The following is a 57,671-nucleotide window of genomic DNA, read 5'->3' on the forward strand; positions in this document are numbered from 1 at the left end:
CGAAGGAGGAGCCCAACCAGGAGCAAGCACCCTTGGTTACTTGGGGTGCTTTTCCAAGTAACTCGCCGAAGGCGAAATATCTGCCGTTAGGCAGACCCCTCTAAGCGCCGCTCCGGCTAAGAGGCAGCCAACAATCTCAGCGCCAACACGAAACAAAAAACCCCGCCTAAGCGGGGTTCTCATCAAAGCAAAACCGCAGCCAATCACTTGGCCTGATAAATAATCCCGGGACTGCACTGCACCATCTGATAATGATCGGGCAACCCGTTCAACGCCTCCGACGCCCCCAGGAACAAATACCCCCCCGGCTTCAACGTCGAATGAATACGCAGCAAAATATCCTTCTTCACCTCCGCCGAAAAATAAATCAGCACGTTGCGACAGAACACGATATCGAACTTGCCCAACGCCGCATAACTGTCCAACAAATTGAACGAACGAAACTCCACACGGCTCTTGATCGGCGCCTTCACCGTCCAGCGCCCTGGCGTCTTCTGATCGAAGAAACGCTGCAGACGATCCGGCGACAACCCCCGGCCGATGGCCAGACTGTCGTACTCACCCGTCTTGCAATTGTTCAACATCAAACCCGACAAATCCGTCGCCACAATCTGCGCGCCCGACTTCAACTGCCCCGGGTTACTGCGCTCGAACTCATCGATCGTCATCGACAGCGAATACGGTTCCTGACCCGACGAACACGCCGCCGACCAGATGCGCAAACGCTGGTTAGGGCTGGCCTTGATCGCCTCGGGCAAGACCTTGTTCTTCATCACCTCGAAGGGGTACGTGTCGCGAAACCACAACGTCTCGTTGGTGGTCATCGCATCCACCACCTGCTCACGCAAACCACTGCGCGGCTGAGTCTGGATCCGCTGGATCAGCTCGCCCAACGATTTGATGGACTGCTGCTCCATCAACTTGTTGAGGCGGCTGGAAACCAGGTACTGCTTATTTTCACCCAGCAAAATGCCACAGGCTTTTTCCAGGAATACCCGGAACTGATCAAAATCCAAATTACCTGTAGACATGCCGCCTCTCAAATCATGTGAACAGCAAGGAGGAAAACCCCTCCTCAGCTGATATCTGCCGCCTTGATACGATCTACCACCCTCGCCGCCAGATCGTCTGGCCGGAACTTGGCCAGGAAATCATCCGCGCCGACCTTCTTGACCATCGCCTGGTTGAACACGCCGGACAACGACGTATGCAACACGATGTGCAACTTCTGCATGCGCGGGTCGCTGCGAATCTCCGCAGTGAGGGTATAGCCATCCATCTCCGGCATTTCAATGTCGGAAATCATCATCAGGAATTCTTCTTCCGGCTTCTTGCCTTCATCCACCAGTTTGCGCAGGAAATCGAGTGCCTGACGACCGTCATTCAACGCCGTGACTTCCACGCCGACGGTTTGCAGGCAACGCGTCACCTGTTTGCGCGCCACCGAGGAGTCATCGACCGTCAGCACGCGCAGCGACAGCGCCTTGTGCTGAACCTCCGCCGTGACCACGCCGACCGAGATGTTCTCGGACACCGGCGCCACTTCGGCGAGGATCTTCTCGACATCGATGATTTCCACCAGCTGGTTGTCCAGACGCGTCACTGCCGTGAGGTAGTGGTCGCGACCGGTGCCCTTGGGTGGCGGATGAATGTCTTCCCAGTTCATGTTGACGATGCGTTCCACCGCATGCACCAGGAAGCCCTGAATCTTGGTGTTGTACTCCGTGATGATCACGAATGAATTGGTAATGTCAGCCAGCGGCTTGCCACCGGTCGCCAACGCCAGATCGAGGATCGGGATAGTCCCGCCACGAATATTTGCCACACCGCGCACAATCGGACTGGATTTGGGCATATGGGTAAGTTTCGGGCACTGAAGCACCTCTTTTACCTTGAACACGTTGATCCCATACAACTGCTTGCCGTCCAACCGGAACAGCAACAGTTCAAGGCGGTTCTGCCCGACCAGTTGAGTGCGCTGGTTTACTGAATCCATCACACCAGCCATGCACCACACCTCCCAAAACGACCAATTGCGCTACCGGAACGGTAAGCGGCACGGGCCTTGCTATTTACTCATCATGAACACACAAACGACAGTATCCCGACGCCCGGCACCCGCAACCCGCAGCTTTCTCTGCGTGCTGGTCGCGCTGTGTCTGTTGTGTGCCGCCAGCCTGAGCCGCGCGGACAACATGACCCTGCCTGAAACACTTATCGGCGTGACCCAGGGCTTTCTTGAATTCACAGTTGAAGACTACATGGCGACCAACCAAACCGCCGGCCGCTACGAAATCGAAGTCAAGCAGTTGGACCCGCGTCTGCGCATGCCGCTGTGCGACAAGGATTTGACAGCCTCACTGGAAAGCCCGGCCCAGCCCATCGGCCGCGTCACCGTGAAGATTCGCTGCGAAGGCACGTCCCCGTGGACGGTGTTTGTGCCGGCCCAGGTACACCTTTACCGCAATGTCGTCACGGCCGTGCGGCCCATGAAGCGCGACGCAATCGTGAGTGAAAACGATGTGGCGCTGCGCGAACGCGACGTCAGCCTGCTGGGGCAAGGCTTCCTGGATTCAGTCGATCAGGCAGTCGGGCAAAAAGTTGTCCGACCAACGGTCATCGACCAGATCCTGACGCCCGTCCACCTCGATCAGCCGCAAATGGTCCATAAGGGCGACCAGGTGGTGATCAGTGCGCGCAGCGGTTCAATGAGCGTGCGCATGCCGGGCGAAGCCTTGTCCGACGGCGGTTTCAACGAGCAAATACGGGTGAAGAACCTCAACTCCCAACGGGTGATCAAGGCCAATATCGTTGCGCCCGGGCAAGTCGAGGTCGCTATGTAACTGACATGTGAAGGTAAGACCTCTGGCGCTGCGCTTGCGCTTTTCCTACACTCGGAACCCCTGTGCTCCGTGCGAAGTCCATTCGAGACTGTTTTCGCACGGGCCCTAAAGTTATTCCGGGTCTGGCCGAAACCAAGGCAAGCGTCCTAGAACCCAGAGGTTTTTCAATCATGGTCATCGACTTCAATCGTTTGAACAGCTCCACTACCGTTGGCGGTACAACACGTACTGCCAGCACCAAGGAAGCCAGCAAAACCGAAGCTACGGCAGCGGTCAGCGGCACCTCGAGCGTGCCCGGTAGCGGTGAGGCAGTACATTTGAGCAGCGAAGCTCAACAGTTGCAGAAGATCAGTGATTCGTTGCGTGATCAGCCTGTCGTCAACAGCGCCCGTGTGGCTGAGTTGAAGCAGGCGGTCGCCGACGGCAGCTATAAGGTCGACAGCAATCGTGTTGCAAGCAAACTGCTTAACTTCGAAGCCCAGCGCTAGCCCCAGGTCTGCGCAGGGGCTTCTGGACGCTTAAACACCAGGGCATGCGATGCAAGACACTACATTGCTTCAACTGATCACGGACGACATTGCGCCAACCCGGCATCTGCTGGACATCCTGAAGGCCGAGTCAGTGGCGCTTCACGGGCGCAATATGGTCGAGATGGAACACATCCTGGCGCAGAAACAGGCGCTGGTGATCGTGCTCGAGCAGCATGGACGCCGACGTACCCAGCTGATGACCAGCCTGGGTCTGCCCGCCAATCGCGCGGGACTCGAAGAAGTGGCGAAACATTCGTCAGTGGGTGAAGCCTTGTTGACCGCAGGCGATGAACTCAGCGCGCTGATGAGTGAATGCCAGGCGGCCAACGAACAGAACGGCAGCCTTATCCAGCTCCAGCAACTCACCACGGCACAGCAGTTGAGGATTCTCAACGGCGGCGACACGCCCACGCTGTACGACAGTCGCGGTTCGACGTCGGGCAAAGCCAGGCCGCGTCCGCTCAGCCAGGCGTAAGTTCTTGTATCAAGGTGCGCACCGTGGTGGCAATATGCCGCACGCTGCACGCTGCCGTTATTTGCCTGGAGATGGATAGACCGTGAATGCCTCAAGCGCGGACGATGTTCCGCAGCCCCCGAAGGTACTGACCACCCCGTTGGAAATCGCCGCCAATCTGCGGCTGCTGATGGAAAGTCATGACCCGTTGATCATCACGTTTCACGAACGCACCCAGCGTTTTCAGAGCTACGTGATCGACGTCGACCGTGACACCAACCAGGTCATTTTCGACGAGATGATCCCCCGAGATGGCGAGCGTTTCCTTGCCAGCGGTGAGCCCTTCCGGGTCGAAGGTTTTCACGACGGTGTGCGCATCGCCTGGGAAAGCAAAGCCCAGCTGACCGTGATCGAAGAGCCGCGCAGCTATCGCGGCCCTCTCCCTGAAGAAGTCGTCTATCACCAGCGCCGTAACGCGTTCCGCGCGGCCCTGAAGCTGGCATCGCTGATTGATGTCGAGATTGGCGGCGACCGGCTCAAATTTCCGTTGCGCGGCAAACTGCTGGATGTCTCCGCCACCGGCTGCAAGCTGCGCTTCGAGGGCGATATCTCCGAGCGCATGCAACTGGGCCAGGTCTATGAGCGCTTCATCGCCTCCCTGCCCTTCGGCAACATGACCACGCCGGTCGAACTGCGCTATCTGCACTTCGAAGAAAGGATCAACACCACGTTCGCCGGTGTGCGCTTCCACAACATGAGTGGGTTGGTGCAGCGTCAGGTCGAGCGTTTCGTGTACCAGCTGCAGCGCGAAGCGCGACGCTTCGACAAAGACGACGATTTCTGATCGTTTGTGATGACCGGCTGGCGCGTTTCAGGGCGTGCTGGCCGGTTGTCCACATCCGCTGCTATCGCCTCCCCCCATAACGCGCACATCAAATAGCGCGTCCTGATCCCCTCCCATAACGCCTCCCGCCCCGCTCCAACCCCCTCCAAACCACGCCTTTTCGATCAAAATGCGAACCTCATCACGCCCGCGTGTAGGACTCTTCACCGCGCAAAAGTAGGACGCGTCTTGAAATAATCTGTGCCACTTTCAAGCCCCTGACCCTGTGTTAATTTCGCGGCTCAAACGCACCGGAGCATGGACGCTCGCCGCGGCCACATCTCAGGGAAGTTTCGTCATGCGCCCCATCATCGTTCTCAACGACCCCACCCTCAAAGGCGGTCGAGTCATTCAAGGCTCGCCCTCCACGTTCCTGCACGGTCTCGAAGTCGCCCGCCACGGCGACGGCGTGCTCTGCTTTCACGGCCCCTGTGCCATCGCCGAAGGGGATGAAACCTGCCTCGTCGATGACCGGCCCATTGCCCGCGACGGGGATCGCCTGCTGTGCGGCGATGCCCTCGTCGCGACCCACGATGACTGCTGCATCCTGTAGGGGTCGTCATGAAATATTCCTTTGTGAAACGGCTGCTTGGCAAACCCGCGCCGCTGCCACCCCCTCCTGCCCCTCAACATTACGTCCGGCCGCGGCGGAACATGTACGACCGGATTTCCGAGAAACGGCTGGGACAGGAAGCCGCCCAGCGCCTGCTGGACCGGGCCAAACCCCGAGGTGATTTCTGCTCGCAGAGCGTCAGCGTCGAGGACGTCTGGCTTCGATTGCCCGGGCATTCCCTGGACCAGCAGTTACCTGTCCAGGACATCCCCAGGCACGCAAACGCGCTGAGCCACGATTCAAGGCTGATGGCTGCCGACGGCTCGCGCCGACTGTTGCGGCGGATCGAGATCGACGCGATTCCTCTGCCCTCGATCGACCCGCTCACCCGCGCCATGGAACTGCTGCAGGCGACCCTGACCCAGTGCCCGCTGCTCGAGCGAGTTGCGGACTGGACGCAGGTTGAAGTGCATCTGTTCCCGCCGTCCCATGTCGATCCACTGGTCTGGTTCGAAACCGTGGTGGGTGTGTGGCCCCAGGCGTGGCTGCCCGGTGGCGGTTTCCGTATCGCCTGCCAGGCACCGGGGCCGTGGCTTGCCGAATTGCTGTCCAGCAACCTGAGCATGCCCGGCCATCTGTGCCTGAGCCTCGACAGCTGGGCCACCCTGCCGGCCAACGCACACGCTGCAGATCCGGCGCCCCTGGGAGAGGTGGTATCCCTCGTTTCGCTCAAGCGGGGCGCGCGGACCGATACCCCGAATACCGCCCCCGAGCAGACCTTCAATCAGCAGGTTCAGGCCCCGTCGCTGTGCGGCCAGGTCGGGACCGTTGCTGCCGAATGGACGCGGATGGCCCTCGGCTGCCTGGCGGCCCGCGCCGCCTCCGGCCAGGCCCAATGGGTGATGGACCTTACCGACAGCGATTCAAGCAGCGGGTCGATCATCGCCGCCCCTCACGCTGTGCCCACTGCCCCGACAGGAAGTCCGACATGACCTTCGCAACCCCCTCCCCCTTCAACTTCGCCGGTATCCGCCAGAAAGGACGCCTGCTCGAACTCAAGACGCCACTGACCGAGCCGCTGCTGGCCGTGCGCGTCCATGGGGTTGAGCGACTCGGCCGAATCCCGCGTTACTGCGTGGACGTCGTCAGCGAGTCGACACGCCTCGACCCCCATCAACTGATCGGCGAGCCGGTTCGCCTCGCCATCAAGCGCGCCGACGGCAGCCACAGTTACAAACACGGCTTCGTGGGCAGCGCGCGCTACCTCGGCAGCGACGGCAGTTTGCAGGACTGGCAGCTCGAATTCGCGCCGTGGTTCAGCCTGCTGGAATACCGTCAGGACTGCCGTATCTGGCAAGACATGACGTTGATCGACATCTTCACCGACGTATTCCGAGGGCATCCCCAGGCGCAAGGCCGCTATGAATTCAACTTGCGCCACGAGCACCCGCCGCAGTCCTACGTCACCCAGTTCAACGAAAGCGACGCCCACTTTGTGCAGCGCTGGTGCGAGCAGGCCGGCATCTATTGGTACGTCGGCCATGAGGCTGACCAGCACCGGATTGTGTTCGTCGACAGCGTCCTTGACCTGCCGCCGCTGGAGCCGGAAGCGCTGCCTTTTCACACCCAGACGGCCGCGCTGGATCACGACAGCATCGTGGAATGGAGTCAGGCCGACACGCTGCTGAATGGCCACGTTCTGTGGAGCAGCAACAATTACCGGGCCCACCGCCAGCCGCTGTCTGTCCGATCCATGGGCCTTAATCCACCGGGGGCGGCGAAGACGCTGGAACGTTACGAATACCGAGGGCAATACGCGTGGCACAGCGAAGACGACGGCAACTGGCAGACACGGGTGCAAATCGAGCAGGTGGAATCAGCCGCGCGGCGCATCATCGGCCATGGCGGCGTCCGGCACATGCTCCCGGGTCACGGGTTCGAGCTGCGCGGGCATCCGCTGTATGAGGACGGGCCCGCTAAACGCCGTACGTTTCTGCTGATCGCCGTCGAGTTTTTCGCGCAAAGCAATTTACCCGTTGCATTGACGCGCCGTGAACGCCCCGGCAGCCTGCAATCGCGCCTGAAAGAGCTGGGCGCCGACAAGCCGTCCGAGAAAGGCGAAGGATTTTATTGCAACGCGTTCGAGGCCCAACGTCTGGACGTCCCGTACCGCAGCGCTTTCGAACACGACAAACCGTTAAACCCCGGGCCGCAGACCGCCGTGGTCGTAGCGCCCAATGGCGGGGCTGTGCAAACCGACGTGCTGAACCGAGTGTGCGTGCGCTTTCACTGGGACCGCCTCCGATCACCGGAAAAAGCACCCAGTTGCTGGCTGCGCATGCTGCAAAACAGCAGCGGCGCCGGTTGGGGCAGTGTGTACGTGCCGCGCGCAGGTGAAGAAGTGGTGGTCACCTTTCTCGACAACGACATAGACCGCCCGCTGATCCTCGGGCAGGTCTACGGCGGCGACAAACCGGCGTGGCATTCCACGGGCCGGATGAGCGGCTACAAAAGTCAGGAAATCGACGGGCTCGGTTACAACCAATGGGTCATGGACGACACCACGGCGCAGTTGCGCACGCAGATCCATAGCAGTCACGGCCACAGCCAACTGAACCTCGGCTGCCTGGTCGATCAACAGGGCAATGACCGCGGCGCGTGGCGCGGTGACGGGTTTGAATTGCGCACCGATGCCTCTGGCGCCATTCGCGCGCCGCAGGGTTTGTACCTCAGCACCTGGCAGCGCACCAAGGCACAAAGCGGGCATCTGGACAGCAGCGAGGCCGGCCAGCAGTTAAGCGACGCCTTGCAGCGCGTGACGGCGCTGTCAGACAGCGCCGGTCAGCACAATGCCCTGTCGCTGGAGGAAGGCCTCGAAAACCTGAACCGCCTGCATCAGGCCGCCACGCATTCCCACCGCCAAGGCAATGCGACCTCTCAGGGCTATGACGCGCCGCTGATCGTCGCCTCGGCGCCCGCCGACATCGCTGCTGTCACGCCGGAGAACATCCAGTTGCACAGCGGCCGCCACACCAGCCTCTCCGCCGGTGAGGACCTCAATCTCGCCAGCGCACGCTCGCTGCTGGTCAGTGTGGGTCGCAGCATCAGCCTGTTTGCCCGCGACGCCGGGGCGAAGCTGTTCGCCGCGAAGGGCAAGGTTGAGATTCAGGCCCAGGACGACGCCATCGAACTGACCGCCAAAGACAGCGTGCGCATCACTTCCACGGCGCGAACCATCGAGATCGCTGCCCAGGAGGAAATTCTGCTGACCTGCGGCGGTGCCTTTATCCGCCTCAAGAACGGCGATATCCAGATTCACGCCCCCGGCACCATAGACATCAAGGCGGCGAAGAAAACCATCGGCAACGCCAGCCAGATGGACCGCGAGCAGACGCCGTGGCCGCAGAGCACGGCGGGCCAGACGCTGACCCTGCTGGCCGGACAAAGCAGCGCCGCCAGTCATCAGCCGTGGACCGGCATGCCTTACACGGTGTTCGCCGACGGGGTCGAGATTGAAAAGGGCGTGATGTCGAGCGACGGAAAAATCAGCGTCGAGCACCGCGTATCCCGCTCGCGCTACCGCGTCGAGCTGGCCAACGGCGCCAGCTATGACATCCCGGTCAGCGGCGATTACCTCGGCGATCAGGACAACGGCGCCCGCGCCAACCGCGGCCTGCATCGCCATCAACACAGCCTGACGCCCGGTTCGGGCGAAGCACCCAGTCAGTACCGCGAAGACTACGACCGCCTCAACGATCCAGACACGGAAGCCTGAAGATGAACACACCCAGCATCACCTGCCCCATCGCCACCCGCCAGACCTCATCAGCTGTCATGAATCAGCGCTGGATGGTCGAGTGCAGCGAGTATTCGCCCAAGCATGCGACCTTCGAGCCGCTGGTGAATGGCGAACGAGCATTCGGCGCCGTCCACGACGCGATCATGGCCGCGAAGCATTCGGTCGAGATCATCTGCTGGGGGTTTCAGCCTTCGATGTATTTCAAGCGCGGCGGTGATCAGCCGCAGTGCATCGGCGAATTGCTGGTCAATAAAGCCTCCCTTGGCGTGAAGGTGCGCGTGCTGTGCTGGTCCGACAGCGCGCACCTGACTGCGATGTTCGCGGAGAACATGACGCCGGGCCGCAACGTGGCCTCTATTGCATCGCACGCCGGCGACTGGCGATCCACGTGGCAGCAAGCGTATGACTGGGAATGGTACCGCCGCGCCTCACCCCCTGACACCGGTGCCACTTCGCTGGTGGAGAGGGTGTTCCCCGGACTGAAGGGCTTCCGGTTAACCAAGTTACTGGCACAAGAACTGTTCAAGGCGGGCGCGCGGCCTTTCGAAAACATCGAGTTTGCGGTCCGCGACCTGGGCCTGGCCGACCGAGCGGAGATTGCCTACCAAATATGGACCCGCTCCCGAGAGCAAGGCGCGGCAGAGCTTGAGGCCGCCGGCAAGGCGGCGGCGATGTCGGTGATCCCCACCCATCACCAAAAAATGGTGCTGGTGGACTACGAACACGCTGACCGCGCGGTCGGGTTCGTCATGGGCCACAACATGCTCGACCCTTACTGGGACCGCGACGACCACGCCTATGCTCCTGCGGATGATGTGTCCGGCCGCAACGGTTCTACGCCGCGCCAGGACATATCCAGCCGCGTCACCGGCCCGGTGCTCCAGGACCTGAACGCCAACTTCACCCAGGCCTGGCTTAAAGCAACCGGCATTGACCTGCAGACCGCCCGTGAGCCCCTCGCCGCCAATCTCAAACCGCGCAAGGGTTTCGGGCCGCCGATGATGGCGCAAGTGCTGCGCACTCAGACCGAGGCCGGCAAGCGCGACATCCGGACGATGTACCTGCAAGCGGTGAACAACGCGACCCAGTTCATCTACATCGAGAACCAGTACTTCCGCTGGAAGCCATTCGCCGACGCCGTTGTCGACATCGCCCGGCGCCATGCCGAAGGCGGCCGCGACCCCGGCGAACACGGGTACCTGCATTTGTTCGTCGTCACCAACTCCTCCGACGAAGGCATGGCTGATGGCGCACTTGGTACGTTTCGCATGCTTCGTCAGTTGGGCCGCAGTGAAGTCATGCCCTCTGTGGCGCGTCTCGAACACGATGATTACTGGCAGGCGAAGCTCGATGCGCTGCGCGAGGAGCACTTTGCTGCGTTACGCAAATTGACGGCCTATTACGATCGGGCGGACGCAATGGGCAGGCTTGATGGACCCATCGAACGGTTGGAAATCGAACGGGATGAACTGGTCAGGCAATACAAAGAGCTGGCGGGGAAAATTCACCAGGAGAGAAAAGCGCCTATTACTCCGACAGAAGTCCCGGGATTGAAAGTCCATATCTGCACACTCGTCGCCCCCGACTCCCCGCCTGATAACTGGCTGGAAGTGTATATCCATAGCAAGCTGATGATTGTTGATGACGTGTTTACCACGCTGGGCTCGGCGAATATCAATGAGCGGAGTATGCGCTCGGACAGCGAGTTGAATATATGCGTCGAGGATCCGGCGGTGGCGCGGCCGTTGAGGAGGCAGTTGTGGGGGTTGCATACGGCGAAGGAGGATGTAGGGGATATCAGTGAAGCGTTTAAAGCGTGGGGTGAGAGAATCAGAGCAAATAAGTTAGCGCATGGGCAAGAGCAGGGTGCTACCAACCAAAAACCGGTATGTTCCCTAGTTGAATTTTTACGAACCAGCCCTAGCCGTAAGAACATAGATTGAAATGAACATCAAACTTTACGGACTACTGGTACTGGCGCTTTCCGCAAACGGTTGCGACATGAGGGACGAACCTGTGACATATTTTATTCCTGAAAAGGCTGGCTACGATGTTGCGTTCAAACGTCTAGAATTTACTTGCGTGCATGAATCTGACGCATTACCGGGATTGCATCCAGACGCGCAAACTCTATATCGCTACGCGCTGCATTTAACCCAGGTAAAGGGACCGAAAGATTTCAACCTCGCCGCACGATTCTACCGAATTGCTGCCGCGCATGGTCACTATCGTGCCGCGACCAATCTCCAAGCATTGCTATCACAAGGAATGACGAATGCTTCGCATCCGGCACGCGAAACGATCAACCTAGCGGAGGAATTCATGGAGTTAAATATTCCTGGAGCTTACTACGACATGGGCCACTATCTAGAGCTAGGATACGGAGTCAGCCAAGACAGGTCAGCTGCGCGCTACTACTTTAGGCGCTCGGCCGACTTAGGAAATCCGGACGCGCAATACTATGTCGCCGAGCAACTTTTTCAGCTTAAAGGAGGGGGAAAAGTTGCATCTCAAATGCGCAAGTGTGCAATGGAACAAGGCCACCTTAAAGCCGCAGGAGAATATGGTGCTTTGAAGCAAAATCAGGGAGATTTTCCGGAGGCACTGCGTGCTTATCAACTAGCAGTTAAATCGGGTGACTCCTTAACCGCAATGACGCTCAAAAACGCATTCAACGGCGTAGAGCCTGAAAACAGACTTCACTATCTCGCACTCAATAAAGACACCGAGCGGTCCAGGCGGTATCGACTGATCGAAGCCTTTTTAGACAGATACGAACACCTCGGCGCCAAAGTCCCCGACATCGATCAGATCGCACCCCTCCCCCCAGCCAAACTTCCCGATTGGGACGAAACATTCGAATGGAAGCGCAAGCGCGACGCAGCCGTGACTCCGTCGCCACCCAGCAAAGAACTGATCGCGCGGATGTGTGAGGAGAAGCAACTCGATCCAGCCACAGGCTGGCCGTTGAGTGGGTTGAGGTAATACACCTCGCTGATGAGCAATAAAAGCAAATAGTAAATACAAGGACTGATATGAACTACCTCGGATCAGCAGGGTTGCTAATAGCGCTATCTCTGAGCGGCTGCGACACCAAAGTCGAAGAATCAAAAAGCTTCGTCCCTGACTTCACCGATTACAATGCTGTGTCCAGAAACCCGAAGTTTGAGTGCGTGCAGGAGCCGGACAGGCTACAACACATCAGTCCTCACGAGGATGCCTTTTACCAGTTTGGACGGCACCTCTCCCAAGTGAGAGGTCCGAAGGATTTCGATCAAATTGCACGTTACTATCGAATTGCCGCTGCCTATGGTGATTATCGTGCAGCGAGGGGCTTGCAAGCCTTGCTAACACAGGGCAAGACCACTGCTGAGAGGCCAGCCGAAGAAGCTATAGGTCTGGTGAAGCACCTATTAGCCCATGGCAACCCCAGGGGCTATTACGATATGGGGCTTTATCTTGAGTCCGGATATGGAGTGCAACAGGACAGTTCGGCTGCGCGCTACTACATCAGACGCGCGGCTGACTTGGGCAATCCGGAAGCGCAATTCCTGACAGCACAATCACTACTTCAATCGTCTAAAAACAGCTTTGTTGCATTATCCATGCTGCGCTGCGCTATGGCACAAGGCAGTGTTGATGCCGCAAATCAGTACTTTGAGATCAGCTCCAACAAAGGGGATTTTGAACAAGCGCTGCTCGCCCTTCGTACCGCCACTAAATTTGGAGACGTCGAAAGCGCATCTGCTTTAGCGAGCACTGATTACGGCAGCGGACTTGAGAGGGACTCCAGGATGTTTAATCCGGACGAACGTGTTGAGGGAGATCGGCGATACAAACTTATTGCACGCTTTCTAACCAGGTACAAAAATCTTGATCCCCAAGTGCTGGACATCGACGAAATCGTTCCACTTCCCCCAACAAAACTTCCCGTCTGGGACGAGACATTTCAATGGAAGCGTGCTCGTGATGCAGCCATTACGCCGTTAGCGCCAAGTAAGTTAACGATTAATGAAATGAGCAGACGAAAAGATCTCAGTCCAACAACCGGATTGCGGTTGAGCCCGTTAAGACTGAAGCTCAAGGCTATCAGAAAGAAATTGCAATGGCGTAGCTGGGATTAAAATTCATGACTAAACGATCGAACAAACTCTTGGGCTGCGTGCTTGGGTCAATCTCAATGATGAGCTTTCTCGCGATAAGCCAATTTGGTAACCACCCATTTATTAGTAAATCACCCGGCGCTGCTTCGTACGTCTTTAACTGGAATCCGCTTCTCGATCTAGACTATGCAAGCGCGGAGTGGGTTTTCGAATCTATCAGCGAGCAAGCGGTGTCGGGAGTGATTAGGGACGCCATCCGGGATCAAGAAATCTGGATAAGGACGCCTGAAGCCACGGTTGACGATAAATACTTCTCCTGTACCCCTATCAGCCTGAAGAAACCAAGCAAATTCGCACTGGCCGCGTTCGACGAAGCGGAAAAGCCCGCTTCCGGGCCTATGGCCAGATTTAACTATGTTGAGGCGGCTCGAGAAGGTTATTGGCGAGCCGCTGCGCGCCTGGTGACTTTGAATCTTGACGAAGGCTACCCTCTCTACGCCGTCCCGCTGGTGGCCTGGCTCCTACAAAACAAGGTTCCAGCGGGACATAACCTACTGGCGGATATTTTAGTCACACATTCTGAGGGACCGGATTTTGATCCGGCGGGTCTTGGAACGTCACTCAGGTGGCGGGCCGCTCTCAATGGCGATCCGGATGCTTTGTCGAAAATGGCAGACCTGCTGACGCGTGAAGGCGAGCCGCAGTTTGCCAAAACGCTGCGTGACTGCGCCGAACGTAACAGGCAAACATTCGGGGAATACGAGGATAGCCCTTGGGATTCATTCCTGCAGTGGCTGCTGGAGGCCGGATCTACCCCGTAGAGTTTTGCCGGGTGATGCACCGCATTCTTGAGCAAGCGCACCGCAGGTTCAGCGCGCGACTGATCGGCAGTTGAATGGAGATCAACTGTAGGAGCGACCGGGGTGGCGCTCCACCTTGCTCGCAAATGCGCCAGGCCAGGCGAAATCCATGTCACTTACATTGCGCCTTCGCGGGCAAGGTGGACCGCCACCCCGGTCGCTCCTACAGGTTTAGCGGTAAAGCAGATGCACTCGGCGGGGTCGGAATCAGCCAGGCCCCATCACAAAGGCCGATCCACCCCAACATCCCGACGCACTTCAACCGCCTCCTCCGGCCCAGCCGCATCAGTATCGGCAGCGACTTCTTCATCCATAATCGCCACCGGCCGCACAACGCCTTCACCCGACGCCACAACCCGCTCCACCATCTCTGGCTGCACTTCAGATTCAGCCGCCACATCCGGCGCCACATCCGACGAAACCTCAGGCTCAACGTCCTGCATCTGATCCTGCACCACCTGCTCATCAACCCGAGGGTCAAGGGCAACTACCAGCGGGGAGCTGGACATGCTGTCGGGCATCGCGATGTGGTGCAGCGGGGCGTCTTCGACCTGGTGCAGGTTGGTGACGGCTTTTGGACGAATACGCAGCACCAGCACCAGCGCCACGAAGCAGACGAAGGCGTAGAGCATGTTGCTGCCGAACATCTTCATCAGCACGCCGGACACCAGGGGGCCGACACTGGCGCCGACGCCGTAGGTCATCAGCAGCATGGCGGTCAGGGACACGCGGCGTTCGCCTTCGACGTGGTCGTTGGAGAAGGCCACGGCCAGCGGATACAGCGAAAACTGCAGCAGCGAGGCCAGGAATCCCACCGCCAGCAGCAGCTCCATCGGAACGCTCGGGAGGATCGCCAGTGGCAGCGAGGCCAGCACCAGCAAACCTGCCACGCCGCGAATCAGCCAGGCGCGGTCGTAGCGGTCTGACAGCTTGCCCAGCGGGCCTTGCACGATGAGGCCCGCGCCGATGCAGCTGGCCATGAACAGACCGACATGCTCGGTCGACAGCCCCTGTTGCGCGGCATACAACGGCGCCAGACCGTAGAACGAGCCGATGATCATGCCGGCGCTCAACACGGTGGTCAGGGATTGCGGCACCCGGCGCATGAAGAACAGCGGCTCCAGCGGTGCCGGGTGCATCGGTGCCGGGTGAATGCTGCGGGTCATTGCCACGGGCACGAGGCAGAGGGCAAAACACATCGCCACGAGCATCAGCAGCTCAGGGCCCAGTTGCGGGTGGATGACCAGAATCAGCTGGCCGAGCACCAGCCCCAGGTATGACGCGATCATGTACAGGCTGAACACCGTGCCGCGCTGCTTGGGCGAGGCCTGCTCGTTGAGCCAGCTCTCGATGACCATGTACTGGCACATCATGCCCAGGCCGACAATCATCCGCAGGAAGATCCACGCGGGCAGGTAGTCGAACAGCCCGTGGCCCAGGACCGCCGCGCCGACGATCCCGGCGCAGGTGGCGTACGCACGAATGTGCCCGATCCGGCCGATCAGCCGGTGGCCGATCTTGCCGCCCAGGGCCAAACCGACATAGTTCGCGGCCATCAACGCACCCACCCACAGGCCATCCACCTGATCGGCGGCCAGACGCAAGGCAAGGTAGGTGCTGAGCAGGCCCGAGCCGATCAACATCATCAGCGAGGCAAAATACAGCGCTCGAAAGGACTTCCAGATTTGGCGCATAGCTTTCCAAAAGACGGAAACCCTCGATTCCAGAGGATTTCCGAACAGCGATTCTTAAGCCTGAGCGGCCAGAACGCGGCGCTCCCAGGGGGTGATTTCGTTGAAGAAGCTGGTCAGTTCCAGGGTCTTCGACGCGACGTAGCCTTCGATGAATTCGGCACCAAACAGTTCCTTGGCCAACGTGCTGCGAGTCAGACGTTCCAGGGCAGCGTGCAGGGTACATGGCAACGACAGATTATCGGACACAACGAATTCGCCCTGGATCGGCGGCGACGGTTCCAGCGCGTGCTCGATACCATAAAGCCCCGCAGCCAGACTGGCCGCAATGGCCAGATACGGGTTGGCGTCGGCGCCTGGCAGACGGTTTTCGACCCGACGGGCGACCGGTGCGCTGGCCGGAATGCGCAGCCCCGCCGAGCGATTGTCGTGGGACCAGCACGCGTTGTTCGGCGAGGCGAACGGATGGCACAGGCGCTGATAGGAGTTGACGTTGGGCGCAAACAACGCGGTGAAATCAGCCATCGCCGCCTGCTGCCCGCCGATGAAGTGATGGAACAGCTCAGTGGCCTCTCCCTGATCGTCGCTGAAGATGTTCTGGCCGGTGGCGGTCGCGACCACGCTCTGGTGAATGTGCATCGAACTGCCGGGGGTGTGCGCCAGCGGTTTGGCCATGCACACCACGATCAGCCCGTGCTTGAGCGCGACTTCCTTGAGCATGTGTTTGAACAGAAAGGTCTGGTCGGCGAGCAGCAGCGGATCGCCGTGCAGCAGGTTGATCTCGAACTGGCTGACACCCATCTCGTGCATGACGGTGTCGCGGGGCAGGCCCAGCGCCGCCATGCAGGCATAGACTTCTTTGAAGAACGGCCGCAGGCCGTTGTTGGAACTGATGCTGAACGCCGACTGGCCGTCCTCGCGACGACCGTCCAGACCGACCGGCGGCTGGAAGGGCTGGCTCGGATCCGGGTTGGCGGCGAAGACGAAGAACTCAAGCTCGGTGGCCACCACCGGTGACCAGCCATGCCCGGCGTAGCGGGCGATCACCGACTTGAGCTGGCCGCGGGTGGACAGCGGCGACGGCTGGCCGTCGAGCTCGTCGGCGTCGCAGATCGCCAGGGCGCGGGGCTCATCGCTCCACGGCAGAATGTGCGTTTGCTGCGGATCGGCGATCAGGGCCAGGTCGCCGTCGTCGCTGCCGTAGAATTTCGACGGCGGATAGCCGCCCATGATGCATTGCAGGAGCACGCCCCGCGCCAGCTGCAACCGACGGCCTTCCTGAAAGCCTTCCCCGGTCATCACCTTCCCTCGTGGCACGCCGTTCAGATCCGGCGTGACGCATTCAATTTCATCAATGCCCATCAGTCGCTGCGCGAGTGAATGGTGGTCATCGCTGCTCATGACTCAAATCCTTTTTTATGGGGCAGGCCGCAGGGCGGCAAGGCGTACAAAATAAGCGTCAGGCGTTCGGAATATCAAGCGCATCTTTGCCGCACGGCGGGTTGGCCGGCTTCTTGCTTTTTCGGTGCCATAGCGCCGCAAACGCCATTTCGATGACGGCGAGCGTTCGACGACGCCAGCCATCACAGCGCGGGCGTTCCGCCGTGCGTCAACGCGCACAGCCCGCAGCGCGTCAGAGAGCACAGGAAGCTTATGAGTAAAACGATCCCGGTCACCCAGCCGCTGCTGCCTCCGCTGGAAGAGTTCATGCCCTATCTGCAGCAGATATGGGACAGCAAGCGCCTGACCAACGCCGGGCCGTTCCATGAAAAGCTGGAGAAAGACCTGGCCGCGTACCTGGGCGTCGACCACTTGTGCCTGTTTTCCAACGGCACGCTGGCGCTGCTCACGGCGTTGCAGGCGCTGCGCGTGACCGGCGAAGTCATCACCACGCCCTACTCGTTTGTCGCCACCGCCCATTCGCTGCTGTGGAACGGGCTTAAACCGGTGTTCGTCGACATCGCGCCGGGCACCTTCAATCTCGACCCTGACCGCATCGAAGAGGCCATCACCCCGGCGACCACGGCCATCATGCCGGTGCATTGCTATGGCATGCCGTGTGACGTCGACCGCATCCAGCAAATCGCCGACCGCTATGGCCTGAAAGTGATCTACGACGCCGCCCACGCCTTCGGTGTGCAGCACCAGGGGCAGAGCCTGCTGCGCAACGGCGACCTGTCGGTGCTCAGTTTCCACGCCACCAAAGTCTTCAACACCTTCGAGGGCGGCGCGATTGTCTGCCCGGACGCTAAAACCAAGAAACGCATCGATTATCTGAAGAACTTCGGTTTCGCCGATGAAGTGACCGTCGTCGCCCCCGGCATCAACGGCAAGATGAGCGAGATCAACGCCGCGTTCGGCCTGTTGCAGCTCAACTACATCGATGGCGCGCTGGAACGCAGAAAGCAGATCGATTCGATGTATCGCGAAGCACTGACGCAAATACTGGGCATCGATTTGCTCTGGAGCCCCGGCGAGCACCACAACTATTCGTATTTCCCGGTGCTGGTGGGCGACGCCTTCCCCATCAGCCGAGACGCCTTGTTCGAGCGCTTTCGCGAGCAGGACATTCTGGTCCGGCGCTATTTCTACCCGTTGATCTCGTCGTTCCCGATGTACCGCAGCCTGGAATCCGCCAAACCGGACCGCCTGCAGGTGGCGAGCGATGTGTCGAATCGGGTTCTGTGCCTGCCGATCTTCGATAGCCTCACCCCGGATGAATTCGCCCGCATCATCGCGATCATGCAGACGGTGCTGGCCGAGCACCGCTGAGCCGCGCCCACATTCACATCGCCGGTCCGCCCCCATGAGCGTGAACCGGCGCCCGTCATCCGTCGCAAGGTAACCCGATGAGCGCTTCACGCCTGGTCAGCATCGTCATTCCCGCCTACAAACCCACGTACTTCGAGTTGGCGCTGCGCAGCGCCTTTGCGCAGGACTACGACCAACTGGAGATCGTGATCTGCGACGACTGTCGTGACGGCGGCATTCGCGCGCTGCTGGAACAACTGACCCCGGAAAGCCCGTTTCCGATTCGTTATTTCTACAACCAAGATTCGCTGGGCGAGGCGCTGAACGTAGCGCGCGGGGTCAGGGAGGCGCAGGGCGAGTACATCAAGTTCCTCTACGATGACGACCTGCTGGAGCCCGAGTGTGTGAGCGCGCTGGTCGACGTGCTGCACGGTCACCCGGACATCACCCTGGCGGCGGCCACCCGTCGACTGATCAACGAGAAAGGCGACGTTCTGCGTGATAACGTCCTGACGTTTTTCCCGTTCCAGGAAGACGTGGTCATACACGGGCCGGAGCTGGTGGCGCTGCTCTCGGAGCTGCCGTTGACCTTCATGGGTGAACCCAGCTCGGTCATGTGCCGGCGCGACAGCGTGTTGGCGTATGGTCAGGACATCATGTCGCTCAAAGGTCTGCCTATTCACTGGCTTGGCGATATGAGCCTGTACGTCAAGCTGCTCCGAGAAGGCAATCTGGCCCTGCTCGGCCGACCGCTGTCGCGCTTCCGCATGACCGACACCCAGAGCAGCAGCATCGCCAGGGCCACGCCGCAGATCGCCAAAGAAGGTCACGCCAACTATTACCGCATCACCAAAGAGCTGGGATGGCTGCGCGAGCTGGCTGACAACGGCGACGTGAAGGTCGCCCCCCTGCGGGACCGGGAGAACTTCGCGCCCTTTAACCTGCGAGCCTGGTTTCTGCAGAAATCCTCGTCGGAGATTCGCCAGGACCAGATTCTGGAGTGGGCCTGGCAGCGACGCCCCGCCGGGCCGCAGAAGCCGCACATCGTGCAGTACTTCCAGCAGCACAATGGCGCGCCGACCTTTGCGGTCATCATTTGCGACCTTCACAATCGCCAGCAGGCGCTGATCAAGACCCTGGTCAGCGTCGAAGCCGCCACCCGCGGCTGGATGCCCCCGAGCGTATTCGTGCTCTACGACGGCAGCCGTGACACGCCGCAACCCGTGGCGGAGAGTCCCGCCATTTATCTGCCGGTGACGGGGCACAACCCCGCGCCGCAGCTCAACCGGCTGATGGACGAACAGGGTTTCGACTGGTTCCTGATGCTCGACGCAGGCGCGACCGTGAGCGTGGCCGGATTGTTCAAGGCAGCGGTCAAGATCAGCGAAGGGCCGACTACCCGGGCCCTGTTCGCCGATGAAATCGCCCAGCCCCAGGACGACACGTCGGAAGTCATGCTGCGGCCGGACTTCAGCCTCGACTATCTGCTCAGTTGCCCCGCCGTCACCAGCAAGCACTGGATGTTCAACCGCTATTCGGTCATCGATGCCGGCCGATTCGACCCGCACTACCCTCAGGCCCTTGAGCTGGACCTGATCCTTCGCCTGATCGAGCACGATGGCATGGGCGGCCTCGAACACATTGCCGAGCCCCTGGTCACCTATCGCCCTGACGCACGCGAGTCGAACCCCGATGAAACGCGGACGCTGCAGCGCCACTTGCTCGCCCGGGGCTATGAAAACGGCCAAGTGATCGAGACGCGGCCCCGGCAGTACCAAATCAAGTACGGCCACGCGGGCCGGCCCAAGGTCTCGATCATCATCGCCACCCGGGATCAGATCCTGCTCCTGCAGCGGTGCGTCGAGAGCATTCTGGAAAAAACCACGTACCCGAATTACGAGATCCTCATCGTCGACAACGACAGCCAGACGCCTGAGGCCGTTGACTGGCTGAATGGCGTCGCGGCCATGGGGCTGGAGCAGGTGCGCGTGCTGCGTCATCCCGGCGAATTCGACCGCTCTGCCCTCTACAACAGCGCCGCACGCCAGGCGACCGGCGAGTTCTTGTTGCTGCTCGACAACAGTACCGCCGTGTTGCACGGCGACTGGCTCGACAACCTGCTCAATCATGCGCATCGGCCGGAAGTCGGCATCGTCGGCGCAAAACTGCTGGCGCCGGACAACACGATCCGCCACGCGGGCCTGATCCTTGGCCTGCACGAGCCGGTCACCCCGGCGTTCCGCGGCCAGAGCGGCGCCAGCGAAGGCTACATGCAGCGGCTGACGGTGGATCAGAATTACAGCGCGGTCAGCGATGCGTGCCTGATGATCAGTCGGGCATTGTTTGATGCGGCGGACGGGCTGGACGAGGGCGCGCTGAACAATCGTCATCGCGGCGTCGACCTGTGCCTGCGCGTGAAGGAGTCCGGGCGGTTGATTGTCTGGACGCCCCACGTGGTGCTGCTTCACGAAGCGGCCCAGGCCGAAGCGCCGGATGAACACGCAAAGCACGCGTTGTACACCAAATGGCTGAAGTACATCGCCCATGACCCTGCGTACAACGACAATTTTTCAGCCCGCGCCCAGGGCCTGCAGCTGGAAACCAACACCGCGCTGACCTGGCGGCCGCTGAGCTGGCGCCCCGTGCCGATCGTGCTGTCCCACCTGAACGACCTCTGCCCGGGGAGCCAACGCCTGAACGGTGCGCTGGACACCCTCGCTGACGCGCTGCTGATCGAGCATGTGTCCGTGCCAGACGTCCTGACCCTCGGCGAGTTCACCCGCCTGCGCCCGGACGCGTTGATCCTCCAATACCCCTTGAGCGAAGCGTCCCTCGCCGACATCCGCACGATCAAGGCTCACAGCCAGGCGCTGCGAATCTGCGACATGGACCAATACCCGCCGTCAGCCGAGCGGTTGCCGGGCGCGCCCTCAGCGCAACAGGTGCGTGCCGGTCTTGAGGCCAGCCTTGCGCTGATGGACAAGGTGGTGGTGTCCAGCACAGGTCTGGCCGACGAACTGAGCGCATTGCATCCGCACATTCACGTCATCGAAACCCGCTTGAGCGAACACTGGCGGCGAGTGCAGTGCCAGTCGCTGCCCCATGACAAGCCACGGATCGGCTGGGTCGGCACGCAGGCTGAGGTGAACGATCTGGCGTTGATTGCGGACGTGATCAAGGCCTTCGCCGACCGGGTCGAGTGGATCATCATGGGCCCGTGCCCGCAGGCCCTGCGCCCTTATGTTCATGAATGGCGCAGCCCGGTGGAAGGTGTCCTGTATCCCGGCGTGCTGGCGTGTCTCGACCTGGACCTCGCCCTGATTCCCGCCGGCGACGACGTGTTCGGCGAACACAGAAGCTGCCGCCTGGCACTGGAATTCGGCGCCTGTGGCTATCCGGTCATCGCCACCGACGTGCAGGGCCTGCGCAACAATCTGCCGCTGACGCGGGTACACAACACGACTGCCGACTGGACCGACGCGATCGACCAGCACCTCAACGATCTGGACGAATCAAAACGACTCGGGCAGGCATTGAAGCAGCGGGTGATGAGTGACTGGATTATGGATGAGGCGTATCTGCAGCGCTGGCGTCAGGTGTTGCAGGACCGCTGAATAAAAAAGGGCTCCTTCGTGGAGCCCTTTTTGCGTGCGGCTGAACAGTCACCTTACGCGCCGGAGGGTGACGCCTTCGCTCACCAGCGAATCACGCAGCCACCCCACGAATACCCCACGCCGAACCCCACCGCCGTGATCACGCTGCCGGGTTGCACCTGGCCTTTCTTCAGGGACTCTTTCAGCGCAATCGGAATGCTGCACGACACCGTGTTGCCGCAGTGTTTGAATTCGGTGATGAATTTCTCCGGCGCCAGCTTCAGTCGACGACGCAACGCTTCGAGCATGAACTGGTTGGCCTGGTGAAAGACGAACAGGTCGGAATGCTCGACCGTGAACTGCTCGTCGAACAGTGAGGCGAACAACGCCGGGACCCGGGTCATGGAGAATTCGAAGATCGCCGGGCCGTTCATGTACAGGTCCGCGTCCGAACGGACATTGCCGCTGTCGTCTTCGTAATCGACGGGCATCTGTTCTGCATCGAACGGCCGGCGGGCAGCGCCCATGGGTACGATCAGGTTGTTCGCTCCGGCGCCGTCGCTGCCATAGCGGAAACGATCAAGGCAAGGCCCCTCTTCGTCCGACGCTTTGATCAACGTGGCGGCCGCCGCATCGCCAAACAGCGTGCGCACGCTCTTGTCCCGGGGGTTGATGTAGCGGCTGTAGGTTTCGGCGGTGATCAGCAGCACGTTCTTGCACTGGCCCGATTCGATGAAACCTTTGGCAATGCCCAGCCCGTAGATGAAACCCGAACAGCCCTGATTGAAATCGAACGCGGCGCAATGCTGCGGCAGTTGCAGGCGATGCTGCAGGATGCAGGCGGTGGCCGGGAGCATGTGATCGGGGCTTTGCGTGCAGTAGATCAGGCAGTCGATCTGCTCTCGCGCCGTGGCGCTGTTGGCGAAAAGTTTTTCGCAGGCGCGAAACGCCAGGTCCGAGGCGGTCTCGTCGTCGGCAATGATGTGCCGCTGGCTGATCCCGGTCTTCTGGAAAATCTTGTCGACGTCCCACTCCGGAAACGCTTCGGCCAGCATCTGGTTGTCGAGCACGCCCTCGGGCAATTCGTATTCGATTTCGGCGATTCGAGCGTAGGTAGGCATGTCGTTCTTATCCTGAGATGCACTTGGCCGGCACACCGAAAACCACGCTGCCGGGTTTGACCGCCCGCAGCACCACGCTGCCGGCGCCGACCACAGCCCCTTTTCCGACGCGCACCTTGGGCAGCACGGAGGCGCGCGAACCGAGGAACACTTCGTCTTCCAGCACCGCGCCGCCGGTCAGATCACAGTGCCCGCTGAGGGTCGAGAACTGGCCGATGACGGTGTCATGGCCGACGGTGCACAGCGAGTTGATCGTGACGAAATCGCCAACGACCAGATCAACCGACAGCACCGAAAACGGACAGACCAGCACGCCCCGCCCGATCGTCACGTTCTCGCCAACGATGGCCGTCGGGTGAATCAGCGTGAAGAACGCCGCGCCCTTGGCCTGCAGCTTTTCCACCACGTATTTCTTGTCGGCGGGCTTGCCGATGGCGCAGAGCAGCAGCTCATCGTCGGCCGGTTCGTAGGCGTCGATGGTCGAGAGAATGTCGGCGTAATGATTGAAGCGATTGAGCGACAGGCTGCCGTCATCGATGAAGCCGCCGATGACGTAATCCGGGTTGTGCTCGACCCAGTCCTTGAGCCAGGAATGGACCTCCCGGCCCAGCCCGCCTGCGCCGACGATAATGAGTTTTTTGGTGTTCATTCGGCCAGGTAACCTCCATCGACAACCAGCGACGTACCCGTGACCCAGCGCGCGGCCGGTGACAGCAGATAATTGACGGCGTAGGCCACGTCCAGCGGATGACCGAGCCCCAGCGGATGTTTGCGTTCGATGGCGGCCATGGCGTCTTCGCCGACCAGGCCTTCGAGTTTCTCCGCCATTTCGGTTTTGATCACGCCGGGCGCAATGGCGTTGACGCGAATGCCTTCCCGCGCCAGCTCAAGGGCGGCGGCGCGAACCATGGATTCAACCGCGCCCTTGCTCGCGCAGTAACCGATCAACGCGGGTTGGGCGACCTGAGCCATGACCGACGACAGCATGACGATGCTCGACGGGTTGCGGCACACGCCTTTTTGCCTGAACGCCTTGATCAGGGAAAAACCGGACGTGACGTTGGTGGCGAAAATGGTTTCCCAGTGATCCAGGCCCATGGCCCGAATCGGCAGCGGCAATTGCACGCCTGCCGCATGCACCAGACCGTCGAATGGCGAGCCGTTGCGCGACAGTGCTTTCAGCCAGGCGGAGACGTCGCCGCCACCCAGAAAATCAAAGACTTCGACCGAATGCCCTTCGCCGTGCAACTGGCTCAGGGTTTCTTCCAGGCGTTGAGCGTCACGGGCCACGGCGACGATTCGTGCGCCCTGTCGGCTCAGCCAGATCGCCACTTCACGGCCGATCCCGGAAGACGCGCCGGTGACCAGGATGGACATGCCGTCCAGGGAAAAAGGATTGCTCTGCACTTACGCCTCGCTACTGTCTGTGCCGACCAGCGTCAGCGGGCTGATCCACGTGTTGTCGAGATCGACGATGCAACCGGCCCACGAATACCCCACGCCGAAACCGGCGAGCAAGTGCTGGCCGTGCAGGGTCGAGCCGCTGTCGGCCGTGGCCGCATTCGCGCCAAGACTCAACGCCAAGGGAATCGACGCGCTGCTGGTGTTGCCGACGTTCTGCAGATTGAGCACGACCTTTTCCGCCGGCAACTTGGTCTTCTTCGACAGGTGCTCGAGCATGAAGCGGTTGGCCTGATGGAACACATATTTGTCGATGGAGCGTTGCTGTTCCTCGGCGTGCTTTTCCAGGGTGCGCACCAGCCCCGGCACGCGGGCCAGGGTGAAGGCAAAGATCTCGGTGCCGTTCATGTACAGGTCGAACGGGCCACGCACATCGTCTTCACTGGTGGAGCCATCGGCCCCCTTGCGGTCACGAAACCCTCCGCCGGGCACGATAAGGTTCTTCTCGCCACGGCCATCGGTGCCAAGCACGAAAGGCGCGCCGGCAACGGTGTCATCGTGGTCGAGCAACGTGGCGGAACCGGCATCGCCAAACAGCGCGGCCACCGAGCGATCGCCCGGCGCTACCAGTTTGCTGATGGTGTCGCCGACCAGCAGCAGTACGCGTCGGCTGCCGCCACCGGCGATCATCGCCGACGCCATCCACAGTCCATACACGTAACCCGAGCAGCCCATGTTCACATCGAGCGCGGCGGTGGTGACCGGCAAACCGAGGCGCCGTTGCAAGGTGCAGGCGGTGGCCGGGAGCACGTAGTCCGGGGTCTGGGTGATGAAGATCAGCGTGTCGATGGACGTTTTGTCGATGGCCAGATCCGCCAACAGACGCTCGGCCGCCTCGACACACAGGTCCGACGTGCATTCGTCCTGCACCACATGCCGGCGCTCGATGCCGGTGCTGGCCATGATCTTGGCGATGCTCTCGTCGCCGAAGCGCCCGGTCAGGTCCGCGACGTCCGACACGCCCTTGGGCAGCGCACAGGCGATGCCCCTGATTTTGACGTTGGCAATGCTGCGCACTGCGTCAGCGCTACTGCCAGTGACGCTACTCATACCCGTTCCTCGCCAACCGTTGTGACGGCACCGGCCTGTCGTGCCCACTCCGCGCAGGACGCCCGAAAATGCAGAAGCTTGGCTTCCAGCGAACTGTGATAACGCGGGGCATTCCAGGACCAGGTGTCGCCAGGAATTCGTTTACAGATGGTGTGATCTTCTTCGAACACGGCCCGGTTGTTCTCGGCCGTGGACGTCATGAACGTGGACACGATCTCGTCGTATCGCTCGGACGCGGCACGCAGCGGGTACAGCTGGCTGGTGAACCAGGTCCGGTCGGGTTGTGCAGAAGGAAAGAAATTCTGCATCGACCACGAATAACCGTAGGTCGAGGACAGCATCGAAAACGGATACAGGAAAATGCTCACGTAGCCTGAGTAGGCCTCCCGAGGGGCAAAAAAGCGCGACAGGCTTTCCAGCCGTCGAGCGACCTTTTCGTTCTCCACCGGGGCGTACCAGATGGAGTTCTCGCCGTAGAACACATTCTCGCCGACGCCCAGTTTCAGGGTCGCCAAGGTGTCCCGGTGCACGAGGGGGATGTGGTACGGCTCGAGGGCGTTTTCCAGGGAAATCGGCCAGTCGGCTTCGAAGGCGTACCGATTGAAATCCGAGGGCTTGTTCAAATCCGGGGTGGTCTGCTCAAGCAGGGTGAAGATGTCCTGGCCCAACTGGTCAGGCAACGACGCCCGGGGTTCGATGGCGAAAAACACCAGCTCTCCACAGGTCGCCAGCTTGAAGAAATTCAGGCTGGCGCTGCCGATGTCACAACCGACGAAACGCTTGGCGTCAGGGATGCGCAGCTGACCGTCCGCGTAATTCCAGCCGTGGTAGGGGCAGAGAATCCGTTGATGGCCTGCGTCTTCGGTGAAAAACCGCGTCCCCCGGTGGGGGCAGCGGTTGTCGAAGGCGATCAGATTGCCCGCGTCGTTGAACACCACGACTTCGAAATCCAGCACATTGAAGCGCACAAAATCCTTGTCGTCGGCCACTTGCGACTTCAGGCAAAGCGGATGCCAGTAGGCTTTCACCAGGTCCGGCGCGATCCGTTGTGAGGCTGTGCACGTCATGAGTCTGTCCAGAAAACGGGGTCACGCGTGAGAGCGCCACAGCCAGGGCCGCGTGGCTGCCCTGATGTTCAAGCGCTTTCGGTAATGGAGCGCCTTATCCGGAAACCGGGTTTATTCCGAAACCAGCGTGATGACGTCCCGGACGGTTTCGCACTTGTTCAGGCGCGAAGCCGAAATGGTTTTCTCCAGGCGCTCGTCGACCAGGGCCATAAAGGTCACCAGGGCAATCGAATCCCAGTCCAGCGGCTGATCGACCTTGAGGGTGCCCTCATCGGCTTCCATCGCTTCTTCGATCAACGCGACGACTTGCTCTTCCAGTGCCACTGCTTGCTCTACCATCTCTCGCCACTCCACGGACCATGATCGGACGCCTTCGCCGATGCGTAGCGGGACTGAAGCAAGTTCCGAACCAGAACCCGAAAAGCAGGCGCCAGGCCACGGATCATATGGGGTACAGGGGTTTCCGGGAAAGTTGGAAGAATCGAGGGGAGACAAAAAAACGGCGCGCTCGAGATGCGACCAGGCCGTTGTATCTGGATTGACTGCAGCCAACGACGTGGGTCAGGCGTTCTGCGATCAATTATGGGAGCGAGCTTGCTCGCGAAAACGCCGGTACACCCAGTCAATCTCCAGCGGCGGAATGCTGTCTTTGCGGGCCACTATGGTGGCCCGCGCAGGATCAGCGCCCATCGTCATCACGCTGCAGTTCTTTCCTCACCGATCTTCGCGCCGCGCATGTGGAACACCAGCATCGTGCCTTCGATGTGATACAGCTCCAGGCTGCCGGCCAGGTCTTCCAGGTAGCGGGTCAGCTCGGGAAACTGCGGATTACCGTAGTCATGCCAGACGATGCAGCTGCTGTCGCCACCGAGCATCTTCAGCGAGTTTTCGGTGTCACGCTTGACGTATTCGTACTCGTGGTTGGCATCGACAAAGATGAAATCGAACTTGCCCGCATAGGGCGACGGATCAAAGGTCATGGAGTCTTGTAGGATCTGCCTGACCATGGCCTTTTTCGGCGACTGGTTATACTTGCGGCTCGACAGCACGGCCTTTTCGGCGAGCAACTTGTCATCGCCCTGGAACACGATACCGTCGGTGTCCGGCAGGTCCAGCGTGTAAATCCGTGGCTCGCTGTCGCCGTTGTCCGGCAGATCTTCCAGCACCAATCGGGTGGTGCGCCCGTCGAAGGTGCCGAACTCGAACACGAAGTCCGGGTTGATGGCGCGGACCAGCTTGAGCAGCATCACCGATTCAAATGCCGTCAGGCTGCCGGCGCCGTCGGCGGGGGGCATGAAGAATTTGACCTCTTCTTCCCGGCCGTCCTCAATGCTCAGCACGCGGTAGGGCCGAATGTGCATCAGCGCTGAAGGCGCGTATGTGCGGGTCGCGAGACAGGTATCCATTTTCTCTCCTCAAATCGGTTGTCAGACGCAGGGGCGCATAATTGGGTCAAGCTGCGCCAGCGGGGTCAGTGTTCAGGGGGCGGTATCGACGGATACCTGCAACGCGCGGACAGGTCAGGCGTGTTGAATCATTCTGTTGTGTTACCGGCAATGTGTGCGGCGTCGGCTTTCAACTGCGTCAGCTCTTTTTCGTATTTAACGATCTTGAGAATGCGTGAATTGACGAAGTGACGCGTGATGTTTTTGGGCGAGAAAAAGACATCGGTCTGCCACTCACCGCATATCAGCTCTTGCCCGGTGGGGTCGTCGGCCGGCTGAAGAATCATGTCGGCCATGATCCGGTCGACACCCGAAACGTTCGGCCCTGACTCATGCCACAGTCGACTGTCCATGATCACGAAGTCGCCGGGCGCCAGCTCCGGCGTGACGGTCGGCCATTGCACATCGAAACTGGCCGGATCGATTTCACCGGCATCGCCGAGGAGCCCCAGGGCGTGGGAACCCACATGAAAGGTCATACCGCCGTTGTCTTTGTTCACCGCACTGATTGCTACGAAAACGCTGCACTTGTTGCTATTGCCTGCGTGATAACAACTGTCCTGGTGCAAAAACACTTTGTTCGCACTCAGCGCGTCCTTGATCACAAAGCGATGGTTATACAACGCGATGTGCTCGCCCATCAGCGGCTTCAGCGTATTAGCAAAAACCGGCTCGCGGTACAGGTGCGCGAGGCCTTCGGGCAGCTGTTCGTTGAGGGACACCGGGTTGGCACGATTGACGTCCCGGCCCTTCTTCAGCACCGCGCTGTAAAAGCTTTTCCACTCGTCTTGCCATGCTTCTACGACCGCCCGTGGCACGGCGTTGCGCACCACGAAGACGCCTGTCTTGCGGAACACGTCGACGTTGAACGTGCCCGACGAGAGGGCGGGAATCAGCGCCTCAAGGGACTTCACGGTGTCGTGCATGGCGGCGTTCATATGAAACGGAACGTCAGTTCGCTGTCTTTGGTTTCCTTGAACTTGTTACACCGGGCAAGGACGTTATAGCGAATCGGAAACAGCTCACGGTCCGGGGATTCGAGAATATCGATCTCGACGATATCGAAGTCGCGCAGCAGCGCATTCCAGCCATGTTCGGTAATGCGCCAGCAGTCCGGGCTCGGACCGTGTATGCGCCAGTTCAATGGGGCGGAAATCAGCAGATAACCCTCATGTTTGAGGATGCGGCGAATCTCCTTGATGGTGTCGAACGGGTTCAGCGTGTGCTCGATGACTTCCATGCAAACGACGCAGTCATAGGCGCTGTCGGCAATGAATTCGTTCTTGCGGGTGATATCGCCAACAAGGGTCGGCCCGTAAGTGTCGACGATGTCGAAGGTATCAACGGCGAACTGGGTGAAACTTTCCCGAACCAGCGAACGCTCCTGGGGGCCGACTTCCAACAACCGTCCGGTCTCTTCGTGGAGCAACTCGGCGGTCTTCTTGACGAAGTGCTGCAAGTGATCGCGGGCCAGCTGGAACGTGTCGTTATCGAATTTCGAAGGTGTCGCCATGGTATGTCCCGCTGTCTGCCTGGGGCAGTGATTGGAAGGTGATCGGCGTGAAGCAAAGCCGCCTGTCTTTCGAGTATCGGCATGAATACGACGATCATTAATCTACTCAAGCACGCTTTCCAGCAGGCCTCAAGACCTATCACGCAAGCACAACTGGCCACCCTCGCAGGGCCATTAATTGGCCAGTAGGCGCAGGTTTCACGGCAAAACCTGATGCCCATTCGTTGGCCGGGATATTGCTTCATCGGATGTTCATGCCCGAGGCGTCATTTTCATGACGGGTCGCTTGCGCACCCGTTTTGCTGTCAATGCGCCGATGTTCGAGGCACGTTTTTCAACTACCGGATACCCCCATGGATTCTCAACGACTGGTCAGTGTCGTCATCGCCGTCTGCCGTACCGATTTTTTTGAAACCGCGCTGAGCAGCGTGATCGGGCAGACCCACGATGCCATTGAAATCGTGATCTGCGACGACGCCACGGACGGTCTGGCAGAAACCGTAACGGACCTGTACCGGGCGTCGTGCCGCTGGCCGATTCGCTACCTGCGCAACGAATTTCCCGAGGGCGCCGACGCCTGTTTCAACCGCGCCGTTGCCGAAGCTTCCGGGCAGTACATCAAGTTCATGGCGGGTGACGCCGTGCTGGCGCCGGACTGCATTCAGCAGATGGTCGCGGCGCTGGAGGTCAATCCCCAGGCCTCACTGGTGGCTGCGCACCGCCAGTGGTTGAACGCCGAGGGCGAGGCGCTGCAAGAGAATCTGGCGACACGCTTTCGCGTCACCGAGCCCACGGTATTCAATGGGCCTGACATCGTCGGGCTGCTGGGGGAGTTCACCTGCAATTTCATCGGTGAGTTGAGCAGCGTGCTGTGTCGCCGCGATGACCTGCTGGCGTTGGGCGCCGATCTGTTTTCCCTCAACGGTGAATCCGTCGGCCCGCTGGGGCACTTGGCGCTGTACGCCAAGTTGCTGCACGACGCCGAGCTGATCCTGCTGCCGGCCACGCTGACGGGCACGCGCATCGCCCCGCAACAGCTGACCGAACAAGGCATCGAAATTGTCGGCACGGACAGTGATCACCTGCCCGTGTTTCATCGGCTGATCCGTGAAGCCGGCTGGGCCAGCACGTCGCTGGACAATGGCTGGGTCGGCGCCCGCCCGTTGTCCGCAACCCAGGGGTTTACCGATTTCAACCTGCTCGCGCAGTTGTCCGCGCCGTTGCCGCAACGGCTGAACCCGCAGCAGGTCGAGGCCTGGCTCGGTCATCGCGTGCCGACGGCCGAACAGCAAACGCAGATCGACCAGCACCTGGCCGACGTCGGCGCGCCTTCGCTGTTGGTGGTGATCAAGGATGTTGCCAACGCCCCGGAGAAGATTCAGCGCAGCCTCGACAGCCTGGCCCTCCACGGCGCCCTGCACGCTGCCATGAACGTCGTGGTGTTGACCGACGCGACCGAGCTGCTGGCCACCTTGGTCGGCCCTAGGGTGACCACCCTTGCCATCGGCGCTATGAACACTGCCGCGCTGCTGAATCAGGTGGTCGAAAACCACCGTTTTGACTGGCTGATCGTGATTGACGCCGGCACCCAATTCACGCCGTTCGGCCTCGCTGCCAGCGCGCTGAAGCTGCTCGCATCCCCTGACGCCCGCGCCGCCTTCGCCGACGAAATGCACCGGCGGCCTCGGGGTGGCTTGAGTTCAGCCATGCGCCCGGACTTCAACCTCGACTACCTGCTGAGCTACCCGCTGCTGACCGCAGGTCATTGGCTGTTCCGGCGGCAGACCCTGGTGGACCTCGGCGGCTTCGATGAGCGCTTCGCCGATGCCGCTGAATTTGACGTCATCCTGCGTTTGTTCGAGGGTGAAGGCGCCGGGGATATCATCCATATCAGCGAGCCGCTGCTGGTCTGTGACCTGCCGGAAGCGGTGGAGAATCCCGACGAAATCGCGACGCTGCAGCGCCATCTGCAGGTGCGCGGTTATTCGCAGGCGAGCATCGAACACACCCTGCCCCGCCGCTACCACGTGCGCTACGGCCACACCGATCAACCCTTGGTGTCGATCATCGTCCCGACTAAGGATCAGCTGCCGTTTCTGCAGCGCTGCGTCGAAACCCTGCTGCACACCACGCGCTACCTGAATTACGAACTGCTCATCGTCGACAACAACAGCGAAACCCCCGAAGCCCTCGAATGGCTGGCGCGCATCGACGCCCTGGGCTCGGCGCAGGTGCGCGTGCTGCGTTACCCGCACCCGTTCAACTATTCGCGCATCAATAACGTCGCTGCGGCCCAGGCCAAGGGCGAGTACCTGGTGCTGCTGAACAACGACACCGCCATCGTCCATACGGGTTGGCTGGACGAATTGCTCAATCATGCGTTGCGCCCTGAAGTCGGCGTGGTCGGCGCCAAGCTGCTGTTCCCCAACGGACGCATGCAGCATGCTGGCGTGCGCCTGGGCATGGACGGCCCGGCCGGTCACCAGCACATCGGTGAGCCCGGGCACATTCAGGGTTACATGCAACGCGTGCAGGTGGATCAGGACTTGAGCGCGGTGACGGCGGCGTGCCTGATGGTCCGCCGCTCGATTTACGAGGAAGTCGGCGGGCTGGACGAAGAGGCCTTCGTCGTGTCCTACAACGACGTCGATCTGTGCATGAAAGTCGGCGCCCTCGGCTACCTGAACGTCTGGACGCCCCATTCGGTGCTGATCCACGAGGGCAGCGTCAGCCAGACCCACGTCGACACCGCCACGCAGCAGGCCAAGCGCAAGCGCTTTGTCGGCGAGCAACTGGCGATGTACCGCAAATGGCTGCCGACCCTGGCGAACGACAGCGCCTTCAACACCAATCTTTCGTTCGACCTGCAATCAGTGGAACTCGAACTCAACATGCCGTTGGTCTGGCGGCCGATGGCCTGGCGCCGCGATCCGGTGGTGCTGGCCTACCCCGCCGGCCTCTGGGCCTCGCCCCATGAGCGGGTGATCGCACCGTTCGAGACGCTGCAAGCCGCCGGTGTTGTGGACGGCATGCTCAGCAGCCAGGCGCTGTCGATTCCCCAGGAGGGTCGCTTCAAGCCTAACGTCGTGGTGTTTCAGGCCCGGCTCGACGCCGACCACCTGCAAACCATCGCCCGCGCCCAGCTGTTGCCGGATGCCTTCGTGGTGCTCGACATCAATGACCTGCAACTGGGTTCCCGGACGCCAGGCGAAGACCCGTTCGCCTTCGATGCCGAGTGCGTTGACCTGCTGCAGAAGAGCCTGCATCAGGCCCATCGCGTGATCGCTTCGACCCAAGTGCTCGCCGATATCGCTCGCGAATTTCACGCGGACGTGCGGCTGCTACCTTCGCGCCTGTCGCCTCAGGTCTGGGGCAACCTCGTCTCGCGCCGTGGCGTGGGTGGCAAGCCGAGGGTCGGTCTGGTCAGTGATCGCTGGCAGCCACAGGATCTGCACATGATCCTCGCCGTGGTCGAGGCCCTGGCAGAAGAGGTGGAGTGGATCGTGATGGGCGATGACCAGGGCGTGCTGCGCAGTCATGCCCATGAATTCCACGACCGGCCGCCCGCCGAGCAATACGCCACAGCCGTCGCCGACCTGAACCTCGATCTGGCCCTGCTCCCCGCCGTGGATAACCTGTTCGGCGCCTGCAAGAACAACATCACCCTGCTGCAACTCGGCGCCTGCGGTGTGCCGGTGATCTGCAGCGACGTTCGCGCCTACGCCGGCGACTTGCCGGTCACGCGGGTACCGAACACGCTGGAGGCCTGGGTCAACCTGATTCGTGCCCACACGATGGACCTGACCAGCGCCGCGCTACTCGGCGACGACTTGCGCGAGCAGGTGCTTCGCGACGGGATGTTCGACGACGCGGCTGTTCAGGCCTGGCGCGAGGCGTGGCTGCCCTGACACCGGCGGCGGCTCATCAGTCGGCCGTCATTGAGTTGCTGGCGGCTTGCTTCCTGCGGTAGCCGCCCGGACTTTCCCCCGTCCATTTCTTGAACGCCCGGTGAAACGCGCTGGGCTCCTGAAACCCCACCAAGGACGCGATCTCCACCACGCTCAGCTCGGTGTCGCGCAGCTTCTGCTGGGCGATGCCGCGGCGGACGTCGTCCTTGATCCCTTGAAACGCGCAGCCCTCGCGCTCCAGCCGACGGCGGAAGGTGGTGGCACTGAGTTTCAGTTCATCGGCCATTTCCAGCAGCGTCGGCCAGTGGCCGTAATGGCTGTTGCGCAGGCGCTGATAAACCTGCGCCGCCAGCCCGCGCTGGTTGCGGTAGCGAATGACCAGCCACTGCGGCGCGGTGCGTAAAAATGATTTCAGCGACGGCAACGACTGCACCACCGGCAGACGCAGGTAGTGGCTGGAGAACTCGATTTCGGTGCGTTGCTCGCCAAAACTCAGGTTGAACCCCCACAGCAGTGAGTCGTCGCTGAGACGCTGACGGCGCTGGTGAAACTGCGCGCGGTCGATGCTGATGCGGCGCCCGCCGAGCCAGCACAACAGGCTGATCATCAACAGCAAGAACGTTTCCTCACCGAAGCGCTGCCGGACCGGGTCGTCTGTCGTGGTGTCCACCGCGAGCACGGCGCGCGCGCCGCGAACAATGAGGCTGCCGCGAAAGTCGCGCAGGAACAGGCCGAAATTGCTCAGGCACTGGCGCAGGGCTTTTTCCAGAGTGGGTTCCTGAATCAGCCCCCGGCAAATCAGGGCGAAGCTGCCCAGGGGCATGCCGTGGGAGTCGAGGCCGAAAAACTCGTCGCCCAGTTCCTTGATCTGAATCAGCCACAACGCCGCAAATGCGCTGGCCGAGACCCGCGCGGTGGGGTCGTCGAGCAGCGCCATGTCGATCTCCGCCGCCTCAAGAACCGACTGCAAACGCAGCGGCTGGTCGCGCAGCGCGTGGACGATCAACTGGACGAAGTAGATCGACACTGAATCCTTTTCCCGCATGACCGCCTTTCCCTTTTTGAATGGTGCACCACGGATCAGGCGCTGATGGTAAAGAACGCCAGCCCATCTGGACAGTTTCGGCATAGGCCCGTCCCGAACGCCGATCTAGACTTGCCCGCAGTCAGCACCGGCCGAAACGCCATTTCGCCGTGCCGCCCCCATAATTCCAATACGTGTCAGGAGTCCCCATGAGCACACCCGAAGTTTTCGTCGTCAGCGCACTGCGTACCGCCATCGGTGGATTCGGCGGTTCCCTCAAGGACGTCTCGCCCATCGAACTGGGCACCCAGGTCAGCCGCGCCGCATTGGCCAAATCCGGTATCGCACCGGAGCACATCGGCCATGTGGTCATGGGCCACGTGATCCCCACCGAAGTACGCGACGCCTATCTCTCCCGCGTCATCGCCCTCGAAGCCGGCCTGACCAAAGAAACCCCTGCCATGAACGTCAATCGCCTGTGCGGCTCCGGCCTGCAGGCCATCGTCTCGGCGGCACAGTCGCTGATGCTCGGTGACGCCCAGGCCGTGCTGGCCGGTGGCGCCGAATCCATGAGCCGTGGCGCGTACATCATGCCTCAGGCCCGCTGGGGTGCGCGCATGGGTAATGTGCAGGCGTACGACTACATGCTCGGCGCGTTGCACGATCCGTTCGCCAATATTCACATGGGCATCACCGCCGAGAACATCGCCGAGCATTACGGCATCACCCGTGCCGATCAGGACGCCCTGGCGCTGACCAGCCAGCAGCGCGCCGCCCACGCCATCGCCGAGGGCCGTTTCGAGGGCCAGATCGTGCCCATCGAGATCGCCACGCGCAAAGGCACCGTCACCTTCGCCCAGGACGAACACGTGCGTGGCGACGTGACGGCCGAGCAGTTGGAGAAGATGAAGACCGCGTTCAAGAAGGACGGCACCGTCACGGCCGGCAATGCGTCCGGCCTCAACGACGGCGCAGCGGCGCTGGTCATGGCCAATGGCGACATGGTCCGCGCGCACGGCCTCAAGCCGATGGCGCGTCTGGTGGCCTATGCCCATGCCGGGGTTGATCCGGCGATGATGGGGTTGGGGCCGATTCCGGCCAGCCGCAAAGTGCTGGAACGTGCGGGCCTGACCGTGGCGGATCTGGACGTGATCGAATCCAACGAAGCCTTCGCCGCCCAGGCCTGCGCCGTTGCCCGTGAGCTAGACTTTGATCCTGCGAAGGTTAACCCGAACGGCTCGGGCATCTCCCTCGGCCACCCGGTGGGCGCGACGGGGGCGATCATCGCCACCAAAGCGATCCACGAGCTGCACCGGGTTCAGGGCCGCTATGCGCTGGTGACCATGTGCATCGGCGGCGGTCAGGGCATCGCCGTCATTTTCGAACGCGTGTAAGGAGGCTTGTCGATGAGCATGCAACACATCGCCGTGATCGGCGCCGGCACCATGGGCAACGGCATCGCGCAGGTCTGCGCGGTGGCGGGTTTCGACGTGACCCTGCTGGACATTTCCGACACGGCACTGGAGCGTGGCATGGCGACCGTGCGCAAGAACCTCGAGCGGCAGGTGACCAAGCAGACGGTCGCGGCCGATGTCGCCGAAGCGGCCCTGGGGCGCATCAGCGTCACCACGGACTATGGCCAGTTGAATGGCGCTCAACTGGTGATCGAAGCGGCCACCGAGAACCTGGAACTGAAGCTGCGCCTGCTCAAGCAGATCGCCAGCCATGTCGACCGCGAGTGCGTGATCGCGTCGAACACCTCGTCGCTGTCCATTACGCAACTGGCGGCCAGCGTCGAGCACCCGGAGCGGTTCATCGGGCTGCACTTCTTCAACCCGGTGCCGATGATGAACCTGATTGAGGTCATTCGCGGTTTGCAGACGGCGGACACCACCCACATTGCGGCGATCAAGCTGGCCGAGCGGTTGAACAAGACTGCGATCACCGCCGGCAACCGCCCGGGGTTTGTGGTCAACCGGATTCTGGTGCCGATGATCAACGAGGCGATTCTGGTGTTGCAGGAAGGCCTGGCCACTGCTCAGGACATCGACGACGGCATGCGCCTGGGCTGCAACCAGCCCATTGGCCCGCTGGCGCTGGCTGACCTGATCGGTCTGGACACCCTGCTGGCGATCGTCGAAGCGTTCAACGAAGGCTTCAACGACAGCAAATACCGCCCCGCGCCGCTGCTCAAGGAAATGGTCGCGGCGGGGTATCTGGGGCGCAAGACCGGGCGTGGTTTTTTTGTTTATAACTGAATGAATCCGGATGTGGGACAGCGTGTTTCTGGTAGGACTGGCTTTAGCCGGGAAAGCGTCGGTGGTCACACCGCTAAATTGATGGCGGTCAATCCGGCCTCTTCCCGGCTGAAGCCGGTCCTACATAACGCGTTCGCCAGCAAACGCGCTCCGACGACCTAAATGTCGCCACTCAATGGGAAAACAGCGAGTTCCCGACCTTGCCCGCCATCTTCTCCGGTTTGATCAGGAACCGCGCCAGCGCCGGCAACAGCCACAGGGCGCCGAACATGTTCCACAGCAGCATGAAGGTCAGCATCAGGCCCATGTCGGCCTGGAACTTGATGGCCGAGAATATCCAGGTGCACACCCCGATCGCCAGACACAGGCCAGTGAACAACACCGCTTTGCCCGTGGACTTCAGCGTCTGGTAATACGCTTCCTGCAACGGCAGTCCCGCCCGCAGGAAACTCTCCAGTCGGCTGTAGATGTAAATCCCGTAGTCGACCCCGATCCCCACCCCGAGCGCCACCACCGGCAGCGTTGCGACTTTCACGCCGATGCCCATGAACGCCATCAGCGCGTTACCCAGCACCGACGTCAGCACCAGCGGCAGGACGATGCACAGCGTCGCCGCCCATGAACGGAAGGTGATCATGCACATCACCGCCACGCACACGTACACCAGAATCAGAATGGTCAGCTCGGCCTGCTTGATGACTTCGTTGGTGGCCGCCTCGATCCCGGCGTTACCCGCCGCCAGCAGAAACTCCAGGCCGTCCTTGTTGTTCTGCTGCGCGAACTCCTGCACCGCATGCACGGCGCGATCCAGGGTTTCGGCCTTGTGGTCGTTGAGGAAAATCAGCAACGGCGCCAGGGAACAGGTGTTGTTGTACAAACCGTCAGCGCGGGAAATCGAGCTGTTGAGCACGTCCTTGTTGCGCGACAGCGACTCCCATTTCAGGTTGCCCTCGTTCATCCCCTTGATGACCTGCTTGGACACAGTCACCAGGGAAATCGCCGACTGCACCCCCGGCGTATTCTCCATTTTCCACGACAGCTCGTTCATCGCCGACAGCGTCTGGTACGCCGAACACCCCTCGGGCGGCGTCTTGACCATCACCACCAGCACGTCGGAGCTGGTGGAGTAATTGTTGATGATGAAACTGTTGTCCTGGTTGTAGCGCGAGTCCGGCCGCAGTTCCGGCGCGCCTTGATCGAGGTCGCCGATCTTCAGGTTATGGCCGTACCAGAGGCCGCCCACCAGCGCGACCAGCGCCAACGTCACTGACACGCGGGCGACTTTTGGTGCGGCGAAGTTCGACAGCAGACGCCAGAATGGATGCTCGCGCACGGCATCCTCTTTACTGCGCACCACGGCTTTTTTGCTGATGCCAACGTAGGAAATCGCCACCGGCAGGAGGATCAGGTTGGTGAACACGATCACCGCCACGCCAATGGACGCCCCGATGGCCAGCTCGCGGATCACGCCAATGTCGATGATCAGCAACGTGATAAAGCCGACGGCGTCGGCAAGAATCGCGATCATCCCCGGCAGGAACAACTGGCGGAACGTACGGCGTGCAGCGGTGAGCGCGCTGTCGGCATCACTGGATTGCAGGGCGATGCCGTTAATCTTCTGCACGCCGTGGGAGATACCGATGGCGAAGATCAGAAACGGCACCAGCATCGAGTAGGGATCAAGGCCAAAACCCACCACATGCATCAGGCCCAGCTGCCAGATCACGGCGATCAACGTGGTGCTCAACACGGCGATGGTGCTGCGGGCGCAGCGGGTGAACCACATCAGCAGGACCAGTGTGATCAGGAAGGCGATGCCAAAGAACATCACCACCATGATCAGGCCGTCGATCAGGTCGCCGACCTTCTTGGCAAAACCGACGATGTGAATCTCGACATTGGGGTTCTGCGCTTCGTACTTGTCGCGGATCTTCTCTTCAAGCTGGTGGGAGAACTGCCGGTAATCCAGCGGCAGCAGCTTGCTCTGGTCGTTGGGGTCCGGGTAGAACTCCTGCAACGGCACATCGACGATGCTCGACTTGAAGTTGTTGGAGACCAGACGCCCAACCTGCCCGGACTTGAGGACGTTATTACGCAGCTTGTCGAGGCTCTGTTGCGAGCCGTCGTAGCTCTGCGGAATCACCTCGCCGCCGGCAAAGCCCTCCTCCGTCACTTCAGTCCAGCGCACGCTGGGGCTCCACAACGACTTGAGCCCGGAGCGGTCGACGCCGGAAATGTAGAACACCTCGTCGTTGATCTGCCGCAGCGTCTCCATGTACTCCTTGGAAAAGATGTCGCCCTGCCTGGCTTCCACCGAAATGCGCACGGTGTTGCCCAGATTCGCCAGGTCGTTGCGGTGCTCCATCATGTTCTGAACAAACGGATGACCCAGCGGAATCATCTTTTCGAAGCTGGTGGACGGGCGCACCAGGGTCGCTTGCCAGAACAGAAAGATGCTGACCAGCAGGCAGATGCCGATCACCGTCTTGCGGTTGTTGAAAATCAACTGCTCCAGGCGCGTCGGCTTGTCGTGGTGTTGTTGAAGGTTGCTCATGGAAACGTGTCCTCGCCTGCTTGTTCTTATTGTTGAGCGCTGTCAGCGCCCGTCGGCGAGGTGACGCGGACGCCGCCCTGTCCCACCAGAACCAGATTGCCTTTGTCGTCCTCGGCTACGCCGGACAACGAAAGCCGGTCGGGGCGATTGGCAACCGTGAAGCTTTCGCCATCGTCCGTGCTGCGCATGACGCTGCCGCCGTTGCCGACCAGCACGATAGAGTTGTCCGGCATCAGTGAGGCGTTGGCGATGCTGAACTCCAGCGGGCCGCGCTCACCCTGTCGCGGGACGGGCTCCCAGGTGGTACCGAAATCGGTCGAACGAAACAAATTGCCGCGCAGGCCGTAAACCAGCAGCGTGTTGGATTCCGCCGTGCCTACCGCGCCGAACAATGAGCCCTGATAAGGGCCTTCGAGTTTCTCCCAGGTCTGGCCGTCGTCCGGGGAGCGGAACATGCTGCCCTGTTCCCCGACCACGAACAGGCCGGCGTCCTTCACGAACGCAATGCCGTTGAGGTGAAACTGGTCTTCGTTGTCCAGCCGGTCGCCGATGTCTTCCCAGTGCTGGCCGCCATCGGTGGTTTCCAGCACCGCCCCGTAGGCACCCACGGCAATCCCGGTGGTCAGGTCCTTGAACCAGACATCCAGCAACGGCGCTTCGCGTTTGAGGTCTTCGAACTGTTTGGTCCAGGTGGCGCCGGCATCGCTGCTGGCGAGGATCTGCGCATCGTGGCCCACCGCCCAGCCGTGTTGCTCATCGACGAAATACACCGCCGTGAGCATCTGGCGCGTCGGCACTTTGGCTTGGGTCCAGGTTTTGCCCTGGTCATCGGAATAGAGAATGTGGCCGCGATCCCCCACCGCGACCATGCGCTTGCCGGCATGGGTTACGTCCAGCAGCAGGCTGCGGGAGGCTTTCGCGGACTCGAGGGCGCAGACGGCGGAATCGCCAGCGTTCGCGGGGGCGTCACCGGGTGCGGCGGCGGACGTGCTGTCAGCAGCCAAGGCAGCGCCACAGAAGAGGGGAGAGATAAATAGCGACAGAGCAGCGTGGAGAGGCAGGCTCTTGAAAAGCATCCGGGCGCTGAAATGGCACCGAATGACCGCAAACCGAGTGCGCCGAATGACGGGCTCACGCATGAAGCTACCCCTTTCTTTATTTTTATTGGGTGCTCCAGAAGGCCGTTTAACCGCGCAGACGCTCTAGCCTGCACGCGACGTGGCCGTACCGAAGCGACCCCATCCTAGTCAGCTTTGGAAACGTATGACAATCGACATGACGTTATCTTTTGTTAAGCAGCGGGGCGCTGATTGGCGTGTTATCACTGGGAGTGATTGACCGAATTCACCGTGTGTAGCGTCGCTGGGCCGTGGAGCTCCCATTCAGGCGTCAACCGTGCCGGGCCGCTCGGCACCAGCACGGTTGTCGGCTTGGCTCAGAAAGCGTAAGTGAGCGCCAGCGTGGACATCGTCGTCCTGGCAGACTGACTGCCCGCGTCACCTGCAATACGGAAGCGATCGCCGCTGTGGGTGTCCTTGATCAGCGTGTTGCCTTTCGCCTCGGCGTACACCTGATGATCCAAACCCGCCCTCACCGAAAGCTGCGGACTCACGCGGTAACTGAGCGCAACCGCCAGACTTTGCATGCGGCCGTCGTTCCCGTAGTCACCGTCGTAGGTAACGCCGGTGACATGATGTCGATCGTGATCCCGCGCCCGAACCCACTGGCTGTATTTGAACCTGCCTTCCAGCGTCCAGTTGCGGAAATGGTAGAGACCGACCAGCCCCACATAAGGCGTGTCGTAGGTCTGCTGATAGGAAATGCCTTTCTCCCCCGCCGGAAATTCTCCGGACTCGTCGCGGAACCCTTCGTCCGACGAATAGGTGTAGCGCCCGCCTTTCGCCGACCAACCAAACTGGTTGCGCTGATAACCGAGCATCACGCCCAGTGCCACATCCTCACGCTTGAGCGCCCACGCGGTGGCGGCGAAATCGGCCTGCCAGGCTTTGCTGACCTGAGTGTCCGGATGATCGGAATAGTGGCTCCAGTCGCCGCGATCTTCCTCCAGCCAGTCGTAATCCTTCAGATGCCCATCGCCCTTCGCCACCCGCGTCCAGCCGTTCAGATCAAGGGACAGCCAGTTTATCGGCTGGTACTTCACGCCCAGATGAAGCGTCGGCACCTGCTTCATGCTCCAGTTCAACTGGCTGATCTTCTGCCCGCTTTCAACGTCGTACACCTTTTCCCGCGCCTGACCATTCAACAGCCCGACACCCAGACTCACCCCAACCGCCCCCAGCTGGAACTGCTCCTCGCGGGTCGTCTGCGCTTCGGCTGACGCCTCGGCGTTAAACGCAGCCAGCCCTACCCATAACAGCGTATTCCTGCCCTTCATCACCCACTCCGCACTCTTCTTATTGAGATTTTTGCCCAGCGCCGCACGCCGCTGGACAAGGAGCGAAAGGATGAAGCGCCGCGAAGGAAATCTCTGCCGGGCGGTTCTGAAGGAACTGCGTGAAAGCTAAACGTTGGCGTTGGGAAATTGCCTACAAAGCCGTCGAAGGTCTGTTCAGTGACGCAACAATTTGCGCAATGGCACCCCATCCTTGAGCACCGGCGACTTGATGACGATGTAGCTGAAGTACTTCGAGATCCCGATGTTTTTGTCGAGCAGGCTTTCCACCACTTCCTGATAGTGCTGGATGCTGCGGGTCATGAAGCGCACCAGGTAGTCGTAGCCGCCGCTGATCAGGTGGCATTCCAGCACTTCGTCCACTAGACGGATGTTGGATTCGAACTTGGCGAAGTCTTCGCGCTTGTGGTCGCTGAGGGTGATTTCGGTGAAGACGGTGACCGAATCGGTGATCTTGGCCAGGTTCAGATGCGCTTTGTAGCTGGAGATATAACCGGCCGACTCCAGCCGTTTGACCCGCTGCAGGCAGGGGCTGGCAGAGAGGCCGACGGCATCGGCGAGGCTGACATTGGTCATGCGGCCGTCCTTTTGCAGTTCGACCAGGATGCTGATGTCGATCCGATCCAGTTTTACGAGCCCTTCCATCACGTACCTCTTGACTGCCGTTGTAAGACAATCTTCTAGCAAAATCAGCGCCGTAAAGACAGCTGATGCTGCGCCACCAGGTCGGCCATGCTGTTGATGCAGTATTCCGCCGCGCAGGGCGAAGGCTGACGCGCCCGGTGGCGGCCGATCAGGCAGCGGTCCAGCGCGGCGAAGGGCTCGACCGACGGTCGCGTTACGTGCAGGACCGGTTGCACCTGATCGCCCTGATCCGTGAGCCATTGCGGACCTTCGGCCAGGGAAATGAAATCTTCCGGTGCAATTCCCAGTCGCTCGCACAGCACGCCGCGATCCTCTGCATCGCGGTCGCCGCGCACCAGCAGTCGATAGAACTTGCGCAGGTAGAGCATCGCCCCCGGCGCGTCTTCGAACAGCGACCAGTTGCCCGCTGAACGGGCAAAGCTCATGCCCTCCTCCCAACTGGCGTGCAGGCCCCATTTTTCCGCCAGTTGGCGATGGGCGAAGCACAACAGGCCACTGAAACCCAGCTCGGCGAAGCGCGGATACAGGCTCGCAACCACCGCGCTGAATTCGGCCAGCACGTCATCCCTGGCCGGCTGCCCGCCGCGGCTGTCGAGCAGCGGTTGCAGCGCGGCCCAGACACCCGAATCGCGATCCACCAGCACTTCATCGCAATCGATCAGTAACGCTCGGTACTCTGTCAGTCCAAATCCTGTCAGCCCCAAATCTGTCAGCCCCATGTGGATCGAACCTCCCGGATGCATCTGGCCCGTTACGGGCAAGGCGCTACTTCAATTCGAGTTCAAGACCCGTGCCAAGGCGGCGTCGAGGATCTGCACGGCTTCGTCGACCTGGGCTTCTGTCGTCACCAGCGGGGCGAGGAAGCGCAGCACGTTGCGGTAAACGCCGCATTTGATGACCAGCAAACCACCGGCACGGGCTTCGTCGATCACCCGTGAATTGAGATCGGCGTCCGGGGTGCGCGCGGCGTCATCCTTGACCAGCTCGATCGCCAGCATGAAACCGGTGCCGCGCACATCGCCGATGCGCGGGTAGCGCGCCTGCAAACCGATCAGGCCACGGCGCAGGCGCTCGCCCAAAAGCTGGCTGCGCGCGAGCAGTTGTTCTTCCTCAAATGCATCGATCACCGCCAGTGCCGCTGCGCACGCCAGGGCGTTGCCGCCGTAGGTGCCGCCGAGGCCGCCGGGCAGCGGCGCGTCCATGATGTGCGCTTTGCCGACCACACCCGACAACGGCAAGCCACCGGCGAGGCTTTTGGCGACGGTGACCAGATCAGGCTGGATGCCGGCGTGCTGGTAGCCGAACCAGGTGCCGGTGCGGCCGAAACCGGTCTGGATTTCGTCGAGGATCAGCACGATGCCGTGCTTGTCGGCCAAGGCGCGCAGGGCCTGGAGAAACTCCGGCGGCGCGGTGAGGAAACCGCCATCGCCCTGCACGGGTTCGATCAGAATTGCAGCCACGCGGTCCGGTGCCACTTGGGTGGCGAGCAATTCGTTCAGCGCGGTGATTGCGTCAACGCTGCTAACGCCGCGATAGGCGTTCGGGTACGGCGTATGGAACACCTCCGGCGCAAACGGCCCGAAGTTCTGCTTGTAGGGTTGGCTCATGCCGGTGAGCGTGGTGCCGAGCAAGGTGCGTCCGTGGAAACCGCCGCGAAAGGCGATCACCGCTGAACGGTTGGTATGGGCACGGGCGATCTTCACCGCGTTTTCCACCGCTTCGGCGCCGGAGGTGAAGAACGCGGCCTTGTAGGCTTCCTGCCCGCCGATCATTTCGCACAGGCGCTGGGCCAGGTCGAGGTAAGGCGTATAGGCCGCCACCTGGAAGCAGGCGTGGGAGACTTTTTGCAGTTGAGCCTGCACGGCTGCGACCACTTTCGGGTGGTTGTGGCCGATGTTGAGCACGCCGATGCCGCCGACGAAATCCAGGTAGCGCTTGCCATCCACGTCCCACATTTCGGTGCCCTGGGCGCGGTCGATCACCAGCGGGTGCGCGGTCACCAGGCCACGGGGCACAAATTGCTCGCGCTGACGGAGCAAAAGAGGGGTTTCGTCGACTTTGCTGTTCATGGCATTTCCCATCGTGAGTCCGGCAACCTGGAGGCGGTTGCGATGCTGTTCAGGTTACGGCGTGCGGGCAACGCACTTAGCCGAACTTGGCCCGTGAGAAATTCGGATCAACTGTTTTGGCCCCGCCTTTCAACAGATCCTGCGCCGGGCTTGGGGGATGATGTGGGCTGGCTCCCTACACTTCCCTCCAACGTCCTTTCAGCAGGAAACGCCCATGGCCTTGCTCTACAAAGCCGACCCCGCGCGCGCGCCACACTGGCAGACGCTGTTCGCCGAACACGCACCGGACATCGAATGGCGCGCCTGGCCGGACATCGGCAATCCCGAAGAAGTCGAGTACCTGGCCGCCTGGCAGGCGCCGGATGATCTGACGCAGTTGCTGCCCAATCTGAAGGTGCTGTTTGCGCTGTCGGCCGGGGTCGATCAGCTGGATCTGTCGCGGTTGCCGGCGGACCTGCCCGTAGTGCGGCTGCTGGATCCGGGCATTACGCGGGGCATGTGCGAGTACGCGACGTGGGCGGTGTTGAGTCTGCACCGGGACATGCTGCGGTACCGCGAGCAGCAGACGGCGCGGCGTTGGCAAGCGCATCTGTTGCAGCCGGCAGAAAATCGGCGCGTGGGGGTGATGGGGTTGGGCACCCAGGCGCAGCAGATTCTGGCGACGCTGGCGCCATTCGGCTTTGCCTTGTCGGGCTGGGCGCGCAGTGTTCATGAGATTGAGGGGGTGGACTGTTTTGCGGGTCAGGCGCAGTTGTCGGCGTTTTTGGGGCAGTGCGATATTTTGCTGTGTGTGTTGCCGTTGACGGAGCAGACGGAGGGGATTCTGGACCGGAATCTGTTTGCGTTGCTGCCGCGGGGTGCGGGGCTGGTGAATATGGGGCGCGGCGGGCATCTGGTGGAGGGGGATTTGCTGGAGGCGCTGGAAAGTGGGCAGTTGAGCGGCGCTGTGCTGGATGTGTTGCAGGTGGAGCCGGCGGCGGCTGATCATCCGTTTTGGGGTCATCCGCAGGTGGTGTTGACGCCGCATGTGGCGGCGATGACGCAGCCGGCGAGTGCGTTTGGGGTATTGCTGGAGAATATTCGGCGGTTTGAGCGGGGGGAGCGGATGGTCGGTCAGATAGATCGAAACCGCGGTTATTGAGATCCAGATCAAGATCAAAAGCGTCGGCCTAACGGCCTCGGGTTTCGCCTTCGGCGAGTTACTTGGAAAAGTCGAAAGTCGCACCATCCCCAAGTAACCAAGGGTGCTTGCTCCTGGTTGGGTTCCTCCTCCGTCGGAATACCCTCACTTCGACGACGCTCCGTGGGCACGCGCCGAACGGACATCCATGTCCGCAACGGCGCTCTCGCCGCATCCATGCGGCTCGACCCACTGCGCGTCGTCTGCGTTCGGCCTGCACCCAAGTCGCGATTTGTGGTGTCTGGACTGTTTGTGTATGAGGATCAAAAGCAGATCAAAAGCAGATCAAGGGCTTCCCGGCTGAAGCCGGTCCTACGGGGATCGCCGCTGGTCCCACTGACACAGCGCATGCTTTTAGTGGGACCGGCTTTAACCGGGAAGCTTTCGATCTGATCGTTCCCACCCTCCGCGTGGTAATGCCGCCCCGGACGCTCTGCGTCACGCCATTTATCTTTTGATCGTTCCCCACGCTCCGCGTGGGAATGCATCCCCTGACGCTCCGCGTCATCGGTCTCACTGATGTACGCGCCCTCATAGTGGGACCGGCTTTAGCCGGGAAGAGGCCCGCGCAGTCGCTATCAATTTCGCGGTGTGCCACCCGATGCTTTCCCGGCTAAAGCCAGTCCCACGGCAATCTAAAGCCTGTGCGCCCGGCAACATCCCGTAACCCCCACGCCGTTGACCACCCGTCGACCCGCCCGCATCCTCCGCCGCCTCAAATTGGCAGGCATCAACAAGGTCATGTTCAAGGACGACAAAAAAGATCCCTTTGGGGACGACTCGATATTCAAAGGGCTTCCCAACGGGGGCGCGTCATGGACACCCTGGAACCCGTCTCCCGAACCTGAGCGGTTGCCTACCCCGATGCCAGAGCCCTGGCCGGCCCCGAAGGAGCGCACGGACAAGGTCTTCTCCAAATCCTGCACCGGGGAATGGTGCAGTACTGACGCTGGCACTGAGGTAGAGCCCGCCTCCAACTTCGGCGCGATCATGATGGCGGGCGCCATGATGCTGCCCTCCGCCTCCAACGCCATTGCCGCCGCACTCGGCGCAGACATGGGACTGGGCCGTATGGCTGGTGGCGGCATCATGCAGCGCAGCCACACCTGGCTGCTTCGCGGAGCCGGCGGCCCGGCGAGTCTGTTCATCGTCGGCATGCTCCCGGCGAAGATGGGCGACGGCACGCTCTACACCGACGACGAATTGCGCAACCTGACCCAGGCGACAACGCGGGTGCGTTTCCAGTTGCGCCGTGATGCAGAAGGCGAGTTGCAGATCTACGGCATCCATTCCAAAGCATCCGGCGACGACTCGGTCCGCACCGTGCAAGCCCGCTGGAACGCCGACAAAAGTGCGATGGAAGCCCATCTCAACGGCATCACCATCCTCATGACGCCCCGCCTGGGCCGACACGAGAGACTGGAACCGCTGGTCTACCCTGAAAACAGCGATGCCCGATTAGGCACCATCCTCGTCCACCCGATCCCGGAAGACTCCGATAGCCAACTCGAAGACCTCCCCGGCGACGACATCACCGCTGAAGACTGCATCTTGGTCTTCCCCGCTGATTCGGGGCTGAGGTCGATGTATGTGGTGTATGCAAGGCCGTTTAATGGGGATCATGGGTATCATCCGCCTCCGCTGGACCTCCCAGGCTTTCCAGACGCCAAGAAAGCAGACAGTAAAACAATGGTCCAGGGTGGTGGAGCGAAGCGACGACGCTGGAAAGATCCCAAAGGCCGAATATTGAGTGGGATAGTCAGCACGGGACTGTCGAAATGTATGACAAACAAGGCAAGCACTTGGGGGAGTTTGATCCTCAGAGCGGCGAGCGAACCAAGCCGGCCAAGCCCGGCCGTAAAATTGAAAAGTGAGAGTTCTATGTTCCTCTATATATTTGGATTTTTGCTCGACAGCACCGAAGACGACTCGCTGAAGTTTGAAATGAAGATAGATCCGTCGTTGAATGACGAAATCGTAGCGCGGCTCGGCCATGCAACCCTAAACGCGATGGCGGAAGGTGACTGGCCGCTGACAAACGAGCAGGTCACAATGCTGTCTTCAATCACGGGACGCCAACTTCCGACCGATCTGAAGCTCCTGATAGGCGTCGTAGCGTGAGCACAGCACGGGGCCAACCACCCTCTGGATAACTTAATGAGGCGTTCCAACCAAAGCATTCGCGAGCAAGCTCGCTCCCACAGGGACGGTGTCCGGGCATGAAATTTTGATCGTTCCCACGCTCTGCGTGGCAATGCAGCCCCGGACGCTCTGCGTCCCTGTGGGACCGGCTTTAGCCGGGAAGGCGTCGGCGGCCATACCGGAAAAATGATATTGCACACACCGGCCTCTTCCCGGCTGAAGCCGGTCCCACATACGTCAAAAGCCGGTCCCACTGAAACACCGCCACCCCCTAAATCAACCTCCCGGCAATCGCCGCCCCCACATCTTGCGTCGAGCCCTTCCCTCCCAGGTCCGGGGTGATCGGGCCTTCGGCAATCACCTGTTCAATCGCCTGCAAGATCCCGTCGTGGGCCGCGCGGTAGCGTTCGTCGCCGTTGCCGAGGAAATCCAGCATCAGCGCGCCGGACCAGATCATCGCAATGGGGTTGGCGATGTTCTGTCCGTAGATGTCCGGCGCGGAGCCATGCACTGGTTCGAACAATGACGGAAACCGCCGTTCCGGGTCGAGGTTGGCAGACGGGGCTATGCCGATGGTGCCGGCGCATGCCGGGCCGAGGTCCGACAGGATGTCGCCGAACAGGTTCGACGCCACGACCACGTCAAACCGGTCTGGTTGCAACACGAACCGCGCGCACAGGATATCGATGTGCTGCTTGTCCCACGTCACTTCGGGGTAATTCGCCGCCATCAACGCCGTGCGTTCGTCCCAGTACGGCATGCTGATGGAGATGCCGTTGGATTTGGTCGCGGCCGTCAGGCGTTTGCGCGGGCGGGTCTGGGCGAGTTCGAAGGCGAATTTGAGGATGCGGTCGACGCCGCGGCGGGTGAATACCGATTCCTGCAGCACGAATTCGTGTTCGGTGCCTTCGAACATCTTGCCGCCCACCGAGGAATATTCGCCCTCGGTGTTTTCACGGATCACCACGAAATCGATGTCGCCCGGTTTGCGTCCGGCCAGCGGACAAGGCACGCCGGGGAACAGGCGCACCGGGCGGATGTTCACGTATTGGTCGAAATCCCGGCGAAACTTGAGCAGCGAGCCCCACAGGGAAATGTGGTCCGGCACCTTGTCGGGCCAGCCCACGGCGCCGAAGTAGATCGCGTCATAGCCCTTGAGCTGTTCGAACCAGTCGTCGGGCATCATCTGCCCGTGCTGGAGGTAGTAGTCGCAGTGGGCCCAGTCGAGCACGTCGATGCTCAGGTTCAGTTGCCATTTTTTCGCCGCCTGTTCCAGTACCCGCAGCCCTTCCGGCAGGACTTCCTTGCCGATGCCGTCGCCCGCAATCGCGGCGATTCTGAATGCCTTGCTCATGGTGCGCCCCTCGGGATGAATCAGTTCAAGCCGCCGATGTGGAAGGCTTTGACTTCAAGGTACTCGTCCAGGCCGTACTTGCTGCCCTCGCGACCGAGGCCCGATTGTTTGATGCCGCCGAAGGGCGCGACTTCCATCGAGATGATCCCGGTGTTGAGGCCGACCATGCCGAACTCCAGCGCCTCACCAAAGCGCCACGAGCGCTTCAGGTCCTGGGTGAAATAGTAGGCGCCCAAACCGAACGGCGTGGCGTTGGCCAACGCCAATGCCTCGGCCTCATCAGTAAAGCGCATCAACGGCGCCACCGGGCCGAAGGTTTCCTCGTTCGCCAGCAACATGCCAGAGTGGGCGTCAGCCAGCACGGTGGGTTGCACGAACGGGCTGTCGCCGGATGGAATCCCGCCGCAGAGCAGTTTCGCGCCCTGGCTCAGGGCATCGTCGATGTGCCGGGCCACTTTGCTCACCGCCGCCGGGTTGATCAGCGGGCCGATGGTCACGCCCTCTTCCAGGCCGTTGCCGACCTTGAGTTTGCCGACCTCCTCCACCAGCCGCGCGGCGAAACGGTCGTAAATCCCCGCCTGCACCAGAATGCGGTTGGCGCACACGCAGGTTTGCCCGGCGTTGCGAAACTTGCTGATCATCACCCCGGCCACGGCCTGTTCCAGGTCGGCGTCGTCGAACACCACAAACGGCGCATTGCCGCCCAGTTCCAGGCTCAGGCGCTTGATGTGTTCGGCGCTCTGGCGCATCAGCAGGCGGCCGACGGCGGTGGAGCCGGTGAAAGAAATCTTGCGCACCGCCGGGTTGCCGGTGAGTTCTTCACCGATGCCGGCGGGCATTCCGGTGATGACGTTGAACACGCCGGCCGGGATGCCGACGCGCTCGGCCAGCACTGCCAGGGCGAGGGCGGACAGCGGCGTGAGGTCCGACGGTTTGACGATGATCGGGCAGCCGGCGGCCAGGGCCGGCGCGCATTTGCGGGTGATCATCGCGTTGGGGAAATTCCACGGGGTGATCGCGGCGCAGACGCCCACGGGTTGCTTGAGGGTCAGCAGGCGGCGGTCGCCAGTGGGCGCCGGCATGGTTTCGCCGTAGACCCGGCGCGCTTCTTCGGCGAACCATTTGACGAAGCCGGCGCCGTAGCGGATTTCGCCCTTGGCCTCGTTCAGCGGCTTGCCCTGCTCGCAGGTCATGATCAGCGCGAGGTCATCGAGATTGTCGATCATCGCCTGAAACCAGCGCTCCAGCAGCCCCGCGCGTTCTGCCGCCGGGCGCGCGCGCCAGGCAGGCCAAGCACGTTCGGCGGCTTCGATGGCGCGCCGGGTGTCGACCGCGTCCATGGCCGGGACCTGCGCCAGCAGTTCGCCGCTGGCGGGATCGCGGACGTCCAGGGTGGCGCCACTGTCAGCAGCGATCCACTCGCCGTTGACGTAGGCGCGTTCAGCCAGCAGGCCGGGGTCTTGCAAGCGATTCTTGAGCATGGTCGAGTCCTGATCCGAGACAGATTCCAGTCTAGGGATCTGGCTCGAACGAGGATGCCGAAAGCGTCTTCAAACCAGCGTGCCGTGCTGAAATTCACGTCAGGACGGCAGGCTCTGCTACGCCTTCAACGAGCCCAGTAATCCCTGCAGAAAGCGCTCGCCGGCGTCCATCTGGCTGACCTCGATAAACTCGTCGGGCTTGTGCGCCTGCTCGATGGAACCGGGGCCGCACACCACCACCGGCACGTCCAAACGCTGCTTGAACAGACCGCCTTCGGTGCCGAACGAAACTTTGGTCATGCCGGTGTCCGGCGCAGCGAACTGCTTGAGAAAGCTCACCGCTTCGACCGTCGGGTGGGTGTCGAGGCCGGGGTAGACGTTGATGGTTTCGATCTCGATGGCCGCCACGCTGGAGAGCTTTTGCGCCTCGCGCACGATCACTTCGGCACGGTCGCGCATCTGCTCGATGAACTGATCCAGATTGTCCGCCGGCAGGTTGCGCACCTCGAAATCCAGGGTGCACAGGTTCGGCACAATGTTCAGCGCCTTGCCGCCGCTGATCTGGCCGACGTGCACGGTGCTGTAAGGCACGTCGTAGTCGGTGTCCTGAGCGCCGTGCTGTTGCAGATGCTGCTGGCTCTCCCGCAGGGAGGCGATGAAGTCGCAAGCCACGTGAATGGCGTTGACCGAGCGCGGCGCAAGGGACGAATGCGCCTCCTGACCCCGGCAATAGGTCCGGTAGGAGCCCTTGCCCTTGTGGCCCAGCACGAACTGCATGTTGGTGGGCTCGCCAATAACGCAGAGGAATGGCCGCACCGGCGCCAGGTGCAGCACGTCGAGCAAGCGCCGCACGCCGACGCAACCGATCTCCTCGTCATGGGACAGGGCCAGTTGCAGCGGGCGGTTGAGGGGGCGTGTGAGTGAGTGCTCTGCCGCGTCGAGCATGGCGTCGATGGCCAGGGCGATGAAGCCCTTCATGTCGCAGCTGCCACGGCCATAGATGCGCCCGTCCTGCACGGTGGCGGCGAAGGCCGGAAAGGTCCACGCCTGCCCCGCCGCCGGCACCACGTCGGTATGCCCGGACAGCAACACGCCGGGCTGGTTTTTGGGACCGGTGCTGGCAAACAGGTTGGCCTTCTTGCCACTCTCGTCCTTGACGATCAGCGACTCGATGCCCTTGGTCAGCAGCAGGTCGCGGACGTAGTCGATCAGGGCCATGTTGGACTCCGACGACACGGTTTCGAAGGCCATTAGCCGTTTCAGAATGTCGAGAACGCGGGGTTTCATGAGGCGTGGCTCCGTTGCACGGCGGGATGGGCAAAACGCGTGATGGAGAATGCCTCGATCGGGGTCGTGGTGCGACCGGTATCGAGCAGTTCGGCCATCACGTCACCGACGCCGGGGCCGAGCTGGAAGCCGTGGCCGCAGAAGCCGAAAGCGTAGAACAGGCCGTCGACGGTGCCGCTGGGGCCCATGATCGGCAGCGAGTCCGGCAGGTAGCCTTCAATGCCGCTCCACACGCGGATGATGTTCAAATTGCCCACGCCCGGCAGCAGCCGGCGCATCTGCTCGGCCTGATTGAGGATGCTGCGCGGTTCGACAGCGGCGCGACGGTTGAGCATGTCGGGTTTGCTGCGAAAGCCACCGCCTATGACGATGTTGCCCCGGGGAATCTGGCGGAAATAAATCACCTCTTCGGCGATCTTGGTGTACACGCCGATCACCGTCGGCAAGGCGTAGGGCACCGGTTCCGTGACCGCCATCTGCGGGCCGTGGGTGTCCAGCGGCACCGGTTCGCCGAACTGCGCTGAGAGTTTCTGGCCCCAGGCGCCGGCGGTGATCAACAGCTGCGCGGCGTGGTACTGACGACCGTCGGTAGTGGTGACGTGAAAATCACCGCCGACCTTCTGGACCTCGGCCACTTCCGTGCGCTCTTCAATCTGCGCCCCCAGGCGCCTAGCGGCACGGGCAAAGGCCGGCGCGGCGAGGCGCGGGTTGGCGTGGCCGTCGTGGGGGGCGTACGAGCCGCCTTTGACGTCCGCGCCGAGAAACCCAAAGCGCTGATGCAGCTCGGCGCCCCGGTAGATTTTCAGGTCCAGCTGCTCGGCCTCCGGGGCGGCGGCATACGCTTCCAGCTCGGCGATTTCGTCTTCGCGATAACACACGCGCATGTGCCCGCTGGGGATGAATTCGAGGTCGTCGTCGATCAGTTCCGGCAGGCGTTTCCACAGCGCGTACGAACGGTTGGCCAGCGCCAGTTGCCCGAGAAAACGCCCTTGCCGGCGCACGTTGCCGAAGTTGACGCCGCTGGCGTACTGGCCGATCTGGTCGCGCTCCAGCAGGATCACCGACTGCCCGCGCTGACGCAGAAAGAACGCCGTCGCTGAGCCCATCACGCCGCCACCGACGATCACCACATCTGCTTTTTGCACGCTCATGGCGACACCTCCTCAATGAGCATCGACAAGGGTTTGACCGGCGCCTGCCCGCGCTGGCGACCGACTTCCTGCACCTGCACGCCGGCTTCCGCGGCGATCACTTCAGCCCCCGCCTGGGAGCAATAACGGCCCTGGCAGCGGCCCATGCCGACCCGGCTGAAGGCCTTGGCGCGGTTGACTTCACAGGCGCCCTTCTCATTAACCGTGCGACGCAATTCGCCGGCCGTGATCATCTCGCAGCGGCAGACGATGGCGCTGTCGGGCAAGGCCTTGGCCTGTTCAGCAGGCCAGGGAAACGCTTCGGCCAGGCCCAGACGAAACTGGTCCATCACCGCCAGCGCCTGTTGCTGTTCATCGCGCAGCCCGGCATTGAACGGCTGTTTGAGGTCTTCCAGCAGCGCCAACGCCACTCGCCGCCCGGCATGCTCGGCAGCATCGGCGCCGCGAATTTTCGCCCCGTCGCCCGCGGCATAGACGCCGTTCACCGAGGTCCGACCGGCCTCGTCCGTCGCCAGCCACCATTGGCTGGAGGCTTCATCGAAGGCCATGGCGCAACCGGCCAGATCACCCAGCTGGGTTTCCGGGCGCAGGTGATAACCCAATGCGACGGCATCGGCCTGCACGGTCACCGCCCGGCCGCTGCCGGTCGTGAAACGCACGCCTGCCACGCCATTGGCGGCATCGCCCAGCACCTCTAACGGCTTGACGCCGAGATGCACCGGCACTTTGGCTTGATACAACTGCGCCAACAGTTTCATGCCGGTCCACAGCAGACCCGGCCGCGCCAGCAGCTTGGGCAGGGCTTTGATCCGCAGGCTGAAGGGCGAGGTATCGAGGACCGCGGCCACAGTCGCGCCGGCTTTGACGTACTGGCTGGCGACCAGGTACAGCAACGGCCCGCTGCCCATGAAGACCACGCGATGACCGATGGAAACCGCCTGATTCTTCAACGCGATCTGCGCCCCGCCCAGGCTGTAGGTGCCCGCCAGTTGCCAGCCTTCGATGGGCATCAAGCGGTCGGTGGCGCCGGTGCAGAGGATCAGCGCGTCATAGTCCAGCGTGGTGTGGCGGCCCTGATTGGCGCAGCACAACTGCCCCGGCGTGAGGTTCCACACCAGAGTGTCGGGCCGGTAATCAATGGCGCCGCGCAGACGGTCGAAGGTCTGGTGCAGGTCCTTGGCCTTGTCGGCTTCGCTGCCATACAAGGTGGAGTAATCGCGGGTGAATCCGTCCGGCTGGCGGCGGTAGATCTGCCCGCCGTCGCGGCGGTTTTCGTCCACCAGAATCGGTTTGATGCCGGCCGCCAGCAGGGTTTCGGCGCAGCGCACGCCGGCCGGGCCCGCACCGACGATGACGACGCGATGGGTGCTCAGCTGTGCAGTGGCCATGTCGCCTCCGGTTGTGTGGTGACGATGTCCAGCCCGTCGCGGACTTCGTTGGAGCAGGCGCGCAGGCGTTCGCCGCCACGGGTCCAGACCCAGCAATCCTGGCACGCGCCCATCAGGCAGAAACCGGCGCGGCGGCCGCTGTCGAATTCCGACTGGCGCAGCGCGGTGCCCTGGGTCAGCAACGCCACCATCAGCGTGTCGCCCTGCAATGCGTCGACCGGCGCGCCATCCACGGTCAGCTTGACCGTCGGCCGGCCCTGTTCGGCCAGCCTCACAAAACGCCCTTTCATGCATACGCTCCAAAGCTTGTGGGGGTGACGCCGCGCTGGGTCGCCAGCAGATCGGCGGCGTCGCGGTGGCACAGAATTTCACTGCCGTTGTTCAGGGTGCGGCGGTTCGGCGCGGTGCGGTTGCACAGGCCGTCGATGCGCATCGGGCAGCGATTGAGGAAGGTGCACAGCTCCGGCAGGTTGGCCCGATCGCCGATCGGCGGCAGCTCGCCGCTGGTGGCGCCGCAGGTTTCCAGCCAGCCTTGACGCAGTTCCGGCACCGAATGGATCAACAGGTCGGTGTACGGGTGGTACGGCGCTTCGGCAAAGGATTCGCGGCGGCCGGCGTGGACTTTGTGGCCGCTGTACATCACCACGATGTCGTCGCACAGCGCGCGCACGGTGGAAATGTCGTGGCTGATGAACAGGTAGGACACGCCCAGTTGCTGACGCAGGTCGCGGAGCAGTTCGAGGATCGCCGCGCCGACCACGGTGTCGAGGGCCGAGGTGACTTCATCGCAGAGAATCAGGTCGGGCTTGGCCGCCAATGCCCGGGCCAGATTGACCCGCTGCTTCTGGCCGCCCGACAGTTCATTGGGACGGCGGTCGGCCATGTCCCGGGGCAGGCGCACCAGGTCGAGCAGCTCGCCGATGCGCGCCTGCAACGCCGCGCCCTTGAGACCGAAATACATTTTCAGCGGACGGCTGAGGATGGTCGCCACGCTGTGCATCGGGTTGAGCGCGGTGTCGGCGTTCTGGAAAACCATCTGAATCCGGCGAAACTGCTCCGGCGTGCGCTCGGACAGGCTGCCGCCCAACGGCTGGCCGTCGAAGGTCAGGCCGCCGAGGGCCGGGGTCAGCAGCCCCGCCACGACCCGCGCCAGGGTTGATTTGCCCGAGCCCGATTCGCCGATCACGCCGATGGCCTGGCCACGTCGTACGGTCAGGTCGATGTCTTCCAGCACGCGAATCGCCGGCATGCCGTGCAGGTTTTTGTTGCCGTAGCCGGCTGTCAGGCCGGTGATGGTCAGCAGTGGCCCTTCTTCCGCGATGCCACAGGGCGGACGAATGCGCGTGTCGGGCCGCGCAGCCGCCAGCAGGCTGCGGGTGTAATCGTGGGCCGGTGCCTTGAGCAGCGGCGCAGTGGCGCTTTGTTCGAGAATCTGCCCGCCGTTGAGCACGACAATCTGGTCGGCCATTTGCGCCACCACGGCCAGGTCGTGGGACACATAGACCGCCGTCGCGCCGCGTTCCCGCACCACGCGCTTGAACGCCCGCAGCACGTCGATCTGGGTGGTGACGTCCAGCGCGGTGGTCGGCTCGTCGAGCACCACCAGCAGCGGGTCGCTGATCAGCGCCATGGCGGCCATCACCCGTTGCAGTTGCCCGCCGGAAACCTGGTGCGGGTAGCGGCGGCCAATGCGTTCCGGGTTTGGCAGGGCCAGGTCGCGGAACAGGCCGATGGCCTTGGCTTCCAGTTCGGCGCGGGTGCCGAGGCCGTGGATCAACGGCCCTTCCACCACTTGGTCGAGGAGTTTTTTCGCCGGATTAAAGGCAGCCGCCGCGCTCTGGGCAATGTACGAGACGCGATTGCCCCGCAGGCCCTGCAACTCTTTTTCGCTGAGGGCGAGCATGTCGTGTTCGCCGACCTGCACCACGCCACCGGACAACCGGCAGCCCCGTCGCGCATACCCGAGCAAGGCCAGAGCAATGGTGGTTTTACCGGAGCCGGACTCGCCGATCAGCGCCAGCACTTCACCCTTCTCCAGGGCAAAACTCACGCCCTTGACGATCTCCACTTCGCTGCCCGGATCACCGGCCACCACGCGCAAGTCTTCGACGCGAATCAACTGGGTCATGTCAGTGGCCTCCCGAGCGTCGACCGCGTCGCGATGACAGGTAGTCGATCAGCAGATTGACGCCGATGGTCAGCGTGCCGATGGCCAGCGCCGGAATAATGATCGCCATCGCGCCCTGATTGAGGCCGCCGATGTTTTCCCGCACCAGCGAGCCAAGGTCTGCGTCCGGCGGCTGCACACCGAGGCCCAGAAAACTCATGCCGCTGAGCAACAGCACGATGTAGCCGAAGCGCAGGCCAAGGTCGGTGAGCACCGGGTTGAGCATGTTCGGCAGGATTTCCCGGCACGCCACGTACAACTTGCCCTCGCCCCGGGTGCGCGCCACTTGCACGTACTCCAGCGCTTCGATATTGACCGCCATGCTGCGGGCCACCCGGAACGAACCGGGGATGTAACTGATGACCGCCGTGCAGATTAGCAGCGTGACCGACGAGCCGAAGGCCGAGACCATGATCAGCGCGAGCATTTTGCTGGGGATCGAAATGAAGGCGTCCATGATCCGGCTGATGATTTCGTCCAGCCATTTCGGCGAAACCACTGACAGCAGCGCGCAGCCGGTCCCGAAGAAGCTGGCCAACAGCGCCGCCACCAGCGACAGACCGACCGTGAAGCGCGCGCCCACCAACACCCGGCTGAGCATGTCGCGGCCCAGGTAATCGGTGCCGAAGGGATGCGCCAGGCTGAAGCCTTCGAAGATGTTGTCGGAGATCACTTCCCCGACCGGGTGCGGCGCCAGCCACGGGCCGAACAGCGCCACCAGCAGCCAGATCACACAGACGGCAGCACCGACCAGTCCCAGCCAGGACGGGTTGCCGGAGACCTTGGCCAGTGCCAGGGCTGAAGACGCAGGCCTGGATTTCGCAATGAGCGGGTTCATTGGTTTCTCAGCCTCGGGTTGGAGAGGATGGCGCAGAGGTCGGCAAGCAACACCAACGCCAGATAGGCCGCGCAGAACAGCATGGTGCAGGCTTG

The 57,671-nt window shown here is 61.7% G+C and carries 47 protein-coding genes (1 of these 47 running past the window's edge); 18 read left to right on the top strand and 29 right to left on the bottom strand.

Annotation, left to right across the window (positions count from 1 at the left end; genetic code table 11):
- Window positions 1-203: 203 nt before the first annotated feature.
- Window positions 204-1,031 (bottom strand): protein-glutamate O-methyltransferase CheR, encoded by an 828-nt coding sequence (gene cheR / locus AC07RO_RS24340; RefSeq protein WP_192172653.1) that lies wholly within the window; start codon window positions 1,029-1,031, stop codon window positions 204-206.
- Window positions 1,032-1,075: 44 nt separating this feature from the next.
- The gene (locus AC07RO_RS24345; protein ID WP_192172654.1) at window positions 1,076-2,008 is read right to left on the bottom strand and encodes a chemotaxis protein CheV; all 933 of its coding nucleotides are present in this window, start codon (window positions 2,006-2,008) and stop codon (window positions 1,076-1,078) included.
- 73 nt (window positions 2,009-2,081) lie between these two features.
- On the opposite strand from AC07RO_RS24345, the gene flgA reads away from it, so the two are divergent.
- The 11 genes from flgA to AC07RO_RS24400 all read left to right on the top strand — a co-directional run bounded on the left by flgA (window position 2,082) and on the right by AC07RO_RS24400 (window position 13,986).
- The gene (gene flgA / locus AC07RO_RS24350) at window positions 2,082-2,843 is read left to right on the top strand and encodes a flagellar basal body P-ring formation chaperone FlgA (RefSeq protein WP_346626644.1); all 762 of its coding nucleotides are present in this window, start codon (window positions 2,082-2,084) and stop codon (window positions 2,841-2,843) included.
- 170 nt (window positions 2,844-3,013) lie between these two features.
- Window positions 3,014-3,331, top strand: coding sequence for a flagellar biosynthesis anti-sigma factor FlgM (gene flgM, locus AC07RO_RS24355; protein ID WP_192172656.1), 318 nt, complete (start codon window positions 3,014-3,016; stop codon window positions 3,329-3,331).
- Between the two features lie 49 nt (window positions 3,332-3,380).
- Complete coding sequence (locus tag AC07RO_RS24360; protein WP_074893095.1) at window positions 3,381-3,848, top strand: flagella synthesis protein FlgN; 468 nt, start codon at window positions 3,381-3,383, stop codon at window positions 3,846-3,848.
- Window positions 3,849-3,930: 82 nt separating this feature from the next.
- On the top strand, window positions 3,931-4,671 hold the full coding sequence (locus AC07RO_RS24365; protein WP_192172657.1) for a flagellar brake protein: 741 nt from the start codon (window positions 3,931-3,933) through the stop codon (window positions 4,669-4,671).
- A gap of 337 nt (window positions 4,672-5,008) precedes the next feature.
- The gene (locus AC07RO_RS24370; protein ID WP_192172658.1) at window positions 5,009-5,263 is read left to right on the top strand and encodes a PAAR domain-containing protein; all 255 of its coding nucleotides are present in this window, start codon (window positions 5,009-5,011) and stop codon (window positions 5,261-5,263) included.
- Window positions 5,264-5,271: 8 nt separating this feature from the next.
- On the top strand, window positions 5,272-6,255 hold the full coding sequence (locus AC07RO_RS24375; RefSeq protein WP_495087263.1) for a hypothetical protein: 984 nt from the start codon (window positions 5,272-5,274) through the stop codon (window positions 6,253-6,255).
- Window positions 6,252-9,038: a type VI secretion system Vgr family protein gene (locus AC07RO_RS24380; RefSeq protein ID WP_495087264.1), complete on the top strand. Its 2,787-nt coding sequence runs from the start codon at window positions 6,252-6,254 to the stop codon at window positions 9,036-9,038. Before AC07RO_RS24375 ends, AC07RO_RS24380 begins: the two co-directional genes overlap by 4 nt.
- A gap of 2 nt (window positions 9,039-9,040) precedes the next feature.
- Window positions 9,041-11,005, top strand: a complete 1,965-nt coding sequence (locus tag AC07RO_RS24385) for a phospholipase D-like domain-containing protein (RefSeq protein WP_495087265.1) — start codon at window positions 9,041-9,043, stop codon at window positions 11,003-11,005.
- A gap of 1 nt (window position 11,006) precedes the next feature.
- Window positions 11,007-12,047, top strand: a complete 1,041-nt coding sequence (locus AC07RO_RS24390; RefSeq protein ID WP_495087266.1) for an SEL1-like repeat protein — start codon at window positions 11,007-11,009, stop codon at window positions 12,045-12,047.
- 50 nt (window positions 12,048-12,097) lie between these two features.
- The gene (locus AC07RO_RS24395) at window positions 12,098-13,186 is read left to right on the top strand and encodes an SEL1-like repeat protein (protein ID WP_495087267.1); all 1,089 of its coding nucleotides are present in this window, start codon (window positions 12,098-12,100) and stop codon (window positions 13,184-13,186) included.
- A gap of 5 nt (window positions 13,187-13,191) precedes the next feature.
- Entirely contained in the window at window positions 13,192-13,986 is a 795-nt protein-coding gene (locus tag AC07RO_RS24400) for a hypothetical protein (RefSeq protein WP_495087268.1), read from the top strand.
- Between the two features lie 260 nt (window positions 13,987-14,246).
- Here AC07RO_RS24400 and AC07RO_RS24405 read toward each other — a convergent pair whose 3' ends face one another.
- Both AC07RO_RS24405 and AC07RO_RS24410 read right to left on the bottom strand, forming a co-directional pair.
- Window positions 14,247-15,719, bottom strand: coding sequence for an MFS transporter (locus AC07RO_RS24405; RefSeq protein ID WP_495087269.1), 1,473 nt, complete (start codon window positions 15,717-15,719; stop codon window positions 14,247-14,249).
- A gap of 54 nt (window positions 15,720-15,773) precedes the next feature.
- On the bottom strand, window positions 15,774-17,015 hold the full coding sequence (locus AC07RO_RS24410; protein ID WP_495087310.1) for a glutamine synthetase family protein: 1,242 nt from the start codon (window positions 17,013-17,015) through the stop codon (window positions 15,774-15,776).
- A gap of 354 nt (window positions 17,016-17,369) precedes the next feature.
- Between AC07RO_RS24410 and vioA the strand changes: the two genes are divergently transcribed.
- Complete coding sequence (gene vioA / locus AC07RO_RS24415; RefSeq protein WP_495087270.1) at window positions 17,370-18,488, top strand: dTDP-4-amino-4,6-dideoxy-D-glucose aminotransferase VioA; 1,119 nt, start codon at window positions 17,370-17,372, stop codon at window positions 18,486-18,488.
- Window positions 18,489-18,565: 77 nt separating this feature from the next.
- Window positions 18,566-22,081: a glycosyltransferase gene (locus tag AC07RO_RS24420; protein ID WP_495087271.1), complete on the top strand. Its 3,516-nt coding sequence runs from the start codon at window positions 18,566-18,568 to the stop codon at window positions 22,079-22,081.
- An 80-nt stretch (window positions 22,082-22,161) separates the two neighbouring features.
- Here AC07RO_RS24420 and AC07RO_RS24425 read toward each other — a convergent pair whose 3' ends face one another.
- From AC07RO_RS24425 to AC07RO_RS24465, 9 genes are all read right to left on the bottom strand, one after another.
- Entirely contained in the window at window positions 22,162-23,181 is a 1,020-nt protein-coding gene (locus AC07RO_RS24425; RefSeq protein ID WP_495087272.1) for a ketoacyl-ACP synthase III, read from the bottom strand.
- A gap of 7 nt (window positions 23,182-23,188) precedes the next feature.
- Entirely contained in the window at window positions 23,189-23,830 is a 642-nt protein-coding gene (locus tag AC07RO_RS24430) for an acetyltransferase (protein WP_495087273.1), read from the bottom strand.
- Window positions 23,827-24,588, bottom strand: a complete 762-nt coding sequence (locus AC07RO_RS24435) for an SDR family NAD(P)-dependent oxidoreductase (protein WP_346628730.1) — start codon at window positions 24,586-24,588, stop codon at window positions 23,827-23,829. Before AC07RO_RS24435 ends, AC07RO_RS24430 begins: the two co-directional genes overlap by 4 nt.
- Window positions 24,589-25,692, bottom strand: coding sequence for a 3-oxoacyl-ACP synthase III family protein (locus AC07RO_RS24440; RefSeq protein ID WP_192172670.1), 1,104 nt, complete (start codon window positions 25,690-25,692; stop codon window positions 24,589-24,591).
- Window positions 25,689-26,759, bottom strand: a complete 1,071-nt coding sequence (locus AC07RO_RS24445; RefSeq protein WP_495087274.1) for an aromatic ring-hydroxylating oxygenase subunit alpha — start codon at window positions 26,757-26,759, stop codon at window positions 25,689-25,691. Before AC07RO_RS24445 ends, AC07RO_RS24440 begins: the two co-directional genes overlap by 4 nt.
- A 111-nt stretch (window positions 26,760-26,870) precedes the next feature.
- Window positions 26,871-27,098: an acyl carrier protein gene (locus AC07RO_RS24450; RefSeq protein ID WP_237254702.1), complete on the bottom strand. Its 228-nt coding sequence runs from the start codon at window positions 27,096-27,098 to the stop codon at window positions 26,871-26,873.
- Between the two features lie 356 nt (window positions 27,099-27,454).
- Entirely contained in the window at window positions 27,455-28,165 is a 711-nt protein-coding gene (locus AC07RO_RS24455) for a class I SAM-dependent methyltransferase (protein WP_495087275.1), read from the bottom strand.
- Between the two features lie 128 nt (window positions 28,166-28,293).
- Complete coding sequence (locus AC07RO_RS24460) at window positions 28,294-29,130, bottom strand: phytanoyl-CoA dioxygenase family protein (protein WP_495087276.1); 837 nt, start codon at window positions 29,128-29,130, stop codon at window positions 28,294-28,296.
- Window positions 29,131-29,138: 8 nt separating this feature from the next.
- Window positions 29,139-29,717, bottom strand: coding sequence for a class I SAM-dependent methyltransferase (locus AC07RO_RS24465; RefSeq protein ID WP_192172673.1), 579 nt, complete (start codon window positions 29,715-29,717; stop codon window positions 29,139-29,141).
- A 353-nt stretch (window positions 29,718-30,070) separates the two neighbouring features.
- Here AC07RO_RS24465 and AC07RO_RS24470 point away from each other — a divergent pair, with 353 nt between their 5' ends.
- On the top strand, window positions 30,071-33,625 hold the full coding sequence (locus AC07RO_RS24470) for a glycosyltransferase (protein WP_346626635.1): 3,555 nt from the start codon (window positions 30,071-30,073) through the stop codon (window positions 33,623-33,625).
- Window positions 33,626-33,641: 16 nt separating this feature from the next.
- Here the strand turns inward: AC07RO_RS24470 and AC07RO_RS24475 are convergent, their stop codons facing one another.
- Window positions 33,642-34,670, bottom strand: a complete 1,029-nt coding sequence (locus AC07RO_RS24475) for an AraC family transcriptional regulator (protein WP_346626634.1) — start codon at window positions 34,668-34,670, stop codon at window positions 33,642-33,644.
- Window positions 34,671-34,858: 188 nt separating this feature from the next.
- On the opposite strand from AC07RO_RS24475, the gene AC07RO_RS24480 reads away from it, so the two are divergent.
- Both AC07RO_RS24480 and AC07RO_RS24485 read left to right on the top strand, forming a co-directional pair.
- Window positions 34,859-36,043, top strand: a complete 1,185-nt coding sequence (locus AC07RO_RS24480; RefSeq protein WP_495087277.1) for an acetyl-CoA C-acyltransferase family protein — start codon at window positions 34,859-34,861, stop codon at window positions 36,041-36,043.
- A gap of 12 nt (window positions 36,044-36,055) precedes the next feature.
- The gene (locus AC07RO_RS24485; RefSeq protein WP_192172677.1) at window positions 36,056-36,907 is read left to right on the top strand and encodes a 3-hydroxybutyryl-CoA dehydrogenase; all 852 of its coding nucleotides are present in this window, start codon (window positions 36,056-36,058) and stop codon (window positions 36,905-36,907) included.
- A 172-nt stretch (window positions 36,908-37,079) separates the two neighbouring features.
- On the opposite strand, the gene AC07RO_RS24490 is transcribed toward AC07RO_RS24485, so the two are convergent.
- The 6 genes from AC07RO_RS24490 to gabT all read right to left on the bottom strand — a co-directional run bounded on the left by AC07RO_RS24490 (window position 37,080) and on the right by gabT (window position 44,588).
- Entirely contained in the window at window positions 37,080-39,461 is a 2,382-nt protein-coding gene (locus AC07RO_RS24490) for an efflux RND transporter permease subunit (protein WP_495087278.1), read from the bottom strand.
- A 26-nt stretch (window positions 39,462-39,487) separates the two neighbouring features.
- The gene (locus tag AC07RO_RS24495) at window positions 39,488-40,600 is read right to left on the bottom strand and encodes a WD40/YVTN/BNR-like repeat-containing protein (protein WP_495087279.1); all 1,113 of its coding nucleotides are present in this window, start codon (window positions 40,598-40,600) and stop codon (window positions 39,488-39,490) included.
- A 296-nt stretch (window positions 40,601-40,896) separates the two neighbouring features.
- Entirely contained in the window at window positions 40,897-41,856 is a 960-nt protein-coding gene (locus AC07RO_RS24500; protein WP_495087280.1) for an omptin family outer membrane protease, read from the bottom strand.
- 174 nt (window positions 41,857-42,030) lie between these two features.
- On the bottom strand, window positions 42,031-42,519 hold the full coding sequence (locus AC07RO_RS24505) for an Lrp/AsnC family transcriptional regulator (RefSeq protein WP_003174918.1): 489 nt from the start codon (window positions 42,517-42,519) through the stop codon (window positions 42,031-42,033).
- A 44-nt stretch (window positions 42,520-42,563) separates the two neighbouring features.
- Complete coding sequence (locus tag AC07RO_RS24510; RefSeq protein ID WP_282371123.1) at window positions 42,564-43,238, bottom strand: tautomerase family protein; 675 nt, start codon at window positions 43,236-43,238, stop codon at window positions 42,564-42,566.
- Between the two features lie 51 nt (window positions 43,239-43,289).
- Window positions 43,290-44,588 (bottom strand): 4-aminobutyrate--2-oxoglutarate transaminase, encoded by a 1,299-nt coding sequence (gene gabT, locus AC07RO_RS24515; RefSeq protein WP_423575018.1) that lies wholly within the window; start codon window positions 44,586-44,588, stop codon window positions 43,290-43,292.
- A 214-nt stretch (window positions 44,589-44,802) separates the two neighbouring features.
- Between gabT and AC07RO_RS24520 the strand changes: the two genes are divergently transcribed.
- On the top strand, window positions 44,803-45,729 hold the full coding sequence (locus AC07RO_RS24520) for a 2-hydroxyacid dehydrogenase (RefSeq protein ID WP_495087281.1): 927 nt from the start codon (window positions 44,803-44,805) through the stop codon (window positions 45,727-45,729).
- A 780-nt stretch (window positions 45,730-46,509) separates the two neighbouring features.
- On the top strand, window positions 46,510-47,889 hold the full coding sequence (locus AC07RO_RS24525; RefSeq protein ID WP_495087282.1) for a pyocin S6 family toxin immunity protein: 1,380 nt from the start codon (window positions 46,510-46,512) through the stop codon (window positions 47,887-47,889).
- A gap of 292 nt (window positions 47,890-48,181) precedes the next feature.
- Here the strand turns inward: AC07RO_RS24525 and AC07RO_RS24530 are convergent, their stop codons facing one another.
- From AC07RO_RS24530 to AC07RO_RS24570, 9 genes are all read right to left on the bottom strand, one after another.
- The gene (locus AC07RO_RS24530) at window positions 48,182-49,264 is read right to left on the bottom strand and encodes a tartrate dehydrogenase (RefSeq protein WP_495087283.1); all 1,083 of its coding nucleotides are present in this window, start codon (window positions 49,262-49,264) and stop codon (window positions 48,182-48,184) included.
- A 20-nt stretch (window positions 49,265-49,284) separates the two neighbouring features.
- Complete coding sequence (locus tag AC07RO_RS24535; RefSeq protein ID WP_495087284.1) at window positions 49,285-50,745, bottom strand: NAD-dependent succinate-semialdehyde dehydrogenase; 1,461 nt, start codon at window positions 50,743-50,745, stop codon at window positions 49,285-49,287.
- A gap of 117 nt (window positions 50,746-50,862) precedes the next feature.
- Window positions 50,863-52,032 carry an acetylornithine deacetylase gene (argE, locus tag AC07RO_RS24540; protein ID WP_495087285.1) on the bottom strand — a complete coding sequence of 390 codons (1,170 nt, stop codon included), beginning with the start codon at window positions 52,030-52,032 and terminating at the stop codon, window positions 50,863-50,865.
- A complete protein-coding gene (locus AC07RO_RS24545) occupies window positions 52,029-53,183 on the bottom strand; it encodes an NAD(P)/FAD-dependent oxidoreductase (protein ID WP_495087286.1) in 1,155 nt (384 codons plus the stop codon). The genes argE and AC07RO_RS24545 overlap by 4 nt, the downstream gene beginning before the upstream one ends.
- Complete coding sequence (locus AC07RO_RS24550) at window positions 53,180-54,571, bottom strand: FAD/NAD(P)-dependent oxidoreductase (RefSeq protein ID WP_495087287.1); 1,392 nt, start codon at window positions 54,569-54,571, stop codon at window positions 53,180-53,182. The genes AC07RO_RS24545 and AC07RO_RS24550 overlap by 4 nt, the downstream gene beginning before the upstream one ends.
- On the bottom strand, window positions 54,553-54,861 hold the full coding sequence (locus tag AC07RO_RS24555; RefSeq protein ID WP_192172689.1) for a (2Fe-2S)-binding protein: 309 nt from the start codon (window positions 54,859-54,861) through the stop codon (window positions 54,553-54,555). Before AC07RO_RS24555 ends, AC07RO_RS24550 begins: the two co-directional genes overlap by 19 nt.
- Window positions 54,858-56,699 carry an ABC transporter ATP-binding protein gene (locus AC07RO_RS24560; RefSeq protein ID WP_495087288.1) on the bottom strand — a complete coding sequence of 614 codons (1,842 nt, stop codon included), beginning with the start codon at window positions 56,697-56,699 and terminating at the stop codon, window positions 54,858-54,860. The genes AC07RO_RS24555 and AC07RO_RS24560 overlap by 4 nt, the downstream gene beginning before the upstream one ends.
- Before the next feature lies 1 nt (window position 56,700).
- The gene (locus tag AC07RO_RS24565; protein ID WP_108123039.1) at window positions 56,701-57,576 is read right to left on the bottom strand and encodes an ABC transporter permease; all 876 of its coding nucleotides are present in this window, start codon (window positions 57,574-57,576) and stop codon (window positions 56,701-56,703) included.
- Window positions 57,573-57,671: the final stretch of an ABC transporter permease gene (locus AC07RO_RS24570; protein WP_172612910.1), read on the bottom strand. Its footprint extends 858 nt past the window's final position; the window shows 99 of its 957 coding nt (coding positions 859-957); its start codon lies beyond the right edge, outside the window; the stop codon is at window positions 57,573-57,575. Before AC07RO_RS24570 ends, AC07RO_RS24565 begins: the two co-directional genes overlap by 4 nt.

Source organism: Pseudomonas sp. GW821-FHT07F05, from assembly GCF_059418765.1.

Excerpts from the sequence above, each read along its gene's own strand:
- AC07RO_RS24470 (WP_346626635.1), top strand. The coding sequence starts at position 30,071 with ATGGATTCTCAACGACTGGTCAGTGTCGTCATCGCCGTCTGCCGTACC.
- AC07RO_RS24375 (WP_495087263.1), top strand. The coding sequence starts at position 5,272 with ATGAAATATTCCTTTGTGAAACGGCTGCTTGGCAAACCCGCGCCGCTG.
- AC07RO_RS24345 (WP_192172654.1), bottom strand. The coding sequence starts at position 2,008 with ATGGCTGGTGTGATGGATTCAGTAAACCAGCGCACTCAACTGGTCGGG.
- AC07RO_RS24405 (WP_495087269.1), bottom strand. The coding sequence starts at position 15,719 with ATGCGCCAAATCTGGAAGTCCTTTCGAGCGCTGTATTTTGCCTCGCTG.
- flgA (WP_346626644.1), top strand. The coding sequence starts at position 2,082 with ATGAACACACAAACGACAGTATCCCGACGCCCGGCACCCGCAACCCGC.
- AC07RO_RS24380 (WP_495087264.1), top strand. The coding sequence starts at position 6,252 with ATGACCTTCGCAACCCCCTCCCCCTTCAACTTCGCCGGTATCCGCCAG.
- AC07RO_RS24460 (WP_495087276.1), bottom strand. The coding sequence starts at position 29,130 with ATGCACGACACCGTGAAGTCCCTTGAGGCGCTGATTCCCGCCCTCTCG.
- AC07RO_RS24535 (WP_495087284.1), bottom strand. The coding sequence starts at position 50,745 with ATGCTCAAGAATCGCTTGCAAGACCCCGGCCTGCTGGCTGAACGCGCC.
- AC07RO_RS24475 (WP_346626634.1), bottom strand. The coding sequence starts at position 34,670 with ATGCGGGAAAAGGATTCAGTGTCGATCTACTTCGTCCAGTTGATCGTC.
- AC07RO_RS24455 (WP_495087275.1), bottom strand. The coding sequence starts at position 28,165 with ATGGATACCTGTCTCGCGACCCGCACATACGCGCCTTCAGCGCTGATG.
- AC07RO_RS24565 (WP_108123039.1), bottom strand. The coding sequence starts at position 57,576 with ATGAACCCGCTCATTGCGAAATCCAGGCCTGCGTCTTCAGCCCTGGCA.
- AC07RO_RS24530 (WP_495087283.1), bottom strand. The coding sequence starts at position 49,264 with ATGAGCAAGGCATTCAGAATCGCCGCGATTGCGGGCGACGGCATCGGC.
- AC07RO_RS24495 (WP_495087279.1), bottom strand. The coding sequence starts at position 40,600 with ATGCGTGAGCCCGTCATTCGGCGCACTCGGTTTGCGGTCATTCGGTGC.
- AC07RO_RS24490 (WP_495087278.1), bottom strand. The coding sequence starts at position 39,461 with ATGAGCAACCTTCAACAACACCACGACAAGCCGACGCGCCTGGAGCAG.
- AC07RO_RS24450 (WP_237254702.1), bottom strand. The coding sequence starts at position 27,098 with ATGGTAGAGCAAGCAGTGGCACTGGAAGAGCAAGTCGTCGCGTTGATC.
- vioA (WP_495087270.1), top strand. The coding sequence starts at position 17,370 with ATGAGTAAAACGATCCCGGTCACCCAGCCGCTGCTGCCTCCGCTGGAA.
- AC07RO_RS24360 (WP_074893095.1), top strand. The coding sequence starts at position 3,381 with ATGCAAGACACTACATTGCTTCAACTGATCACGGACGACATTGCGCCA.
- AC07RO_RS24480 (WP_495087277.1), top strand. The coding sequence starts at position 34,859 with ATGAGCACACCCGAAGTTTTCGTCGTCAGCGCACTGCGTACCGCCATC.
- AC07RO_RS24500 (WP_495087280.1), bottom strand. The coding sequence starts at position 41,856 with ATGAAGGGCAGGAATACGCTGTTATGGGTAGGGCTGGCTGCGTTTAAC.
- AC07RO_RS24555 (WP_192172689.1), bottom strand. The coding sequence starts at position 54,861 with ATGAAAGGGCGTTTTGTGAGGCTGGCCGAACAGGGCCGGCCGACGGTC.
- AC07RO_RS24400 (WP_495087268.1), top strand. The coding sequence starts at position 13,192 with ATGACTAAACGATCGAACAAACTCTTGGGCTGCGTGCTTGGGTCAATC.
- flgM (WP_192172656.1), top strand. The coding sequence starts at position 3,014 with ATGGTCATCGACTTCAATCGTTTGAACAGCTCCACTACCGTTGGCGGT.
- AC07RO_RS24425 (WP_495087272.1), bottom strand. The coding sequence starts at position 23,181 with ATGCCTACCTACGCTCGAATCGCCGAAATCGAATACGAATTGCCCGAG.
- AC07RO_RS24560 (WP_495087288.1), bottom strand. The coding sequence starts at position 56,699 with ATGACCCAGTTGATTCGCGTCGAAGACTTGCGCGTGGTGGCCGGTGAT.
- AC07RO_RS24420 (WP_495087271.1), top strand. The coding sequence starts at position 18,566 with ATGAGCGCTTCACGCCTGGTCAGCATCGTCATTCCCGCCTACAAACCC.
- gabT (WP_423575018.1), bottom strand. The coding sequence starts at position 44,588 with ATGAACAGCAAAGTCGACGAAACCCCTCTTTTGCTCCGTCAGCGCGAG.
- AC07RO_RS24545 (WP_495087286.1), bottom strand. The coding sequence starts at position 53,183 with ATGAGCGTGCAAAAAGCAGATGTGGTGATCGTCGGTGGCGGCGTGATG.
- AC07RO_RS24485 (WP_192172677.1), top strand. The coding sequence starts at position 36,056 with ATGAGCATGCAACACATCGCCGTGATCGGCGCCGGCACCATGGGCAAC.
- AC07RO_RS24390 (WP_495087266.1), top strand. The coding sequence starts at position 11,007 with ATGAACATCAAACTTTACGGACTACTGGTACTGGCGCTTTCCGCAAAC.
- AC07RO_RS24505 (WP_003174918.1), bottom strand. The coding sequence starts at position 42,519 with ATGGAAGGGCTCGTAAAACTGGATCGGATCGACATCAGCATCCTGGTC.
- AC07RO_RS24550 (WP_495087287.1), bottom strand. The coding sequence starts at position 54,571 with ATGGCCACTGCACAGCTGAGCACCCATCGCGTCGTCATCGTCGGTGCG.
- AC07RO_RS24445 (WP_495087274.1), bottom strand. The coding sequence starts at position 26,759 with ATGACGTGCACAGCCTCACAACGGATCGCGCCGGACCTGGTGAAAGCC.
- AC07RO_RS24465 (WP_192172673.1), bottom strand. The coding sequence starts at position 29,717 with ATGGCGACACCTTCGAAATTCGATAACGACACGTTCCAGCTGGCCCGC.
- AC07RO_RS24525 (WP_495087282.1), top strand. The coding sequence starts at position 46,510 with ATGTTCAAGGACGACAAAAAAGATCCCTTTGGGGACGACTCGATATTC.
- cheR (WP_192172653.1), bottom strand. The coding sequence starts at position 1,031 with ATGTCTACAGGTAATTTGGATTTTGATCAGTTCCGGGTATTCCTGGAA.
- AC07RO_RS24440 (WP_192172670.1), bottom strand. The coding sequence starts at position 25,692 with ATGAGTAGCGTCACTGGCAGTAGCGCTGACGCAGTGCGCAGCATTGCC.
- argE (WP_495087285.1), bottom strand. The coding sequence starts at position 52,032 with ATGAAACCCCGCGTTCTCGACATTCTGAAACGGCTAATGGCCTTCGAA.
- AC07RO_RS24370 (WP_192172658.1), top strand. The coding sequence starts at position 5,009 with ATGCGCCCCATCATCGTTCTCAACGACCCCACCCTCAAAGGCGGTCGA.
- AC07RO_RS24430 (WP_495087273.1), bottom strand. The coding sequence starts at position 23,830 with ATGAACACCAAAAAACTCATTATCGTCGGCGCAGGCGGGCTGGGCCGG.
- AC07RO_RS24520 (WP_495087281.1), top strand. The coding sequence starts at position 44,803 with ATGGCCTTGCTCTACAAAGCCGACCCCGCGCGCGCGCCACACTGGCAG.
- AC07RO_RS24410 (WP_495087310.1), bottom strand. The coding sequence starts at position 17,015 with ATGACCGGGGAAGGCTTTCAGGAAGGCCGTCGGTTGCAGCTGGCGCGG.
- AC07RO_RS24385 (WP_495087265.1), top strand. The coding sequence starts at position 9,041 with ATGAACACACCCAGCATCACCTGCCCCATCGCCACCCGCCAGACCTCA.
- AC07RO_RS24510 (WP_282371123.1), bottom strand. The coding sequence starts at position 43,238 with ATGGGGCTGACAGATTTGGGGCTGACAGGATTTGGACTGACAGAGTAC.
- AC07RO_RS24395 (WP_495087267.1), top strand. The coding sequence starts at position 12,098 with ATGAACTACCTCGGATCAGCAGGGTTGCTAATAGCGCTATCTCTGAGC.